Origin of the sequence: Rhodococcus sp. 7Tela_A2 (assembly GCF_049311045.1) — a bacterium.
Lineage (GTDB): Bacteria > Actinomycetota > Actinomycetes > Mycobacteriales > Mycobacteriaceae > Rhodococcus.
Genome location: NZ_JAXION010000014.1, coordinates 1 through 53,609 on the forward strand (window position 1 = coordinate 1; position 53,609 = coordinate 53,609).

Genomic DNA, 53,609 nt, shown 5'->3' on the forward strand with positions numbered 1-53,609 from the left:
CCCCCCCGGCGGGGCCCGGCGGCGGGCGGGCCCCTTCCGTGCGTGGGCTACGAGTTACCGCCGCCGCTGTTCTCGCCTCCGCGGGCCTTGGCCTCGGTCGGCTGCGCCTGGGCGCCCTTGCTGCCGGCCTCGCTGGGATCGGCACTGTTCTGGTCGCCGAAGCTTCCGGTGCCGGCCTCGCCTCCGCGACGGGCCTGATCTTCGGTGTCCTCACGATTGCCGAACTGTCCGGGATTGTTCGAATCTGCCACTGGTACAGCTCCTTTCGGATGAACTTCCTGTCTTGCGAGAGCCCTCATTGCGGCTCGTTCGGATCTATACCCGAGTCGCCGGGGCATACACGCGAGACCGGAGATTTTTTTCGGGTCCGGCGCAACGGGGCGTGGGATGCCGCCGTGCATTGGTTGGACAGTGTTTGGCATACACGCCACCGGCTATGCCTTCGGAATGCACTGGTTCGACACGCGCTGTGTAGAAGGAGGCCGACGATGACAGAAGAAGATCTGTTCGGGCGAATCGAACAGTTGGTCCAGCGGGAGCAGGAGTTGCGCAGGCAATCAGGAAGCGACGGGGTCACCGGCGAGGACCGCGAGGAACTGCGCATGGTGGAGCAGCGTCTCGATCAGTGCTGGGATCTGCTGCGGCAACGGCGGGCAAAAGCGGAGTTCGGCGGAGACCCCGACGATGCGGAGCCGCGCCCGGCAGGAGAGGTCGAATCCTACCGTCAATAGGCGCGGTTGTTCGCGTGAAAACGTGTGGCGCACCGCGGTTTACGTGACGAGGACTCTTCGGTCTCGTGATGTGGGCCGACGGGCCCCTCGGCTGGTCGACCCGGGCGGGGACAGCCCGCCCGGGTCTGGATCGGGTTGTGGGGATCAGGACATCGCCGGCCCGGCCTGGGACGAGCCTGTGATCTGCGCGAGGAATTCGTGACAACGACGTGCGCGCTCGGAATCTTCGGCCATGACCTGCTCGAAGAATGCGGCGATGTCGTCGAGGCCGGCATTTTTCGCGTCGCGCACATACTGGCCGTAATCGTGACCGGCCTTGAGCGAGTGGTATTGCACCGAGATCAAATCGAAACTGACGTCGTCGAATCCGGTTTCACCGGTGGCCATGGCTGCCTCCTTGGTCGAGATGGGAACGGTCACGCGCCGCATACCCAGGTGCGGGGCGGCTATGCGGCACCGCCGCGCCCTGCATCCTCGGTGAAGAGTTTCCGCTGTTCTCGCCGCCGCGGGCCTTGGCTTCGGTGGGTTGCGCCTGCGCGCCCCTGCTGCCCGGCCTCGCTGGGATCGGCACTGTTCTTGTCGCCGAATCTTCCGGTGCCGGCTTCGCCACCGCGACGGGCCTGTTCTTCGGTGTCCTCACGGTTGCCGAACTGTCCGGGGTTGTTCGAATCAGGCATCGGTACTTCTCATTTCGGACGATCGTCGTGCCGTACGAGAGCCCTCTCACGGCGTCTCGCCCGCTGCGGTACCCGGCACGTGAGGGGCTGCACCCGCCGTTCGAATCGTGTTCTGTTCGCCCGCGATCAGGGGTGTACCTCGCGCATGCCTCGGCCCACACGGGCAAGATGAGACCTATACCGTCGACGAGGAGGTCACATGGCGCACGAACGAGCGGGGCAGCGGGCGACTGCGGAGGATCTGGAAGACCTCGCACACTTGGTCACCGCGTACTACACCGTGAAACCGGACCCGGAAGACCCACTGCAGCAGGTGGCATTCGGAACGTCCGGGCATCGCGGTTCGAGCCTCGCCGGTGCGTTCAACGAAGACCACATCCTCGCCACCACGCAGGCGATCGTCGAATACCGGGCGGGGCAGGGCACCGGGGGACCGCTGTTCCTCGGCCGCGACACGCATGCACTGTCCGAGCCCGCGTGGGCGACCGCGCTCGAGGTGCTCGTCGCCAACGACGTCGAAGTCGTCATCGATTCCCGCGATCGTTACACCCCGACGCCTGCGGTCAGCCATGCGATCCTGCGGCACAACGCAGGGGCAGGCCACCGTGCCGACGGGATCGTGGTGACCCCCTCCCACAACCCTCCGCGCGACGGCGGCTTCAAGTACAACCCGCCGTCGGGTGGTCCTGCCGACAGTGACGCGACCTCGGCGATCGCGGCACGCGCCAACGAACTTCTCGCCGCCGGACTCGCCGGTGTGAAACGCGTTTCGCTGGCTTCCGCCCTGGGCGGAGCAGGGCGATACGACTTCCTCGCGACCTATATCGACGACCTGCCGAACGTCGTCGACCTCGGTGCGATCCGCGCCGCGGGACTGCGCATCGGTGCCGACCCCATGGGCGGCGCGAGCGTCGACTACTGGGGCGAAATCGCCGAACGGCACGATCTGGACCTGACCGTCGTCAACCCCCTGGTCGACGGAACCTGGCGTTTCATGACACTCGACACCGACGGCAAGATCCGCATGGACTGCTCGTCGCCCAATGCGATGGCGTCCATGATCGAAGCCCGTCACGATTTCGACCTGGCGACCGGCAACGACGCCGACGCCGACCGGCACGGCATCGTCACTCCGGACGCCGGTCTGCTCAATCCGAACCACTACCTCGCGGTGGCCATCGACTACCTGTTCCGCAACCGGCCCGGGTGGTCGGCCGAAAGCAAGGTCGGCAAGACGCTGGTCAGCTCGTCGATGATCGACCGGGTCGCCTCGGGTCTCGGCCGGTCGCTGCTCGAGGTACCGGTCGGCTTCAAGTGGTTCGTGCCCGGCCTGCTCGACGGCTCGCTGGGTTTCGGAGGCGAGGAGAGCGCGGGTGCGTCGTTCCTCCGGCACGACGGCTCGGTCTGGACCACCGACAAGGACGGCATCGTCCTGGCTCTGCTCGCCGCCGAGATCACCGCCGTCGCGGGCAAGAGCCCCTCGCAGTATTACGGAGACCTCGCGGCCCGCTACGGCAGTCCGTCGTACGCCCGGGTCGACGCACCGGCGACGCGCGACCAGAAGGCGGTGCTCGCGAAACTGTCTCCCGACCAGGTCGACGCCACCGAACTCGCCGGCGAGCCGATCACCGCGACGCTCACCACCGCCCCGGGCAACGGGGCCCCTATCGGTGGCCTGAAGGTGACCACGGAGAACGCATGGTTCGCGGCCCGGCCCTCCGGGACCGAGGACGTGTACAAGATCTATGCGGAGTCCTTCCGGGGACCGGAGCATCTCGCGGAGGTGCAGCAGGCGGCCCGGGACCTCGTGTCGTCGGTCCTATCCTGATCGGTCCCGTCCCGGCCGGCGTGCGGCGCGGAGATCCGCAGCGCCGGCCGGGTCGTGCGCGTAGCTAACATCGTGGGCATCATGCGTACACGTGAGGCGGCGTTGCCGCGGGAGATCTGGGTTCTGGTCGCGGCGAGTTTCGTCATCGCGCTCGGCTTCGGGCTCGTCGCCCCGGCACTCCCGCAATTCGCGCGCAGCTTCGACGTGGGAGTGACCGCCGCATCGGTCGTGATCTCGGCGTTCGCCGCGATGCGCCTGATATTCGCCCCGTTCAGCGGGCGGCTCGTCCAGAAGCTGGGGGAGCGGCCCATCTACATCACGGGACTGCTCATCGTGGCCGTCTCGACCGGCGCGTGTGCCTTTGCGGAAACCTACTGGCAGCTGCTCGTCTTCCGGGGGCTCGGCGGTATCGGCTCCACGATGTTCACGGTGTCGGCACTGGGCCTGCTGGTGCGTATCGCGCCGCCCGATGCCCGTGGTCGCGTCTCGGGCCTGTACGCCACCAGCTTCCTGCTCGGCAACATCTTCGGTCCTCTGGTGGGCGGTGCACTCACCGGACTCGGGCTCCGCGCCCCGTTCCTCATCTACGCGGTGGCCCTGCTGATCGCCGCGGCCGTCGTGGGTGTGCAGTTGCGCTCGTCGCATCTCGCGCAGCCCGGCAAAGGTGAAGAACTGCGGGTGATGGGGCTGCGCGAAGCGCTCGGCTCCCCGATCTACCGTGCCGCGCTCGGTTCGAACTTCGCGAACGGCTGGGTGGTCTTCGGTGTCCGTGTCGCCATGGTGCCGCTCTTCGTGGTGGAAGCCCTCGAGCAGGGTGAGGCGTTCGCCGGCGTGGCACTGACCGCGTTCGCCGTGGGCAACGCTGTCGTCCTGATCCGATCCGGGCGCTGGTCCGACCGCTACGGACGACGGCCCTTCGTGCTCGCCGGGCTCCTGGTGTGTGGTGTCTCGACGATCGTGATGGGCCTGACCGAGAGTGTGGCGCTGTTCCTCGTCACCTCGTTCGTAGCCGGTATGGGATCGGGATTGTCGAACCCGTCGCAGCAGGCCGCGGTGGCCGATGTGGTGGGCAGCAAGGCCCGCGGCGGCCCCGTACTTGCGACCTTCCAGATGACGGCGGACATCGGCACCGTGATCGGGCCGATCGTGGCAGGTCTGCTCGCCCAGCACCTGTCGTTCTCCGCCGCGTTCACTGCCACCGGCATGATCATGTTGATCGCCGCGATTCCGTGGTTCTTCGCCGGACGCTCGCGCGACGCGGCACCCGCCGCCGACGACGTGAGCAACGACGGCGGCGTGAGCAACGACACTGGCAGCCGAGCACAGGATCGGTAGTGTCGAAACGGTGTGGATTCGTATCGTCTCGACGGTCGCGCGTGTAGGTCTCGCAGCCGTCTGGCTGGTCTCAGGGTGGATCAAATTCTCCGACCCCACCCAGACCGTGGTGGCGGTACGGGCGTACCAACTCCTTCCCGCCGACCTGGTGCGGCCGTTCGCCGCAGTCTTCCCGGTGGTCGAACTCATCCTGGGACTGTTGCTGCTCATCGGGCTGGCGGTACGCCCGGCGGCGGTGGCGAGTGCGATAGGCCTGGTAGTGCTCATCGCGGCGATTGCCTCGGCATGGGCTCGCGGCCTGTCGATCGACTGCGGATGCTTCGGTGGTGGTGGCGTCGTCGCCGACGTCGGCGCCTGGGATTACGCCTCCGAGATCCTGCGAGACCTGGGATTCCTCGCGGCAGCCGTCTGGCTCATGGTGTTCCCGCGCACACCCGCCGCGCTGGGCCCCGGATCGCGGACGCTCTCAGTGCGTCCTCAGCCCACAGTGGCAGAGTGAACCCGGACATTCTCCGACGAACAAAGGGCAGAAGTCGTGAATGCGAAGAAGGTCAAACCGGTGAAGTACACGCCGGAACCGACGTCGAACAAGTTCACCTACATCCTCGGCGGCGTCGCTGTCGTGGTGATCGCCGCGCTCGTCATCGGCGGCGTGCTGTGGACCTCGGGCGGTAGTGACGCCCGGAACGACGGATACGGAACGGTGCAGAACGCCGCGGTGGAGGTGGGCCTCGACGACGGAGCGATCCTCCTCGGTCGGCCCGATGCCGCGGCCACCATCGATCTGTACGAAGACCCGATGTGCCCGTACTGCGCCGAACTCGAGCACAAGCACTCGCAGGAACTCGCCCAGGCGATCGACAACGGCGAGGTTGCTGTCCGGTACCACATCCTTGCGTTCCTCGACCGGCTGTCCAGCAGCGGCGATTACTCGACACGTTCTGTGGCCGCAGCGCAGTGCGTCGCGGAAAGCGGTGACGCGGTGGTCTTCTCCAAGTTCCACGACACGCTCCTCTCGCCCGATACGCAGCCGGCGGAGGGCGGCGACAGCGACCTCGACAACGCTGCACTCGCGCAACTGGCACGCGATGCGGGCGCATCCGACGAAACCGTGCAGTGCATCGCCGACGGAGCCCGCGTGGAGCAGGCGGCCGCCGACGCGGAGGCTGGTCGGCAGAAGCTTGCTACGACCGGCGCGACCGGCACGCCTGCCGTGATCTACAACGGCACCGTCATCGATGCCCTCGGCAACGAGAACTGGATCGCCGAACTGTCCGGATAGCGGCGCGGGGGGGGGGGGGGGGGGGGGCGGGGGGGGTGCCCCGGTCTGGGGGCCTCCCACCGTTCCCCCGCCGACCAGGCGATTTGTTGGCGGCGAGCGCAATGGTGTAACTTTCTTTCAGCGCACGGGGTTGCCCCCGACGCGCAGAAAATGGATACGGGGCTATGGCGCAGCTGGTAGCGCACCACACTGGCAGTGTGGGGGTCAGGGGTTCGAGTCCCCTTAGCTCCACGTAACCCGAACACAAACTTGCCCCCCCCGATGGCGGGGCAAGTTTCGTTTGTGGGTGGGTCGATGAGGTCGACTCGTTCATCGCTCACCGTGCACCCCGTAGTCAGCTTCGCGGAGTCGCCGCCACTTCAGAGATACCGGCCCGTGATGCTGTCAGCGTCCGCGGCGATCTCGTCCGGCGTTCCCGTGGCGGTGATGCGTCCCCCTGAGGTGCCCCCTCCCGGACCGAGGTCGATCACGTAGTCGGCGTTGCGGATCATGTCGAGATCGTGCTCGATGATGACGACGGTGGCGCCGCGGACGAGGAGACGGTCGAGCACACGGAGGAGCGTCTGCACGTCGAGGGGATGCAGTCCGATCGAGGGCTCGTCCAGCACGAACAGGGTGTCGTGCTGATCTCGGTCGATGTCGGCGGAGAGCTTGAGCCGTTGTGCCTCGCCACCGGAAAGGGTGGTGGTCGCTTCACCGAGGGTGAGATACCCGAGGCCGAGGTCCGCGAGCACCCGGAGCCGCCTGTGCACCTTTCTGAGGTCGGCGAGTTCGGGAAGGGCCTGTTCGATGGTGAGCCGGAGCACCGCGGGTAGCGAGAGTGCTTCTCGTTGCTCTCCGTCGGCATGGGGCACGGTGCGGACGATGTCGTGGGCGGCGGCGTTGTAGCGGGCCCCCTCGCATCCGGGACAGACGATGTCGACGTCGGGAAGGAACTGCACGTCGAGAGAGATCTGCCCGGTGCCGTCGCAGTCCGGGCACCGCAACGACCCGGTGTTGTAGGAGAAATCGCCGGCTTTCAGGCCGCGTTCCTTCGCGTCGGGCGTGGCGGCGTATGCGCGCCGCAACTCGTCGAGGACGCCGCTGTAGGTGGCCACGGTCGAACGGACGTTCAGTCCGATGGGCGCGGCGTCGACAACCGCGACGCTGCCGATGCCGGCGGGATCGATAGTCGCCACGTGTGAGGGAAGCTTCTTCCCCGCGGCGACCGCGGTGAGGGCCGGGACGAGGCTCTCGAGGATCACGGTCGTCTTACCCGAACCGGACACGCCCGTCACGGCGGTGAGCCTTCCTTTGGGCAGGTCGACGTCGAGGGCATGGACCGTGTGGATCGGGGTGGTGGACATCCGGATATGCCCGTGATCGAACACCGCACCGGCCTCGGCCCGTGAACGGACACGCTCGTGCACCGTGTCCGTGAGGAACGGCGCGATACGGGACCGATCGTTGCCCTCGAGTTCCGGCAGCGTGCTGGACGCGATGACGGTGCCGCCCTCTGCGCCGGAGCCGGGACCGATCTCGATGAGCCAGTCCGCTTCCCGGAGGACCTGGGTGTCGTGGTCTACGACCACGACGGAGTTCCCGTCCGCGAGCAGCTTCCTGATGACCGCGATGAGCCCGTCGATGTTGGACGGGTGCATCCCGATGGAGGGCTCGTCGAGCACGTACAGAACGCCGGTGGTGCGATTGCGGACGGCGCGCGAGAGCTGCACGCGCTGACGTTCCCCCGTGGAGAGAGTCGACGACGCGCGGTCGAGGGTGAGGTAGCCCAGCCCGAGGCCGAGCAGCATCCGGGCGGTCTCGACCATCTGGGTGACGATGCTGTCCGCCATCGCCGTCATGTCCGCGGGCACGAGGGCCGGGAGAGTCCGAACCCAGGCCGTGACGTCTTCCAGGGTTTTCGCTGTCGCGTCGGCGAGGGATATTCCGTCGACGAGAGTCGAGCGGGCCCGGGTGCTGAGTCTCGTGCCCTCGCAGGCCGGGCAGGTCTGCACGCTCAGGAATCGCTCGATCCGTCCGAGGCCCTTCTCCGTCTCCGCCTTCTTCAACGCTTCGACGACGGACTGGTGGGCATTGCGGTAGGTGACGTTGAGGTCGAACAGCTTCCCGTTCTTCGACGGGTACAGGATCGAGCGCTTCTCCTCCGGGCCGGCGAACACGATCTTCCGTTCCTGCTCGGTGAGTTCGGCGAACGGCACCGTGGTGCGGACACCCATCTCGGCGACAACTTTCGGGTTCGCCACGAGTCCGAACATGCCCCAGGGCGCGACCGCGCCCTCGTCGATGGTCAGCGACTCGTCCGGGACCAGGGTGGTGTCGTCGACGTCGCGCACGATGCCGGTACCGCCACAACGCTCGCACGCGCCTTCGCTGTTGAACGCGAAGGACTCGGCGCTCGGCGGGCCGAACACGACCCCGCACACCGGGCAGGTCAGTGGCAGATCGCGGGCGACATCGATCGTGGGTTCCATCAGGTGCCCGTTGGGACACCGATGGTGGCCGAGGCGGGAGAAGATCAACCGGAGGCTGTTCAGCAGCTCTGTGGAGGTTCCGAACGTGGATCGCACGCCGGGGATCGCGGGCCGCTGGCGGAGTGCGAGCGCGGCGGGGACGTGCTCGACGCTGTCGACTGCCGCGCGCGTTGCCTGCGTCAGCCGCCGACGCGTGTACGTGGACAGCGCCTCGAGATAGCGTCGCGATCCTTCCGCGTAGAGCACCCCTAGAGCGAACGACGATTTTCCGGATCCGGAGACGCCCGCGATGGAGACGAGCGTGTTCAGCGGTAGATCTACGTCGATGTGCCGCAGGTTGTTCACGTGCGCGCCACGCACGCGAATCGAGGTGGGGAGGGAACTCTGCGGTTCGTCGTGCTCGGCCATGCTGTGAGTCCCTCCGCGCAGGCGGTGAAGAAGCAGCCGCCTCGCCGACCCTTCTGGTCAGGGGAGCGCGCTGTCGAGACTGCCGGTAAGGGATTCCGTCCGGAACACCTACCGGTGTCAGGATTCGGACCGGTCTTTCCTCACGGTACTGGAGCCGATGAAAAAACTCGGCGCCAGGACTCGCGGTACGGCCGCGGCGCTCGGGGGAGGCCGGGGTCGAAGCTGCGAGTACTGGCGCCGAGTTACCGGGTGGTCAGGAAACGGGCTGCGGCGACGGGGTCGTCGTAGGCACCGTCGTGGTGGCCGGGGCGGTGGTGCCCGTCGGCTGCTCCGTCGTCGGCTCACCGGTGGTCGGCTGACCGGCGGTGGTCTCGCCCGTCGCCGGCGCCGGCGCGCCGGCACCTTCGGGAGCGGGAACTGTGCCCGGAGCCGGTGCCACGACGGGCGGCGTGCCGGACGGTGCGGCCGGTGCGGGGGCGACGCTCGGTGCGGGAGCACCCGGTGCCGGAGCGGAGGGTGCGGGTACAGCGCCGTCCTGTGTCGGCGAGGTGTCCGTCTGCTTGGTGGGAGCGGGCGCGGGTGCCGTCTCGGAGGTCTCCGTGGTCTCGGAGGTTTCCGCAGCCTCGGCGGCGGCCATCATCCGCATCGCCTTGGCTTCGGCGTCGGTGGACACGGGCTTGCCCTGCTTGGCCTGTTCGGCGAGGTGGATGAGCCATGCGGCCGCATAGTCGACGGTACTGGTGCCCTTACCGTCGATGTCGTCGTCCCAGTAGTCGAAGTGGTGACCGTAATGGTCGTCCGTCTCCTTGTTGTAACCGAAGGTCTGGTCGTACGGGTCGCTCATGATCACCCCGAGGGTGTTCTGGTTGCTCCGCACGAATCCGATGACCTCCTTGAGGAGCTTCTCCGGGAGGTACGCGAGGTTGGCCAGGCGGTCCGCCGGGATGGGTGCGGAGCCGTCGGCTGCGGCCGGCGTGGTCTTGGGAGCCGCCGGGACGTAGTCGGGGTCGGACACCTTGATCAGAACGTCGAGGAACGTCTCGTCCGAACGCATCCAGTCCTCGTTGGCGGAGACATCGGCGAGTGCGAGCAGCGCGACGCGGCCGACGACCTGCGCGAGGTCGGCGCCGGTGGCGGGGGACAGCCCCTCCCGCTCGAATGCATCGCCGTTGACCTGACGGCCGAGGTTGACCAGCAGTTCGATCAGGGCGATGTTGTCGGGCGTCGAGCACGCGAAGTCGCCCTCGGAGCAGAAGGAGGCAACCTTGCCGTCCAGATAGCCGAACTCGCCGCCCGTTCCGGGCAGCACTCCGCCACCGGGAGCGGTACCCGCGCCCGGCTCGTAGGGGCGGTCGAAGCCGTCGGGGTTGCTGGGATCCTCGGCGCCCGGGAAGAATCCTCCGTCGACGCCGCGGCCGGCGTCGGACAGAATGACGACTCCCGTGACCGCAGAAGGATCGCCGTTGGGCCAGGTGCCGTCCGGGTTCTGCGTCTGGTTACCGATCTGCATCGCCGCACGCCGGGCGACATCCGCGCCTTCGCTGAAGCCGACGATGGCGAACTGCGTATCGGGGCACGAGGCCTGGATCGCCTTCATGACCTTGATGGTGTTGTCGGCGCCCGTGTTCACGGCGTCTTCGTAGCTCGACAGGTCGGCGGGGTACTCGACGTAGATCGCCGCGTACCCGTTCTCGCCCTCGTGGTCCTTGAGCGGTGCGTTGATCACCGGATCCACCCAGTGGCTCCGGTACGCGCCCTGCTGCGCCGCGGGCAACCTGTTGCCCTTCTCGTCGACGAGCATCTTGGTCTGGTCGCGGGGGGTGTCTCCACGTCCGCCGACGCCGATGCTGACCATGTCGTGGCAGTCGGCTGTCGAGGCCATACCCACCAGCGCGGGATCGGCGACGGTGGGCGGGGTCGGTTGCGGCCACGCGATGGCGACTGCCGCCGCGACCCCGAGCGCGAGAGGCGCGAGCACGCCCGCGAAAATCTTGCCGCGTGACGGCGACGTTCCATTAGCCATGGGCTTTTCCAATCCGTTTCACCTGTCGAACATCCGGTGCGAGGATGCGGGCGGGTCACATCACACGTCGTACAAACCCGTCCCCGTGTTACATCGAAGCCCGCGGCGAAGGAGAGGCGCATGGACACCTCCGACGGCTCGTCCGGGACCGAGTTCCCGGCCGCGATGGGAAAGGTGTCTCGACGCGCCCTGTCCGAGCACGGATATACGCGGTTCGACCACCTGACCTCGGTTACGCCGAAAGAACTGCTGACCATCCACGGTGTCGGCCCGAAGGCGATCCGCATTCTGGGTGAGGAACTCGCCGCACGAGGTCTGCGCTTCCGGGAAGCGTGATCCGGGTTCCGAGTTCGTCCGCCGGGCTGCCCGTTCCGATCTTTCAGCCGGTCGGGCTCGTCCTCGACGACGCATCGGGGCCTGCCGAGAGGCGATAGGGTCGATATCACCGATCGGCGCGAGCCACAGTACGAAGGAGACATCACCATGTCGCAGACAGTCCGCGGAGTTATCGCACGCGCGAAGGGAGCCCCCGTCGAGGTCGTCCCCATCGTGATACCCGATCCCGGGCCGGGCGAAGTCGTCGTCGCGATCGCTGCGTGCGGTGTGTGCCACACGGATCTGCACTACCGCGAGGGTGGAATCAACGACGAGTTCCCGTTCCTGCTCGGACACGAAGCGGCAGGTGTCGTCGAATCGGTCGGCGAAGGTGTCGAGTCGGTCGCCGTGGGCGATTTCGTGGTCCTGAACTGGCGTGCCGTGTGCGGGCAGTGCCGCGCGTGTAAGCGTGGTCAGCCCCAGTACTGCTTCTCGACGTTCAACGCCACCCAGAAGATGACCCTCGAGGACGGCACGGAACTGAGCCCTGCGCTGGGTATCGGCGCGTTTGCCGACAAGACCCTCGTGCACGCCGGCCAGTGCACCAAGGTCGATCCGAGCGCGGATCCCGCCGTGGTGGGCCTGCTCGGCTGCGGCGTGATGGCGGGCCTCGGTGCCGCCGTGAATACGGGCGGCGTGACGCGCGGCCAGTCGGTCGCGGTCATCGGCTGCGGCGGCGGCGGCGACGCCGCGATCATGGGTGCCCGGCTCGCCGGCGCCGGCAAGATCATCGCCGTCGACCGCGACGACAAGAAGCTCGAGTGGGCCACCGACTTGGGAGCGACCCACACGATCAACTCCACCTCGACCGACGCGGTCGAGGCGATCAAGGAGATCACCGGCGGCTTCGGTGCCGACGTCGTGATCGACGCCGTCGGTCGCCCGGAGACTTACAAGCAGGCCTTCTACGCCCGCGACCTGGCGGGCACCGTCGTTCTGGTGGGTGTTCCGACTCCGGACATGACCCTCGAGATGCCGCTCATCGACTTCTTCTCGCACGGCGGCTCCCTCAAGAGCTCGTGGTACGGGGATTGCCTGCCCGAACGTGACTTCCCGACGTACGTCGACCTGTACCAGCAGGGACGTCTGCCCCTCGAGAAGTTCGTCACCGAACGTATCGGCATCGACGATGTCGAGAAGGCGTTCGAGACCATGCACCGCGGTGAGGTTCTCCGATCGGTGGTGGTCTTGTGAGCACCGTGTCCCCGATCCGGGTGGATCGGGTCGTCACCCGCGGGATCTTCGCCCTCGACGGAGGGGAGTGGGAAGTCGACAACAACATCTGGCTGGTCGGCAACGACGACGAGGTGGTGGTGATCGACGCCGCGCACACAGCGCAGCCGATCATCGATGCCGTCGGCGGCCGCAACGTGGTGGCGATCGTCTGCACCCACGCGCACAACGATCACATCACCGTCGCACCCGAGCTGTCGGACAAGCTCGACGCGCCGATCCTCCTCAACCCCGCAGACGACATGCTCTGGGAGATGACCCACCCGGGCGTCGCCCACGGCACAATCGAAGACGGGCAACGGATCTCGGTGGCGGGTACCGACATTCAGACGATCGCGACACCGGGTCACTCACCGGGTTCGGTCTGCCTGTACCTGCCCGAAGCCGGCGAATTGTTCACCGGCGACACGTTGTTCTCGGGCGGCCCGGGTGCGACCGGACGCTCCTTCTCGGATTTCCCGACGATCATCGGGTCGATCCGCGACAAACTGCTCGCGCTGCCCGCCGAGACCACGGTGCACACCGGGCACGGTGACGGAACCACGATCGGCACGGAGTCTCCGCACCTCGAAGAGTGGATCAAGCGGGGTAGCTGACACCCGTCGCGGGTGGTTCCGGGGCCGGACCGCCGCCGGAACCACCCGCGTGAGCGCCGTAGTGCTCGCCGCTACCCTCACCGTATGGCGAAGAAGCAGATACCGGTGGTGGTGGTCGCCGGGTTCCTCGGCTCGGGAAAGACGACCCTCCTCAACCATCTCCTGCGCAACACTCGCGGCGCGCGGATCGGTGTGATCGTCAACGATTTCGGCTCGGTCAACATCGACTCGATGATGGTGGCCGGCCAGGTCGACTCGATGGTCTCGCTCAGCAACGGATGCCTGTGCTGCGCAGTCGATGTCAGCGACATGGATGCGATGCTCGACCGGCTCGCCCATCGGTCGTCGGATCTCGATGTCATCGTCGTCGAAGCCAGCGGTCTCGCCGAACCCCGGAACATGATCCGTCTCGTCGTCGGGTCGGAGAATCCGTTCGTCACCTACGGCGGCCTCGTACTCGTTGTCGACGCCGTGGAATTCGACGGGGTCCGGGCAGCACATCCCGAGATCGAACAGCACGTCGCGCTCGCAGACCTGGTGCTGCTCAACAAAACCGACCGTATCGACAGCAACGCGCACGACGACCTGCTCGGCGTGTTGTGCGGTCTCAACTCCCGCGCCGCCGTCGTCTCGACCGAGCACGCGCGGATCGATCCGGCTCTGCTGTTCGACATACCCGACCGGCCCGAACCGCAGCCGGGCGAACAACTCACCCTCGACCGGTTGCTCTACCCGGAAGACGAGCACGACCACGTGCATCTGCACGACGGGTACAACGCCGTCACGTTCGAGACCCGGGACGCACTACACCCCCGCGCGCTGGTCGATTTTCTCGAGAACCAGCCCGCAGGGGTGTTTCGTATCAAAGGCTATGTGCGCGTCGCCGCCGGACTACGAGTGAGCACGTACCTGGTGCACACGGTGGGCGATCACATCCGGTTCGAACCCGTCGGCCGCGGCGAGAGCGTCCCCGACTGCACCACATTGGTGGTGATCGGTGCCGATCTCGACACGGACGCTGTCCGCGAACGATTGACGGGATGCATTGCGACCGAACCGGTGTCGGGCGACGCACTGTACGCCGTCCACCGGTTCACGCCACGCTGAACCCGGCTGGGGATCAGCGCGGGGTAGCAGTCGGGCGCGTCGAACGACGACGACCGGTGGCAGCGACTCCGCCGTGTCCGGTCGAGGAACGCTGTCCGGCCGGCGCACCCTGGCGGGTGGCGGAACCGGCGCCCTGACGGGACGAGGAACCCTGACGGGACGAGGAACCCGAGCCCTGACGTGCTGCGCCGCCCTGGGACGGGGTGCGGCGGCGTCCGCCGGCGGACCCACCGGACCGCTGCGGACGCGACGTACCGGTGGCCTGAGCCTGGACCGGCTTCGGCGCGACATACGGAGCGATTTCACCGACGAGCGCGAGAACGTGCTCGGAGTTCGCCGTCGACTTGATCGGCGTGACGTTGATCGCGGCCTTCCGCATGATGACGGCGAGATCCCTGCGCTGGTCCGGAAGGACGAGCGTGACGACGTCGCCGGCGCTTCCGGCGCGCGCGGTGCGACCCGAACGGTGCAGGTATGCCTTGTGCTCGGCCGGCGGATCCACGTGGACGACGAGTTCGACGTCGTCGACGTGCACGCCGCGGGCCGCGACGTCGGTGGCCACGAGAACCCGTGCCTCACCCGACGAGAACGCTGCGAGGTTCCGGTCGCGAGCGTTCTGCGACAGGTTGCCGTGCAGATCGACCGCCGGGATTCCCGAGTCGGTGAGCTGCTTGGCCAGCTTGCGGGCCTGATGCTTGGTGCGCATGAACAGGATTCGGCGTCCGTTGCCCGAGGCAAGGGTGCGAATGAGATCCTTCTTGGCGTCGACGCCGGCCACATCGAAGATGTGGTGCGTCATCGCCGCGACGGGGGAGTTCGCCTCGTCGACCGAGTGCATCACCTGGTTGTGGAGGAAGCGCTTGACGAGCTTGTCGACTCCGTTGTCCAGGGTCGCCGAAAACAGAAGGCGCTGGCCGTTGCTCGGCGTTGCGTTCATGATGCGCGTGACGCCCGGGAGGAAGCCGAGATCGGCCATGTGGTCGGCCTCGTCGAGCACCGTGATCTCGATCGCGTCGAGCGAGACGAACTTCTGGCGCATGAGATCTTCGAGGCGTCCCGGGCAGGCGATGACGATGTCGACGCCGCGGCGCAGGGCCTCGACCTGGCGGCTCTGCGACACGCCACCGAAGATCGTGGTCACCCGAAGGCCGGACGCATGCGCGAGAGGCTCGACGACCGCTGCAATCTGCGTTGCGAGTTCGCGGGTGGGCGCAAGTACGAGGCCGCGGGGACGGCCCGCAGCGCGGGTGGAGCCACCGGCGAGACGCGCGGTGAGGGGGATCGAGAAAGCAAGGGTCTTACCGCTACCCGTACGGCCGCGGCCGAGCACGTCGCGTCCCGCGAGCGTGTCGGGGAGGGTGTCGACCTGGATCGGGAAGGGGCTGGTGATTCCGGAGTCACTCAACGTAGCGACGAGAGGACGGGGAACACCGAGATCGGAAAAAGATGTGGTCATAGAACAGCGCTGCCTTTCACTGCGGCGTGTGTGCACTCGACGGGAAGTGTTCCCGTGGTGCTGACGTGATCGCCGCAAGGAAAGCCGGTGCGTGTGCAGAGAGCTGCAGTATGCATGCGGGTCGGGCACGATCCCGATCCCGCCGGTATCCCACGACGGTGGGTGTCTTCGTGACACCCGAACCACATCACCCTACCGCACACCCGGACGGGTACGGCCCGCTCGGTTACAGGCCGACCCACTCGGTGACACCGTGGGCGAAGTGCTGGCGCTTCCAGATCGGCACTTCGTGTTTGATGCGTTCCACCAGGTCGGCGCAGGTGGAGAAGGCTTCGGCGCGATGCGGCGCGGCGACGGCGGCGACGAGGGCGAGATCGCCGATGGTGAGATGTCCCACTCGGTGGACGGCGGCCACGGGAAGTCCCGACGCCGCGGCGGCCTCCTCGCAGCAGCGGCGCAGGAAGGCTTCCGCGTCGGGATGTGCCTGGTACTCGAGCGCGGTCACGGCCTGGCCGCCGTCGTGGTTGCGCACGACACCGGTGAACACCACCACCGCTCCGTGTTCGGGGCCGGCGACCGCGGCGTCCACTACCGCAGGGTCGAGCGGCTCCGCCGAAATCCTGGTCAGCACTTGGCTCTTGCCGCCGGTCTCGTCGGTCCGTCCCGTCGTGCCGACGCCGTCTGCTTCACTCATGTGCTCCGCCTCCCGCCACTTGCGCCAGTAGATGATCGAGGATCGGATCGAGCGCGGCGAGTCCGTCCTTCACGCCACCGGGCGAGCCCGGCAGGTTCACGACGACCGTGCGGCCCGCGAGCCCGGCGACCCCACGTGAGAGGACCGCGTGAGGGGTGACCTCGAGTCCGCGTCTGCGGATCGAGTCCGCAACCCCCGGTAGTTCGCGATCGAGCACCGCGCGGGTCGCTTCGGGGGTGGCGTCCGTCGGCGACGCGCCGGTGCCACCGGTGGTCACGACCAACGCCGGTGCACCTCGGAGCGCATCTGCAAGGCCCGCGGCGATCTGCGCATCGGCATACACGAGCGGGCCGCGGACGCTGAATCCGTGCTCGCCCAGCCACTTCTCGATCACCGGGCCGGTGCGATCCTCGCGGGTTCCCGCGGCGACGCCGGTGGACGCCACCACGACGACCGCCGAACGCCCTGCCGAATCGCCACCGTCCGGCGCGGTATCGGTCTGCGGTTCGGCGTGCTGGGTGTCGGAGTCGCCGCGACGCCAGCGGCCGTGCTTGCCGCCTTCCTTCGAAACGAGTCGGACCCCGTCGAGGGTCGCGGCGGGGTCGACGGCTTTGACCATGTCGTGCAACGTGAGTCCTGCGACGGCAACGGCGGTGAGTGCTTCCATCTCGACGCCGGTAGGGCCCTTCGTCTTGGCGGTCGCCTCGATGGTGATCGCGGTGTCGGTGAATCCGAACGTCACCTTCACCGACGACAATGCGAGCTGGTGGCACAAGGGAATCAGTTCCCAGGTCCGCTTCGCCGCGGCGATACCGGCGATGCGGGCGGTGGCGAGGACGTCGGCCTTGGGCATGTCGTCGGCCCGCACGAGCGCGACGACTTCCGGCGTGGTGACGAGGTGGCCGGCGGCGAGTGCTGTCCGCGTGGTGTCGGCCTTTGCGGACACGTCGACCATGCGGGCGCGGCCCTGGTCGTCGAGATGGCTCAATTCGCTCACAGTGTCAGCACTTTCACGAGGTCTCCGGCTTCGAGTGAGACGGTGTCGGCGGGGATGTCGAGAAGGACGTCGGCAGCGGCCAGACCGGCCACCTGGTGCGATCCGCGCCCGGCGGCGGGTCTCACGGTGCGACCGTCGAGGACACCGCGCAGGAACTGGCGTTTGCCCGCGATCGAGGTCAGATCGGTGGCAAGGGGAAGCATTTCGGTTACGGGCGGTGGGTATCCCGCTGCGGCTCGGAGTGCTGGGCGCGCGAACACCTCGAAGGAAACCAGTGCGCTGACGGGGTTGCCGGGAAAGGTCAGCACCGGAACGCCGTCGATCACCGCGGAACCTTGGGGGCCACCGGGCTGCATCGCGACCGAGACGAACCTGCCGCCCCTGGGCTGAAGAGTGTCTTTGACGACTTCGAAGTCGCCTTTCGACACCCCTCCCGAGGTGAACACGACATCGGCCACGCGCACGGCGTAGGAGAGCATCGTGGCGAACTCGTCGGGGTCGTCGTGGCAATGGTCGACCGAGACGACATCGGCGCCGTTGGCGGCGGCACTCGCGGCCAGGGCCGGGCCGTTGGAGTTGTAGATGCGGCCGGGGCCGAGCACGTCGCCCGCGGTGACGAGTTCGCTTCCGGTGGAGATCACCGCGACGCGCGGTCGTGCCCGGACCGGGATATCCGTCAGTCCGACTGCGGCGAGCGCAGCGATGTGGCGGGCCGCGAGCACCGTGCCCGCGGTGAGCAGGCAGTCGCCCACCCGGACATCGCTGCCGGCTTCCCGGACGTAGGTGCCCGGCGTCGTCCCGCGGCCGATCGTCACCGTGCCGGCGGCTTCGTCAGCGGTGGTGTCCTCGACGGGAACGACGGCGTCGGCCCCCTCGGGCATCGGCGCACCGGTCATGATCTTCAGTGCGTGTCCCGGTTCGAGGACTCCCGCGGTGTCCCCCGCAGCCACGACGCCCTGCACCGGCAGGGTCACCGGCGCGTCGGCCACGGTGCCGGATGCGACCGCGTAGCCGTCCATCTGCGAGTTCCGGAACGACGGAAGGTCGAGCGGAGAACTGATCGTCTCCGCGAGCGTGCGGTGCAGAGCCCGGGAAAGCGGGACGGTCGCGGTGGACCCCGCCCGCAGCACGGCGAGTAGTTCACCCACGTACTGCTCGTGTTCTTCCACGGACCGCCTGCCGCTCGTCATGCGGCCAATCCTAGGCATATCGCCGTCCGCATCCGGCCGCGTACTCGGTTAGAGCGGACTCGTCGGGTGCTTCGGTGTTCACGTTCGCGGGCAATGGGCATACTGGGCGTATGGCGATGGTGATCGGATGACGGCGGTGAACGTGGGGATTCCGTCGGTGCGTCGACGCGCAGACGACACCTCCGACCGGCCCGACGTACCGGATCTTCTCGACCGCTTCGGTCGGGTGGCCCGCGACCTGCGTGTCTCCATCACCGAGAAGTGCTCGCTGCGCTGCACCTATTGCATGCCGGAAGAGGGGCTTCCACCCATCCCTCGTGAGCAACTCCTCACGGTCGACGAGATCGTGCGCCTGGTCGGTATCGCGACCGGCAGGCTCGGCATCCGCGAGGTGCGCTTCACCGGCGGCGAACCCCTGGTACGCCGCGACCTCGAGGCGATCATCCAAGGCTGCTCCCGTGTCGCGCCCGGAATCCCGCTCGCGGTCACCACCAACGCGGTCGGTCTGGAGCATCGGGCGCACGCGCTCGCGCAGGCCGGACTCACCCGCGTCAACATCTCCCTGGACACGATCGACCGCGATCACTTTGCCCAGCTCACCCGCCGCGATCGCCTCGGGTCGGTGCTCGCCGGCATCCGCGCCGCGAAGGACGCGGGCTTTGCCCGGGTGAAGGTCAACGCCGTCCTCATGCCCGAAACCCTGCACGGCGCCGCAGACCTCCTCGGATGGTGTCTCGAGGAGCAGGTGGAGTTGCGGTTCATCGAGCAGATGCCGCTCGACGCCGACCACGAATGGGCGCGGTCGCGGATGGTGACCGCACAGGGCCTGCTCGATGCCCTCGGGGAGCGCTTCACCCTTACCGAGACCGAACGTGAGGATCCTTCGGCACCGGCCGAGCGCTGGCTCGTCGACGGGGGTCCCGCGACCGTCGGCATCATCGCCTCGGTGACCCGCTCGTTCTGCTCGGACTGCGACCGCACCAGGCTCACGGCGGAAGGTACGGTCCGGTCCTGCCTGTTCAGCGACCAGGAGACGGACCTGAGGGCTGCGCTGCGCGGCGGCGCGACCGACGACGAGCTGGTGGATCTCTGGCGGGGTGCGATGTGGAACAAGTGGGCCGGGCACGGTATCGACGCGGCGGACTTCGCGCCGCCGCAACGCAGTATGGGAGCGATCGGTGGCTGACGTGGTGAACGGAATCGAGGTCCGGTATTTCGCGGCCGCGACCGACGCGTCCGGGTGCGAGAAGGAGACCGTGGCATTGCCCGCCGGCTCCGATCTCGGTGCTCTACGGACGGTGCTCGTGGAGCGGTACGGCCCCGCAATGGAGCGGGTTCTGTCGGTCGCGGCGTATCTCGTCGAGCCGGGAGACGGTGGTGCCGGGGAACTCACCCGCGATCTGTCCCGCCCGGCGGGTGCCCGGGTCGACGTGCTGCCTCCGTTCGCCGGCGGCTGAGCACCCGCCCGGGCGTCTGCCCTACCTCCACCAGGTGTCGGACGGTGCTACCGGCATCACGCGCTTGTGGTGCGTGTCGAGGAATTTGCCTTCGAGTCGTTTCGCGAGATCATCGGTGACGTCCTTGCCCTCGAGGTAGTCGTCGATCTCGCTGTACGTCATGCCGAGTGCTTCTTCGTCGGGCAGAGCCGGACGGTCGTCCTCGAGGTCTGCGGTGGGGACCTTGCTCCAGGTGCTCTCCGGTGCCCCGAGTTCCCGGAGCAACGCCGCCCCCTGCCGCTTGGTGAGCCCGGCCAGCGGCGTGATGTCGACACCGCCGTCTCCGTACTTGGTGTAGAAACCCGTGACGGCCTCGGCGGCGTGATCGGTGCCGACCACGAGGTGTCCCAGTTCGCCGGCGATCGCGTACTGGAGCATCATGCGCTCGCGTGCCTTGATGTTTCCCCGGACGAAATCGCGAATGGTGCTTCCGTGGCCGGGGATTTCGCCCAGCGCTCGTCCCGCTTCGGCCGCGGTGGCGTCGGTTCCGGGTTTGATGTCCGCCCGCACCGTGTGGTCGGGCTGGATGAAGTCGAGCGCGATCTGTGCGTCGTGCTCGTCGGCCTGCTGCCCGTAGGGGAGGCGCACGGCGACGAATTCCGCGTCGTGCCCGCCGTGTCGAAGCTTCTCGACGGCGAGCTGAGCGAGGCGTCCGGCGAGCGTGCTGTCCTGACCGCCGCTGATGCCGAGCACCAGACCCTTCGCCGGCGTAGCGGCAAGATAGTCGGCGAGAAACTGTACTCGCGAATCGATCTCGCTCCGCGGATCGATGGAGGGCTTGACGCCGAGTTCTTCGATGATCCGATCGCGCAGGTTCGTCATTGCCGCCACATTAGCGTCACCGGAGCCGTGCTGCGAGACGACCGCGCGATACGGTGCGGGACGAGGCCACGCGCATGCACACGGCAGTGTCGTCGGCCGTCGAACACGGAGGCAGCAGGTGAACGGGATCCTCGTCGTATCCGCAACGAAGTCGGAGGCACTGCACGTTCCGGAACGGTACGACACGCTGATCACGGGCATAGGGAAGGTCACCGCGGCCGTTGCGGTGACGGCCGCGCTCGCGCGCTATCCGGAGGGCCGCAGACCGCTGGTCGTCAACATCGGAACCGCCGGCGCCCTGCGGAGTGCGCACGGCGGGCTCTACCTTCCTTCCACCGTCATCAACCACGACATCAGCAGCGAGGTGTTGCGCAGTCTCGGGCACCCGGTGGCCGACACGCTCACCTTCGAGGACGGAGACGGAACGATCCTCGCGACGGGGGATTCGTTCGTTTCCGACGCCGAGGTCCGCGATGCGCTGGCCGCCCGCGCGGACCTCGTCGACATGGAGGGCTTCGCGATCGCCTCCGCGTCGGCACACATGGGAGCGTCCTGCAGGCTCGTCAAGCACGTGAGCGATCACGCGGACGAAACGGCGATGGACTGGCCGAAGCAGATCGACAACAGCGCGCGGGTGCTCGCGGAATGGCTCGTGGACATGTACTGACGGCACCGCTGCCGTCGCGGGTCAGCGGTCGGCGGACTGCTCGACGAGAGTGACCCGGAGGTTGTCCGTCGCGAGCGTGAGCACATCTCCGTCCAGATGCCACCGCGGCCGAGCGGCGAAGAGTTTCTGCACCCACCGGTCGGCCTCGTCGAGCGGGGGCGGGCACGCCATCATCGTGGTGGCGAGGCCATCGGCTTGCACCACCCCGCCGGAGAAGTCCGCAGTGCCCATCATCCGGTTGCACCCTGCGTACGCGGCCACGCGTTCGCGAGCCGGGAAGGCGAGGGTGAACGGGCCCCCGCCCGGGATGGGAGTGCCGACGACCTCGGTGGATACGAAGTCGCGGCCCACGAGATCGGACGCCGAGGGTGCCGTTGCGCCGGTGTCGCACGCACAGAGCAGTCCGCCGAGGGTGAGGACGACGAACGCGCGGAGGGCACCGGTCATGGGGCTCACCGTACCCGGCGGGAACTACCGGTCGGCGGGACGCGCGACGCGTCGCGCGAGGTCGGCCCAGGACTGGGCGAGACGCTCGAGGGGATAACCGAGGTCGCGCCATTGATGGAGTACGAGAGACGCATCGAGCGGCGCCAGCAGGGCCTGGGCGAGGACCGGGAGGTCGCCGCCTGTTCCCGCCGCCCGTAGGAGGGTCTGCACGTGGGTGAGCGACACGGTGCGAGCCGGTGCGGAGAACCGCACTCCGCCGCCTGCGGCCTCGGCGGCCCGGAGCAGTTCACCCTGCACGTCGACGAGTGCGATGCGCGCTCGGCCGAAGGCGATGAGCCGGTCGACCGGATCCGCGCCCGGTCCGAGCGGTGGGGGACCGAAGAGAAATGCCTGCTGCAGTTCGCGCTCGCTGTGGTCGAGCAGCGCCTGCATGAGACCGGCGCGGGATCCGAAGCGCCGGAAGACCGTTCCCTTACCGACACCCGCTTTCGCTGCGACGGCGTCCATCGTGATCGCGTCGGCGCCGTGCTCGGCGACGAGCACGGACGCGGCGTCGAGCAGGCGTTTCCGGTTGCGAGCCGCGTCGCCGCGTTCTGCGGGGCCGTCGTCGACCAGCCACAGCGGGTGAGTGTTCACAAGGTCACATTCTACCGTCGCGGGAATGAAAGTGGACCGCGGTCCGTTTATGATTGCGGAATCAACCAACTCGATCGAAGGATGTACCTCATGGCTCAGACTCGAGTCCTCGCCCTCGTCGGAAGCCTCCGCTCCGCCGCTGTCACCCGCCAGCTCGCCGAGACCGCTGCCACTGTGGCCCCCGAGGGCGTCGAGGTGAGCATCCACGAAGGCCTCGCCGACGTGCCGTTCTACAACGAAGACCTCGACGGCGAGACCGTGCCCGCCGCTGCTGTCGCCCTCCGTGAGGCTGTCGCCGGCGTCGACGCGGTCCTGTTCCTGACCCCGGAATACAACGGATCGACCTCGGGTGTCCTCAAGAATGCGATCGACTGGCTCTCGCGCCCCTACGGCGCCGGTGCGCTGTCGGGCAAGCCGGTGGCCGTCGTCAGCGCGTCGCCGAGCGGCAACGCCGCGAAGTGGGCACTCGAGGACACTGTCAAGGCTGTCGGGATCGCCGGCGGCACGGTCGCCGAAGGGGCTTCCCTCTCGGTCGGCGGCACCTTCGGAAAGTTCGGCGACGCACACGCCAAGGAGCATGCCGAGACGGCCACCGAGATCGCCGGCGTCGTCGACGCGCTCGTGAATGCCACCAAGGAACTCGTCGAGGCCTGACGGACCCGAGGTCCGACAGACGTTCGCGTCGCCGCCCGCCGTCCACCCGGGTGCGACGCGACGACCGGCCCCCGGGGGGGGGGGGGCGGGGGGGGGGGGGGGGAGGGGGGGCGGGGCGGACGGGGAATGCCCGGACGACAGCCCACCGTTGGGAGGACGACCCATGGCATCCGAGACCGCCGACGCGGGCACGGCTCCGCCCGGCCTGCACGAACACTCCGTCACCTTCAGGGTCGACGGCACCGAACGACACTGCACCGTCGATGCCGGCACCACCGTGCTCGACGCCCTCCGCGACCGCCTCGGCGTCACCTCGCCCAAGAAGGGATGTGACCTCGGCCAGTGTGGCTCGTGCACCGTCCTTCTCGACGGACGGCGCAGGGTCACGTGCCTTGCGCTCGCCGTCGCACACGACGGTGCCGAGATCGTCACCGCGGCGGGCTTGGCCGCCGACGGACCGCACCCCCTGCAAGAGCGCTTCCTCGAGCGGGACGCCTTCCAGTGCGGGTACTGCACGCCCGGGCAGATCTGCTCGGCGATCGGCATGCTCGACGAATACGCCCAGGGCGACCCGAGCCATGTCACGGAAGAACTCGGCGTCAGGCCCGACCTCGACGACGACGAGATCCGGGAGCGCATGAGCGGCAACCTGTGCCGTTGTGCCGCCTACCCCAACATCGTCGACGCGATCAGGGATGTCGCAGAGCAGGATGTCGCAGGGCAGGAGGCGACCGAATGAGGCCCCTTCGCTACGAACGACCGGCCGACGCCGCGACGGCGGTCGCGACCGTGCACGACAACCCGGACGCGGTGTTCCTCGCATCCGGCACCAATCTCGTCGACCACCTCAAGATCGGCGTCGCCACTCCGGGAATGCTGGTCGACATCTCGCACCTGCCGCTCGACTCGGTGGAGAGCACCGCGGACGGAGGCCTCCGGATCGGCGCGAACGTGCGCAACAGCACGCTTGCCGTGCACCCCGACGTGCGCCGCAACTATCCGATGCTCACGCGTGCACTCCTGTCGGGAGCGTCTCCGCAACTGCGGAACGCAGCTACCACCGGCGGGAATCTCCTGCAGCGCACCCGGTGCGTGTACTTCCGCGACGTGTCCACACCGTGCAACAAGCGTGAACCGGGCAGCGGGTGCTCGGCGCTGGGCGGATACACCCGCTACCACGCGGTGCTCGGCGCATCGGAGGACTGCGTTGCGACACACCCGTCGGATATGGCGGTGGCCATGCTCGCCCTCGATGCGGAGGTTCTCGTTCTGGGCCCGGACGGGGAGTGCACCGTTCCGCTCGAAGAGTTCTATCGTCTGCCGGGCGACCGGCCCGACCTCGATACCACCCTCGACCGCGACGAACTCGTTGTCGGCGTGCATCTTCCGCCGCCGCAGACCACCGTGGCGACGTATCGCAAGGTCCGCGACCGCGCGTCCTACGCGTTCGCCCTGGTCTCGGTCGCTGCCGAACTGACCGTCTCGGGCGGCACGATCACCGGGTGCCGCATCGCCTTCGGCGGGGTCGCGCACCGGCCGTGGCGCGCACACCGCACCGAAGCGGCTCTTCTCGGAGAGCGCCCGGGGGAGGACCTGTTCGCGCGGGCGGCCGATGCGGAACTGGTCGATGCCCGGGCCCTCGACGGCAACGCGTTCAAGATCCCCCTGCTGCGCCGCACGCTCGCCGCCGTGCTGCGCGACCTCGCCGGATTCCACGACGAAGGGGTATCCGCATGACACACAGCGCCACCCGTGCCGTCGGCACATCCACCACCCGGGTCGACGGGCCGCAGAAGGTCGCCGGCACCGCGCCCTACTCCTACGAGCACCCCGTACCCGATCCCGCCTATCTGGTGCCGCTGGTGTCGACGATCGCGCGGGGGACGGTGGACCGCATCGACACCGCTGCCGCCGAGGCGGTCCCCGGTGTCATCACGGTGCTCACCCCGTGGAACGCACCCCGCCTCACCGACGAGGCCGAGGGTGAATACGTCGTGCTGCAGAACCCCGACGTGCTTTTTCGGGGTCAGCTCATCGGTGCGGTCGTGGCCGAGAGTCCGGAAGCCGCGCGGTACGCGTGCGAGCTGCTGTCGGTGGAGTACACGAGCACCGATCACGACGCCCGTTTCCGGCCCGACCACCCCGACGCCTACAAGCCGGAGACGGCCAACGGGGGATATCCGCCCGACTCCGAGCGGGGTGACGCGGACGGGGCGATCGCCGCTGCCGACGTGGTGATCGACGAGTGGTACTTCACCCCCGAAGAGCACAACAACCCGCTCGAACCTCATACGGTCGTCGCGCTCTGGGACGGGGAAACCCTCACCCTCTATACCTCCACGCAGCATCCGCACGGGGTCGTCTCGGCACTCGCACCGGCCCTCGGCCTCGACTCCTCGACCATGCGGGTGGTCTGCCCGTACATCGGGGGCGGCTTCGGATCGAAGGGCGGACCCCACGCGCACGACGTGCTCGGTGCGCTCGCCGCCAAGGCGGTGCCCGGCCGCGCGGTGAAGTTCGCCGTCTCCCGGCACGACATGTTCGGGTATGTCGGGTACCGCTCGCCGACGGCCTCGCGCGTCCGGCTCGCAGCCCGCAGCGACGGCCGGCTCACCGGCATCGTGCACGAGGCCTACGTCCAGAGTTCCCATGTCACCGAGTTCGTCGAGCAGGCCGCCGTGCCGCTGCGGAATCTGTACGACGCGGCGAACGTGCGCACGTCCCATCGGGCGATCCCCCTCGATGTGCCGGCACCGTTCTGGATGCGGGCGCCCGGTGAAGCACCCGGCATGTTCGCCGGCGAGGTGGCGATGGACGAACTCGCGGTGGTATGCGGGATCGACCCCGTCGAACTGCGCATTCGCAACGAACCGGAGTCCGACCCCGAGACCGGGAAACCGTGGTCGTCGCGCCGGCTCGTCGAATGCCTCCGCGAAGGCGCGGAGCGATTCGGCTGGGATCCGTCCGATCGGTCGCCGGGAACACGCAGCGACGGGCGGTGGCTCACCGGCACCGGTGTCGCGGTCGCGACCTACCCCCACATGGTCAAGCCCGGTTCGACAGCCTCGATCGGGTACCGCGGAAACGGACGGTTCCAGGTCCGGATCGGGGCGGCGGACCTCGGCACGGGTGCGTGGACCGCGCTGACCCTCATCGCGGCGGACGCGCTGGATGTGGCCGCGGAACAGATCGACCTCGAACTCGGCGACAGCGCGCTGCCCTTCGGGACCGTCGCGGGCGGTTCCTCGGGCACGTCGTCGTGGGGCAACGCCATCGTGGCGGCGGCCGGAACGTTCCGGACCCGATTCGGGGACTCTCCGGAGCCGGGAGACGAGGCGTCCGCGACAGCGGGCGAGAACGCCGACCTCGAGAGCTACACCGCCGCCTCGTTCGGTGCGCACTTCGTCGAAGTCCGAGTCGATCGCGACACCGGTGAGATCCGGGTGCCGCGCATGTTCGGCATGTTCTCGGTCGGACGCGTCGTCAATCCGCGCACCGCCCGTTCGCAGTTCATCGGCGGCATGTCGTTCGGTATCTCCATGGCACTGTTCGAGGAGAGCATTCGCGACCCGCGGTTCGGGCACGTGCTCAACCACGATCTCGCGGAATACCACGTACCGACGCACTCGGACATCCGCAACGTGGACGCCGCATGGCTCGACGAAGACGACTTCCACGCCACGGCCGTGGGATCACGAGGCATCGGAGAGATCGGCATCGTCGGCAGCGCGGCAGCGGTCGTGAACGCGCTGTGGCATGCGACCGGGGTGCGGGTGCGGAGCCTGCCCGCCCGGCTCGACGACCTGCTGCCCGCACTGCCGTAACGGGCGCGCCACCGGCACCCCGCGAGGGTGTCGGTGGGTGGCGTCACACTGTGCTCGGGGCCATGGTCGGCGCGCCCCGCCGCGACACGCCGTACGGGCCCCTGAACGTGCATGTCGGCGAGGTGCGACCTGGGAATATCACACCTGTAACTCACAAGATCCTGGGTTCTGTGTATCTGTCGGACACAAGGTGTAGTGTCTAGACCGCTGGATGGCCTACGGGTCGCCGGTCTCTCGGGGAAGTGAGATCGGGCGGATTCGGTGGGCATTCGAGCACCGCGCAGCAGTCAGTCGTCAGGCCGTCACGGCCATCGTGAACTAAGGGGCACCCATGAACATCACCGTCTACACAAAGCCTGCCTGCGTCCAGTGCAATGCCACCTACCGTGCCCTCGACAAGGCCGGCATCGAGTACGACGTCGTCGACATCACCGAGAACCCGGAAGCCCGCGACTACGTGATGGCGCTGGGCTACCTCCAGGCTCCCGTCGTCGTCGCCGGTGACGATCACTGGGCCGGCTTCCGTCCCGATCGCATCAAGGCGCTCACGGTCGCAGCCTGAGTGTTCGTGTCGTCCGCTTCCGCGGACCGGTCGCAGTCCGCTGCGGCAGTAGTTCTTTGCCCGACCGAGCCGGTCTTCGCAATCGATTGAAGAGTGGTGAACACCGATGACCTCGCAGGGTCCGTCCCCGGGTACGTCGCTGGTGTACTTCTCGAGTACATCGGAGAACACCCACCGGTTCGTGCAGAAGCTCGGGATCCCGGCGACGCGGATCCCGCTGCACGACCGTGAGGGCACCTTCGAAGTGCACGAGCCGTACGTGTTGGTGGTGCCCACCTACGGCGGCGGGACCACCGCCACCGGGCGCGACACGCACTACGTCCCCAAGCAGGTCGTCCGATTCCTCAACAACGAGCACAACCGGGGTCTGATCCGGGGTGTGATCGCGGCAGGGAACACCAACTTCGGGGAGTCGTACTGTTTCGCGGGCGACATCGTGGCGCGCAAGTGCCGGGTCCCTTACCTGTATCGATTCGAGCTGATGGGCACCGCCGACGATGTCGAGCGTGTCCGTGCCGGGCTCGCCCACTTCTGGGAGTCGGAGCTGCAAACCGCATAGGCCGCACCGCCGCGCCCCGAAATTCATGGGGCACATCGTCATTCGTATCCAATTCGACGCGCGTCGCACACGTGACAGCGCGGCCACGTTCCTTTATTCGATAGGTGGGGACAGCACTGTGACCATTACCGATCCCGATCCCGTCAAGAGCCCGAAGCTGGACGAGTCGCTCAAGGGCCTCGACTACCACGCGCTCAACGCCATGTTGAACCTGTACGGCCCCAACGGTGAGATCCAGTTCGACAAGGATGTCGCCGCTGCGCGCCAGTACTTCCTGCAGCACGTCAACCAGAACACCGTGTTCTTCCACAACCTCGACGAGAAGCTGGATTACCTCATCGAGGAGAACTACTACGAGCCCGAGGTACTCGACAAGTACTCCCGCTCGTTCGTCAAGACGCTGTTCCAGCACGCCTACGCGCAGAAGTTCCGTTTCCCCACGTTCCTCGGGGCGTTCAAGTACTACACGTCGTACACCCTCAAGACGTTCGACGGGAAGCGCTACCTCGAGCGGTTCGAAGATCGCGTGTGCATGGTGGCGCTGACTCTCGCCGACGGCGACGAGATCCTTGCGACGCACCTGGTGGACGAGATCATCTCCGGCCGCTTCCAGCCCGCCACCCCGACCTTCCTGAACTCCGGTAAGAAGCAGCGCGGCGAACCGGTCTCATGCTTCCTGCTCCGCATCGAGGACAACATGGAGTCGATTGGACGCGCGATCAACTCCGCCCTGCAGCTGTCCAAGCGCGGAGGTGGTGTTGCCCTGCTGCTGACCAACATTCGCGAGCACGGCGCGCCGATCAAGAAGATCGAGAACCAGTCCTCCGGCGTCATCCCCATCATGAAGCTGCTCGAGGATTCCTTCTCGTACGCCAACCAGCTCGGTGCGCGGCAGGGTGCGGGCGCGGTCTATCTGCACGCCCACCACCCCGACATCTACCGGTTCCTCGACACCAAGCGTGAGAACGCCGACGAGAAGATCCGGATCAAGACGCTCTCGCTGGGGGTCGTGATTCCGGACATCACGTTCGAGCTGGCGAAGAAGAACGACGACATGTACCTGTTCTCGCCGTACGACGTCGAGCGCATCTACGGCAAGCCGTTCGCCGACATCGACGTCACCGAGAAGTACTACGAGATGGTCGACGACAAGCGCATCCGCAAGTCGAAGATCAAGGCGCGTGAGTTCTTCCAGACGGTCGCCGAATTGCAGTTCGAGTCCGGCTACCCGTACATCATGTTCGAGGACACGGTGAACCGCGCGAACCCGATCGCCGGCAAGATCACCCACTCGAACCTGTGCTCGGAGATCCTGCAGGTGTCCACGCCCTCGACGTACAACGACGACCTGTCCTACAGCCACGTCGGCAAGGACATCTCGTGCAACCTCGGTTCGCTCAACATCGCGAAGACGATGGACTCGCCCGACTTCGCGCAGACCATCGAGGTCGCCATCCGGGGTCTGACCGCCGTGTCCGACCAGACGCACATCAATTCGGTTCCGTCGATCGAGCAGGGCAACAACGATTCCCATGCCATCGGCCTCGGTCAGATGAACCTGCATGGCTACCTCGCGCGCGAGCGGATCTACTACGGCTCCGACGAGGGCATCGACTTCACGAACATCTACTTCTACACGGTGCTGTTCCACGCGCTGCGTGCGTCGAACAAGCTCGCCATCGAGCGGGGCTCGCACTTCAAGGGATTCCCGGAGTCGAAGTACGCGTCGGGCGAGTTCTTCGACAAGTACACCGACCGGACCTGGGAGCCGGCGACCGAGCGGGTGCGGCAGTTGTTCGCCGAGTCGGGCGTGGAGATCCCCACGCAGGACGACTGGCGTGAGCTGAAGGCGTCGGTGCAGCAGCACGGCATCTACAACCAGAACCTCCAGGCCGTCCCGCCGACGGGTTCGATCTCGTACATCAACAACTCCACCAGTTCGATCCACCCGGTGGCGTCGAAGATCGAGATCCGCAAGGAAGGCAAGATCGGCCGCGTCTACTACCCGGCTCCCTACCTGACCAACGACAACCTGGAGTACTTCCAGGATGCCTACGAAATCGGGTACGAGAAGATCGTCGACACCTACGCCGCGGCGACCCAGCACGTCGATCAGGGCCTGTCGCTCACCTTGTTCTTCAAGGACACGGCATCCACCCGCGACGTGAACCGGGCGCAGATCTACGCGTGGCGCAAGGGCATCAAGACGCTGTACTACATCCGCCTGCGGCAGATGGCGCTCGAGGGCACCGAGGTCGAGGGTTGCGTCTCCTGCATGCTGTGATCCGACGTCCACGACACCCGTTGCACACGAACACCGATCAGGTAGGTAACCGATGACCTCAGCACCGCACGCGCACTCGCCGGCGGACGGCCTGCGCGTCAAGCTCATCGATCGCGTCTCCGCGATCAACTGGAACCGCGTTCCCGACGAGAAGGACGCCGAGGTGTGGGATCGCCTCACCGGCAACTTCTGGCTTCCGGAGAAGGTGCCGGTGTCCAACGACATCCCGTCGTGGGGAACGCTCAACGCATACGAGCAGCAGCTCACGATGCGGGTGTTCACGGGACTGACCCTGCTCGACACCATCCAGGGCACGGTGGGCGCTGTCTCGCTGATTCCCGACGCGGTCACTCCCCACGAGGAAGCTGTCCTCACGAACATCGCGTTCATGGAGTCGGTACACGCGAAGTCGTACTCGAACATCTTCTCGACCCTGTGCTCGACGCGTGAGATCGACGACGCGTTCCGGTGGTCGGAGGACAACGTGAACCTTCAGCGCAAGGCGCAGATCGTCCTGGACTACTACAAGGGCGACAACCCGCTCAAGCGCAAGGCCGCCTCGACGCTGCTCGAGTCGTTCCTCTTCTACTCGGGCTTCTACCTGCCGATGTACTGGTCGTCGCGGGCGAAGCTGACCAACACGGCCGACATGATCCGCCTGATCATCCGTGACGAGGCCGTGCACGGCTACTACATCGGCTACAAGTACCAGAAGGGCCTCGAGAAGATCACTCAGGCCGAGCGCGACGACCTCAAGGATTGGGTCTTTGAGCTGCTCTTCGAGCTCTACGACAACGAAACCCAGTACACCGCAGACCTGTACGACGAGGCAGGCCTGACCGAGGACGTCAAGAAGTTCCTCCGGTACAACGCCAACAAGGCGCTGATGAACCTCGGGTACGAGGCGCTGTTCCCGAAGGACGAGACCGACGTGAACCCGGCTATCCTGTCGGCGCTCTCGCCGAATGCCGACGAGAACCACGACTTCTTCTCGGGTTCGGGTAGCTCCTACGTCATCGGCAAGGCTGTCGTCACCGAGGACGACGACTGGGACTTCTGACCGGATCCCTCACAGTCGGTCCCGGCGGCCGGGTGCCACGCACACAGTGCGGCGGCACCTGGCCGCCGGGCTTTCGTGGCGTCAGGGGCGGCGGAACCATGCTTCGGGGCGGCCCGCGAGAGCTTTGCCGAGCCGTAGCCGCGAGGTGTCGGTCAGCGGTTCGGGGAGAGAGTCGGGGGAGAACCACCCGACCTCGAGATTCTCGTCGTCGGCCACCCGGGCACTGCCACCCACGGCGCGCATGAGAAATGCCACATCGAGATACTGCGCTTCGTCACCGTTCGGATAGACGATCGGAGCGGTGACGTCGACGCTCGTGAGCCGGACGACTTCCGCGTCGACGCCCGTTTCCTCGTGCACTTCCCGGATCGCCGCTGCCGCAGGTTCTTCGCCTGGCTCGAGGATGCCCGAGACGACGGCCCATTTTCCGTTGTCCGCGCGGCGGGTGAGCAACACCCGGTGATCGTCGTCGACGACGACGGCGCTCACTCCGGGCAGCCACAGCGGTGCTGTGCCGACCTGGGCGCGGAGTCGGAGAACGAAGTCGGGGACCGGCATCGCGTATTCCTCTTCTATCCGGAGTAACCGTTGAGACCCACGCCGAGGTCCTCGAGGATCGCGCGCGCTGCGACGGGACCGGGTGTGGACCACACCTCGTCGGCTACGGAGAACAACCGGTTGTCGGTGACCGCGCCGAGGTCGAGCCACGGATCGGTGCGCATGATCTCGGTGCCGCGCTCGAGTCCGTCTTCGCCGTCGAATCGGACGAAGATCACATCGCCGTCCGCTGCCGCTGGATCGTCCGCGGCGAAAGCTTCGGTCGGGCGGTTGTCGACGACCCCGAACCGCTGTGCCGGCGGCCGTGCGGCGCCGAGATCTCCGACGACCTGTCCGGCGAACGACGCCGTGCCCTCTATCTCTCCACCGTCGGCGGTGAACCGCACGATCGAGGCCTGAGTCTGGGACGACACCAGTTCGCGTCCGAGGGCGGCAGCCTCGGCGGCGTAGGTGTCGAGTACCGCCTGCGCGGCGGCGTTGCGTCCCAGGGCTTCGCCGACGCGGAGGAACTGATCCCGCCAGAACACGGGATCGGAACCGACCAGCACGGTGGGGGCCACCGCGGACACCGATCGGTAGACGCTCTCGTCGGCCGCCGACCCCAGGATCAGATCGGGGCGGGCCTGCTCGATCGCGGCGACATCGGGCGCGCCCTCCGGCCCGACGGTGGGCAACTCGGAGATGCCGGTGCCGAGATACTCCGGCCTTCCGTCGGCGTCGACGGTGGCGCCCACGACACGCTCCCACAAGCCGAGTGCGCACACGGCGTCGAGCGCTGCCTCGTCGAGCACGACGATGCGCTGCGCGTCGGCCGGAACCTCGGTGACCCCGGCGGTGTGGACCATCCGCCGTGTGCCGGTCGGCGGAACGCCCGCATCCAGAGGAGACGGAAGGGCGCACGCGGTGCTGGTGTCACGGTCGATGCCGACCACGGATGCGCCGGCGATGCGGGTGGTCGTGCGCACGATGGTCGAGGCGTCGTCGTCGGCGGGGGTGGAACAACTCGCCAGTACGGTCGACGTCGCGGCAGCGATCGCGAGGGACGCGACGACTGCGCGGGACCGGTGCACAGCTAACACTTCAGACCACTCCTGACGGACGGGCTCGAACCAGGGGACGGCTCAGGCTATCTCGTGTGGCACACGCCGCCGACAGTGTCCCGCAAGCTCGTTGGGACCCGTTCCTGTGATCCGCAGCACAGGCTCTGCGGTGAGTCCCGGGCTCCATGCCAGGTAGCGTGGCGGCGAATACGACAGCGAGTAGGACCCGGCGGGCGACCGGTTTGCGGAGGGTCTACGATTCGATGAGCGCAAGCCAGAGAACGTTCGCCTCCAGCCCGAGGCCGAGCGCGCATTCAGGAGGATTAGTGACTGCCGTAGCGCCCCAGCCAGTCCCAGAGTTAGCGGTAGCGAGGCCATACCCGCCGCGGCAGGGACCCAAGGGTTCGTTCATCTACAAGATGATCACGACAACAGACCCCAAGATGCTTGGGCTCATGTACCTGGTCACCTCGTTCGCGTACTTCCTCATCGGTGGCCTGATGGCCCTGCTGATGCGTACAGAGCTCGCGGTTCCCGGTCTTCAGTTCTTGTCGAACGAACAGTTCAACCAGCTGTTCACCATGCACGGCACGATCATGCTGCTGATGTATGCGACGCCCGTGGTGTTCGCCTTCGCGAACTACATCCTGCCGTTGCAGATCGGCGCGCCCGACGTGGCGTTCCCGCGTCTGAACGCGTTCAGCTACTGGCTGTACCTGTTCGGCGCGACGATCGTCATGCTCGGCTTCGTGACCCCCGGTGGTGCCGCCGACTTCGGCTGGACCGCGTACACCCCGCTCACCAGTGAGCTGCATTCCCCGGGTGTCGGCGCGGACTTCTGGATTCTCGGTCTCGGTGTCATGGGCCTGGGCACCATCCTCGGCGCGGTCAACTTCATCACCACCGTCGTGTGCATGCGCGCTCCCGGTATGACGATGTTCCGGATGCCGATCTTCACGTGGAACATCCTGATCACCGCCCTGCTGATCCTGCTCGTGTTCCCGCTGCTGACCGCTGCGTTCTTCGGGCTGTTCGTCGACCGTCATCTCGGTGGCCACATCTACGACCCGGCTACCGGCGGTGTGCTCCTCTGGCAGCACCTGTTCTGGTTCTTCGGTCACCCCGAGGTGTACGTCATCGCGCTGCCGTTCTTCGGCATCGTCTCGGAGATCTTCCCGGTCTTCAGCCGTAAGCCGATCTTCGGTTACACCGGCCTGGTCTACGCGACGATCGCCATCGCGGCGCTGTCGATCGCGGTGTGGGCGCACCACATGTACGCCACCGGCGCCGTGCTGCTTCCGTACTTCTCGTTCATGACGTTCCTGATCGCCGTCCCGACGGGCGTGAAGTTCTTCAACTGGATCGGCACGCTGTGGAAGGGGCAATTGACCTTCGAGACACCGATGTTGTTCTCGGTCGGCTTCATCATCACGTTCCTCTTCGGTGGCCTGACCGGCGTCATCCTCGCGAGCCCGCCGCTCGACTTCCACCTGCACGACTCGTACTTCGTCGTGGCGCACTTCCACTACGTGCTCTTCGGCACCATCGTGTTCGCCACGTACGCCGGCATCTACTTCTGGTTCCCGAAGATGACGGGCCGCATGCTCGACGAGGGTCTCGGCAAGTGGCACTTCTGGCTGACCTTCGTGGGCTTCCACACCACCTTCCTGGTGCAGCACTGGCTCGGTAACGAGGGCATGCCGCGTCGCTACGCGGACTACCTGCCGTCGGACGGGTTCACCACGCTCAACACGATCTCGACCATCGGTGCGTTCGTGCTCGGTGCTTCGACCCTGCCGTTCCTGTGGAACGTGTTCAAGAGCTACCGTTACGGCCAGGTCGTCACGGTCGACGACCCGTGGGGCTTCGGTAACTCGCTCGAGTGGGCCACCTCCTGCCCGCCGCCGCGGCACAACTTCACCGAGTTGCCGCGCATCCGGTCGGAGCGCCCCGCGTTCGAACTGCACTACCCGCACATGGTCGAGAAGATGCGCGCCGAGGCGCACGTCGGACCGGGTAGCCACAAGCACAGCGTGAACGTGCTCGAAGGCGCCGACCGTACCCCCGGCGACGTCCCGCGCTCCTGATCGACCCGCTCTACGCACCGAAGCCCCGCCCGTCTCCACGGGCGGGGCTTCGGCCGTTCCGGGCCCGTACCCCGACGCGGAGCCGACCGCTCGAACTGCGACAATGGATAGGCACGTGCTGCGTCCGCACGTGCCTCGACGACAATGATCGGAGACGTTGTGGCGTCTGACAGCACGGTGCTCGTGACCGTGACCGGACCGGACCATCCCGGCGTGACCTCGGAGCTGTTCGCAGCGCTGACGAGGTATGACGTCGACCTGCTCGACGTCGAGCAGGTCGTGATCCGCGGGCAGTTGACGCTCGGCGTCCTCGTGGTCTGCCCCCGCGATGTCGAGGCGTTGCAGGACGAGGTCTCGTCGGCCATGGCCGCCATCGGCATGCGCGCCGAAGTGCAGATCGGCGTGGCGCCCGGCAGCGGCCACCCGGTGTCCACCCACGCCGTCGTCGTGCTGGGCAGCCCGTTGAGTGCGCGCGCGTTGCGGTCGGTGGGACGCACGCTTGCCGCACAGGGCGCCAACATCGATTCCATCCGCGGCATCGCCGACTATCCCGTCACCGGACTGGAACTGATGGTCACCGCACCGGACACCGATTCGGATGCCGACTCCCGTTTGCGCAAGGCCCTCGCGGAACTCGCCGCCGGTATCGACGTGGACATCGCGGTGGAACGCGCCGGTCTCGCCCGTCGCGCGAAGCGTCTGATCGTCTTCGACGTGGACTCGACTCTGGTGCAGGGCGAGGTCATCGAGATGCTCGCTGCGCACGCGGGCGTCGAGGACAAGGTCCGCGAAGTCACCGAAGCCGCGATGCGGGGCGAGATCGATTTCGCGCAGTCGCTCGAACAACGCGTCGCCACACTCGCCGGCCTGCCCGCCAGTGTCATCGACGAAGTCGCCGATCAGATCGAACTCACCCCCGGCGCGCGCACCACCATCCGGACGCTGCGTCGGCTCGGGTTCCGCTGCGGCGTCGTCTCGGGCGGTTTCCGCCAGGTCATCGAAGGCCTCGCTCACGACCTCGAACTCGACTTCGTGCGCGCGAACACTCTCGAAATCGTCGACGGAAGGCTCACGGGCCGCGTTGTCGGCGACATCGTCGACCGTGCCGCAAAGGCGCACGCGCTCCGGGAATTCGCCGCCGAGGCGGGTGTGCCCATCGAGCAGACCGTGGCCGTCGGCGACGGTGCCAACGACATCGACATGCTCGGTGCCGCAGGGCTGGGTATCGCGTTCAACGCGAAGCCCGCGCTGCGCGAGGTCGCCGACACCGCGTTGTCCTACCCGTATCTGGACGCCGTGCTCTTCGTCCTCGGTGTCACGCGGGACGAGGTGGAAGCCGCCGACCGGGTCGACGGAACGTTGCGACGGGTACCGCTCGATCGTGGTGCCTGAACCCCATCCGATCTTCACCGACCCCGGGTTCGCGCAGCGGCACGCCGTGCTCGCCCGGGGTTACGGAGACCGGCCCGACCCGGACGACCCGGCGTCGGTGCTGGCGATGCCGATCGTTCTCCACATCCCGAAATCCGATCCGCCCGACCGGAGTTCGCTGCTCGAGGCCGCCGCAATCGCCACCGTCACACTGTGCCTGGATCCGCGGGTCGGGCCGGGCCCGGACGGAGAGCCCGGACCGTGGCAGGAACCGTTCCTCGCGTGGAACGACGCCCGGATCCGCAAGGTCAGCCGTCGTGCCCGCGGCGCGCAATGGCGTGCCGCGCAGGAGGTCCCCGGTGTCACCGTCGACCACGCCGGCGCCCAGGCGCGGGCACTGGTCCCCGGTCCGGTAGGAGCCCTCGACCCGAGGATCTCCCGGTTGCAGATCGGCGGCACCGATGTCCCGCCCGACAGTCCGCCCTCCCCGCCCGCCGGTGTTCCGGTGCTGTGGGTCGACGGAACTCTCGGTATGACGGTGGGCAAGGCCGCCGCACAGGTCGGTCACGCCTCGATGCTGCTCGCCGGCGCGATGCCGCTCGAGTCCGCGCGCCAGTGGGCGGCCGCGGGTTATCCCTGTGCCGTCCGTGAGGCGACCCCCGCGCGATGGCGCGAACTGCTCGCGCACGTCGAGAACGGATCTGCCGTCGCGGTGAAGGACGCCGGGTTCACCGAAGTCGCGCCCGGGTCGGTCACCGTCGTCGCACTGGCAGAGTGACCGTCGCGACGACAGCGACGCCGCACCGCGTCATCCCGGCGTGGACCCGTGGTGGTCGGAGCCGGAGTGCGTTGGGTCCGTGGGTATTTCGTCTCGCAGTGCGGTTCGGAACACCAGTACGGCCGGACCGGGCAGCGTAAACTCGGTGCCCACCGGGTGAGGCGCATCGTCGACGGGTGAGCCGTCGACAGTGCTCGAGTCGAAGACACACATGATGTCGCCGCGATACCACTCCGGCCCACCCAGCGTCAGGGTCGCGGCGCCCCCGGCGTGCAGAACGAACAGACCACTGCTGTCGGGGAGCCGTATCCCCGCGCGGGTGGTGGTGCCCAGCCCCGATCCGTCGACCCACCCTTGAAGGGTGCGGCGGCTCTCGTCGTGCCAGCCCGCGTAGTCGAGTTCGGTGCCGTCGATCCCGAACCACACCAGGTCGGGGTGGCCGTCGGTCCTCGCCCGCCCGTCGAAGAACCGTCGCCGCCGTAGCACCGGCACGACGTTCCGGAGCCGGAGAAGCCCGCGCACGTACGCGAGCCGGTCGAGGTCGGCGTCTTCCCAGTCCAACGGCCACGCGTCGGGTACCGGTACATCCTCCGGAACGCAGTACGCGTTGTTGTTGCCGTGCTGGGTGTGACCGAGTTCGTCCCCTGCGAGCAGCATCGGTGTCCCGGTCGAGAGCAGCAGCGTCGCGAGCAGCGCGCGGACGTGCCGGTCGCGCGCGGCGACGATCTCCACGTCGTCGGTGGGACCTTCCACCCCGTGGTCGACCGATTCGTTGTGGTCGGAGCCGTCGCGGCCGTCCTCACCGTTCGCCTCGTTGCGCTTGTGCCGGTACGACACGAGGTCGGTGAGCGTGAATCCGTCGTGCGCGGTGATGTAGTTGACCGACATCGCGGGCTGCCGCTGATCCCGCCGGAACAGATCCTCCGAGCCGGTGAGCCTCGAGGCGAGTTCGCGCACACCCGAGTGCCCCGCCCAGAAGCGGCGCGCCGTGTCGCGGTACTTGTCGTTCCATTCGGCCCACTGCACACCGAAGCGTCCCAACTGGTAACCGTGCCCGGTCGCGTCCCACGGCTCGGCGATGAGTTTGAGGTCGGTGAGCACCGGGTCGGTGGTGATCGCGGTGAGCAGAGCCCCGCGCGGGTCGAACGCACCACCGCGCGGCCGCGCCAGCGCGCTCGCGAGGTCGAACCGGAACCCGTCCACACCCATCTCCTGCGCCCAGTACCGCAGGCTGTCGCACACCATCCGGACGGCGATGGGGGAGGAACCGTCGATCGTGTTGCCGCAGCCGGTGAGGTCGATGTCGTGACCGTGGTGGTCGAGCAGGTAGTAACCGGGCGCGTCGAGGCCGCGCCACGACAGGTTCGGTCCCGCCACCGACCATTCGCACGTGTGGTTGTAGACGACATCGAGAACGACTTCGAGTCCGGCGCTGTGCAGCGCGCGGACCATCGTGCGGAACTCGGCGATCTCCTCACCCGGTGTCGCGGCGTAGGCGGGGTGCGGAGCGAAGTACGACGCGGTCGAATACCCCCAGTGATTGCGCATCCCGCGCGCCCGGACCGGGGGTTCGGTGAGAAAAGCCTGGACCGGCAGGAGTTCGACGGTGGTCACTCCGAGCTGCACGAGATGGTCGATCACCGCCGGGTGGCAGAGCCCGAGGTAGGTGCCGCGCAGATGCGGGGGTACCTGCGGATGGTGCGCGGTGTACGAACCCACGTGCAGTTCGTAGACGACGGTGTTCTCCCACGGTATGTCCGGCCGCTGCGGGGTGTCGGCGTCGGAGGCCGTCACCACCGACAGCGGCGTGTGCCCGAGTGAGTCCACAGTCGACATCGCGTCGAACGGTCCGCCGTCGTACGCCAGCAGCCTGGCTGCGTCACCCATCTCGCCCGTGATCTGTCGTCCCCACGGATCGAGAAGGATCTTGTGCGGATTGGTGCGCAGGCCGTGGCGCGGATCCCACCGCCCGTGCGCGCGATAGCCGTACCGTTGCCCCGCGCCGACACAGGGGACCACGCCGTGCCACACGCCGTAGGTGAAATCGGGGAGGTCGATGCGCTGTTCGTGCCCGTCCTCGCCGACGAGACACACCTGGACGCGGTCGCTGTGCGGGGCGTGCACGGCGAACCGGGTACCGCAACCGACAACCGTCGCGCCGAGGGGGAACGGCGACCGGTCGTGCAGGGCGGCGGACGGGACGGATTCCGAGGAGGGTGACGACACAGGGATGATCCTGCCGCGTGTCGCGCCCGGACGTAAGACAAGATGGACGCGTGGCACAACCTGATCCCGATTTGCTCATCGAATTCGAAGACGTTCTGGTGCGGCGTGGAGGCAACGTCCTCGTCGGACCCGTGACCTGGAAGGTGGAACTCGACGAACGCTGGGTGGTGCTCGGCCCCAACGGCGCGGGCAAGACGACGCTGCTGCGCATCGCGGCGGCCGAGACGTTCCCCACGTCCGGAACGGCACACGTGCTCGGCGAAACGTTCGGCCGGACCGACCTGTCCGAACTGCGGACCCGCATCGGCCTGTCGTCGGCGGCGCTCGCGAACCGCGTGCCGTTCGACGAGAAAGTCCTCGATCTGGTGATCTCCGCCGGATACGGCGTACTCGGCCGATGGCGCGAGCGCTACGACGACATGGACACCGAGCGCGCGATCGAGATGCTCGAGAGCCTCGGCGCCGAACACCTCGCCGACCGCTCGTACGGAACGCTGTCGGAGGGCGAGCGCAAACGCGTGCTCATCGCCCGCGCGCTCATGACCGATCCCGAACTGCTGCTGCTCGACGAACCCGCGGCCGGCCTGGACCTGGGTGGCCGCGAGGAACTCGTCGCGCGGCTCGGCGTGCTGGCCGCCGACCCGGATGCCCCGGCCACCGTCCTCATCACGCACCACGTCGAGGAGATCCCGCCCGGTTTCACCCACGCGTTGCTCCTCAAGGAGGGCACGGTCGTCGCGCAGGGTCTGCTCGACGACGTCATCACCGGGGAGAACCTCAGCGAAGCGTTCAGCCAGGCCATCACGCTGGAACAGGCCGACGGCCGGTTCTTCGCACGCCGTACCCGGGAGCCGGGACGCCACCGTCGCGGGTGACACGACGGGCGCCCGGCATGGCGTGCGTCACGTGATCCGATAGTTTGAGGCCATGTCCCACGATCGCTCGGTGAGCTCCTTCGACCCCGCCGCGGTGCCGATCCGCGGTGCTTCCACAGTGATGCTGGTACGCGACTCCGCACGGGGAGTGGAGGTGTTCCTCCAACAGCGCGTGGTCGGCATGGACTTCGCCGGAGGGATGACCGTGTTCCCCGGCGGCGGGGTCGATCCGTCCGATACCGACGCGTCGGTGCGGTGGTCCGGTCCGGACGTCGCATGGTGGGCGGAGCGGTTCGCCACCGACGAGGCGACAGCGCGCGCACTGGTACTGGCGGCCGTGCGGGAAACGTTCGAGGAATGCGGTGTCCTGCTGGCCGGACCGGACCCCGACACGCTCGTCGCCGACACTGCCGTCTACGCCGGTGCGCGCCGCAAGCTCGAGGCCCGCGAGCTGTCCTTCGGCGATTTTCTCGCGCGGGAAGGACTCGTGCTGCGCGCCGACCTGCTGCGCCCCTGGGCCAACTGGATCACGCCCCTGGGCGAGCGACGCCGGTACGACACCCGCTTCTTCATCGCCGCCGCACCCGACGGACAGCGCGCGGACGGCGAGACGAGCGAGGCCGACGAGGTGCGCTGGCGCACCGCCGCGGAAGAACTCGAGTACTGGCGGTCGGGACGGTGCGTGCTGCTTCCCCCGACCTGGACGCAGTTGACGGACCTGGCGCGATACCGGACGGTCGCGGAGATCATGGCCGCGGAGGTGACCGTCGAACCGGTCCTTCCCGTCATGAGCAAGCGGGATGGAATGATCCACATCTCGTTCGACGGCGAGGACGGTTACTACGCGGTCGGGTCGCATCCGTGGGCCCAGCGCGCCGACCTCTAGGCTTCGTGCATGCCTGAATTCGTGACGCTCGAGGTTTCCGACGGTATCGGCACCATCCGGCTCGACCGGCCGCCGATGAACGCGCTCAACCGGCAGCTCCAGGAGGAGCTTCGGGAGGCCGCGCGGGAAGCGTCGGTGCGGGACGACGTGAAGTCGGTGATCGTGTACGGCGGGGAGAAGGTGTTCGCCGCCGGCGCCGATATCAAGGAACTCGCCGAGATCGACTTCGTCCGGATGAGCCGGATCGTGGGCGATCTGCAATCCGCGCTGGGCTCGATCGCCGACATTCCGAAGCCGACCGTCGCCGCGATCACCGGGTACGCGCTCGGCGGTGGCCTCGAACTCGCCCTCGGCGCCGACAGGCGGATCATCGGGGACAACGTGAAGCTGGGGACGCCCGAGATCCTGCTCGGCGTGATCCCCGGTGGTGGCGGCACACAGCGCCTCGCCCGCCTGGTGGGGCCGTCGAAAGCCAAGGACATCGTGTACACCGGCCGGTTCGTCGGGGCGGACGAGGCTCTGGCGATGGGTCTCGTGGACGAGGTCGTGGCACCGGACGACGTGTACGAGGCGGCCCGCCGGTGGGCCGCGCAGTTCACCACGGCGGCGTCGCGTGCGCTTGCGGCAGCCAAGGCTGCGATCGACCGGGGCCTCGAGACCGATCTCGTGACCGGCCTCGCCATCGAACAGCACCTGTTCGCGTCGCTGTTCGCCACGAAGGATCGCACCATCGGCATGGAGTCGTTCCTCGCCGACGGACCCGGAAAAGCCGATTTCGTCGGCGAATAGTTCGCCCAACCGCAAAATTGCCCCCGACTTACCGATGGGTAGGATCACCGCCATGACTGCAAGCAGGCCCGACGGGGTCGACCCCGCGCCGAACCCGCACGCCACTGCCGAACAGGTCGCGGCAGCGATGGAAGACACCAAGCTCGCTCAGGTGCTCTACCACGACTGGGAAGCCGAGACGTACGACGACAAGTGGTCGATCTCGTACGACGAACGCTGCATCGACTACGCGAAGGGACGGTTCGTCGCCGCCGCCGGAGAGCAGCCCCTGCCGTACGAGCGGGCGCTCGAGTTGGGCTGCGGCACCGGCTTCTTCCTGCTCAACCTCATGCAGGGTGGGGTGGCGAAGAGCGGTTCGGTCACCGACCTGTCGCCGGGCATGGTCAAGGTGGCGCTGCGCAACGCCGAGCATCTCGGTCTCGATGTCGACGGCCGCGTCGCCGACGCCGAAACTATCCCGTACGAGGACGACACCTTCGACCTCGTCGTCGGTCACGCAGTGCTGCACCACATTCCCGATGTCGAGCAGTCCCTGCGCGAGGTGCTGCGCATCCTCAAGCCGGGTGGCCGTTTCGTGTTCGCCGGTGAGCCGAGCACGGTCGGCAACTTCTATGCGCGCTGGCTCGGGCGCATCACATGGGAGGCCACGACCACCGTCACGAAGTTGCCGTTCCTCAGCGACTGGCGCCGCCCGCAGACCGAACTCGACGAGTCGTCGCGCGCCGCGGCACTCGAGGCCGTCGTCGATCTGCACACCTTCGACCCCTCCGATCTCGAGAAGATCGCCCGGTCGGCGGGCGCGGTGAACGTCAAGGCCTCGAGCGAGGAGTTCGCGGCCGCACTGCTCGGGTGGCCGGTTCGTACGTTCGAAGCCGCAGTTCCGCCCGAGAAGCTGGGCTGGAACTGGGCCAAGTTCGCCTTCGGCGGCTGGAAGTCGCTCAGCTGGGTCGACGAGAATGTGCTCAAGCACGTTGTCCCGCGCAGCTTCTTCTACAACGTGATGATCACCGGTGTGAAGCCGGGCAAGTAATTGGGATACGAGTTCACGCTCGACGACGTCCGGTACCTGACCTCCGATACCGGCGCGGCAGCGCTCGCACGTGTCGGCGAGCGTGAACTGTCGACGCGTACGCGTCTTGCCGATATCGGCTGGGTGCGTACGCACTTCGGCGACCGTACCGCGGTGCTCGTGGAGACGGTGTTGTTGCGCCGCAAGGCGGACGCGAAGATTCCCGGTGCCGCGCGCTGGATCCTCACCGACGATGCAGTGCAGCAGTCGACGCCCGCGACCGTGGCGGCGCATCGTGCGCGACGGCTTGCCGGCCGCCGGGTCCACGACGTCACCTGCTCGATCGGCACCGAACTCGCCGAACTCGTCGGTGTCGCGGAGACGGTGGTGGGCAGCGACCTCGACGAAGTGCGCCTCGCCATGGCCGCGCACAACGTCCCCGAGGCGTATCTCCTCCGTGCGGACGCGCTGACGCCCGTGACACGCGGCACGACCGTCATCGCCGATCCCGCGCGCCGCGCCGGCGGCCGCAGGACCCACGACCCGGCGGCGCTGCAACCGCCGTTGCCCGATCTTCTCGGGGTGTATGCCGGACGCGATCTGGCCGTGAAGTGCGCGCCGGGTCTGGACTTCGACTCCCTCGACTGGGACGGCGAGGTCGAGGTGGTGTCGCTGGACGGCGGCGTGCGCGAAGCATGCCTGTACTCCCCGGGACTCACCCACGGCGGTGTTCGACGCCGCGCGTCGGTACTCCGTTCGGACGGAACCGGTTTCGAGGTCACCGACACGATGCCGGACGAGATTCCCGAGCGTGCACCGGGGGAATGGATCGTCGATCCGGACGGTGCGATCGTGCGGTCCGGACTGGTGCGTCACTACGCGGCCGCACACGGGCTGTGGCAACTCGATCCACGTATCGCCTACCTCACCGGCGATACGTTGCCCGACGGGGTGCGCGGATTCCGCGTCCTCGAACAGTTCAAATACACGGAGAAGGCGCTGAAACAGGCACTGTCCCGGTTCGATTGCGGGATCGCCGAGATCCTGGTGCGCGGGCTCGACATCGATCCCGCGGTGCTGCGTCCCCGGCTCAAACTGAAGGGCTCACGCTCGCTGAGCGTGGTGCTCACACGGATAGGACGTACCCCCGAGGCGTTCGTCTGCGAAGCATCCCGCTAGCTCCGGACAGCTACCAACCGAGCGGGATCCGCGTCAGCGCAACACCACCACATCGCCGCCGTGGATGGTGGCGACGAATTCGCCGTCGGGACCCACCGCGGTGCCGACCGGGAATCCTGTTGCCTCCGTGATCGGTTCCTCGTCAATAGAGTGGCCGTCCGAGGTATCGAACACGAGTGCGGCAAGGCCGTCGGCGCCGCCCACGATCGAGTAACCCAGCCCGTTCGAGGTCACCGCCGGTACGGCGTGCTGCGTGACATCCGTGCGCTGCCACACCACTTCGGCGCCGTCGCCATTGTCTCGCAGTGCGGTCAGCGCGCCCTCGTCTCCGCCGGCGGCAAGCAGCAGCAATCCGTCACCGGTCACTGCCGGGCCGGTCGCGGGGGAGTAGTCGAGTCGATGGCTCCATCGGGGTGTCCCCGTCGTGGAGTCGACGGCCCAGAGGGTGCCGTCGCCGTCGTGGACGTAGACGGTCGCGCCGTCGGCGGACAGCACCGGACTCGTCACGGCGCCGCCCGGAAGGTCGTCGGTGGACCATTCTTCGACCACGGAAGCGTTGTCACCGCTGGTGTACCGCATGGCGACGAGCGACGCGCGGTCGGCACCGGGACGCCACAGGGTCACGAAGATCCGGTCCGTGGCCAGGTCGACTGCGGGAGTGGTGGCGACGGGGCAATCGGGTGATCCGCCGAAGCATGCGGGCAACCCGTGATCGCTCGCGAGCCTCGGAACGTTCTGGCCGTCGCCGACGGCGGGAATGGGTACGAGGTCGAACAGTGGTGCGAGGAGTTGGCCGGTCTGCGGGTTGATGATGTTGACCTGGCCGAAATGCGTGACGACGACCAGTTTTCCGTCGGACGCGAACTGGGCGCTGCGCGGTGTGCCGCTCACCGGGATCCGCCAGCGTCGCTGCCCGTGTTCGTTGAACGAGAACATGCCACCGTCCTCGCCGACGTAGATGTTCGCGTTGCCGTCGGACACGGGGGTCACGGTCGTGGCGCCCGGAGCGAGCCGCGTGCACCACCGTTTGCGGCCGTTGTCGATCTGGAAGGAGAAGAGGTTGCATCCCGCGTCCGTCGAGGCGGTGACTGCGATCTGGCCGTTGCGGGCAACCCCGGCGGGAGAGCCCACCAGGCCTCCCAGCGGGCGGGCCCACGCGGCCGAGAGGTCGTCGAGACCGTCTGCGGTGGCGGTGCTGCTGTTGCGGGCATCCGAATAACGGCCCGGCCAGCCTCCTTCGGAGAGCACATCGCTGGTACCGCCTCCGCCTGCGCACCCGCTCAGTGCGACCGCTGCCGTCGATGCCAGCACTGCGGCCCGCAGGACACCCCGCATCACCCAACTCCTCCCGGGACGAACGTTTCGAGCCGTCAGCGTATCGGGCCGGTGGTTGTACCCCGCGCAGGAGGCGGACCGTAGGCTGCCCCCTATGACGAGCATGTGGGGCGCACCGCTGCGCACGAGGTGGCGCGGTTCCCGTCGCCGGGATCAGGACCAGGCACGATTCCTGACACTGTCATCTCTGCGATGGGTGCTGGCAAACAAGGCATACACGCCGTGGTACCTGGTCCGGTACTACCGCCTGGCGAAGTTCAAGCTGGCGAATCCGCACGTCGTGCTGCGCGGAATGGTGTTTCTCGGGAAGAACGTCGAGATCCACGCGACGCCCGACCTGGCGCGGCTCGAGATCGGCAAGTGGGTGCATATCGGTGACGGCAACGCCATCCGCTGCCACGAAGGTTCGCTGCGAATCGGCGACAAGGTCGTGTTCGGCAAGGACAACGTCGTCAACACCTACCTCGACATCGAGATCGGCGCCTCGACCCTCGTTGCGGACTGGTGCTATATCTGCGATTTCGACCACCGCACGGAGGACATCACCTATCCGATCAAGGACCAGGGCATCATCAAGGGTCCGGTGCGCATCGGGCCGGACACCTGGATCGCCGCCAAGGTGACGGTGTTGCGCAATACCAAGGTGGGTCGCGGCTGTGTGCTCGGCGCGCACGCCGTGGTCAAGGGTGAGATCCCCGATTACAGCATTGCCGTCGGCTCGCCGGCGAAGGTCGTGAAGAATCGGAAGCTGTCGTGGGAGACCGCCGCCGCCGAACGTGCCGCACGGGCCGCAGCGCTCGAGGACATCGCGCGGAAGAAGGCGGGAGAAAAGCCGGCCGACGCACAACCCGGCGTCTGACGACAGCCACAGGAAGATCGGCAGGGGAGGGCTCGAGTGGACTTCGACGAATACCGGCGTCACGACGCCGTGGGGCTCGCAGAACTGGTGGCGGGCGGGCGGGTGACGCCGCACGAACTGCTCGAGACGGCGATCGCCAGGCTCGACGCCGTCGAGCCGACTCTCAATACGGTCGTCTACCGGCTCGACCGAGAGGCTCGTGTGCGGGCCGGCCACCCGTTGGACGGCCCGTTCGCGGGCGTGCCCTTCCTCGTCAAGGACCTCGGGCAGGACATCGCGGGCATCCCCACCGGCAGCGGGTCCCGCGCGCTCGCCCAAGTTCCCGCCGAACGCAACTCGGTGGTCGTGGACCGCTGGCTCGAGGCGGGTCTCGTCGTCTTCGGGAAGACCAACACCCCGGAATTCGGGCTCAAGGGCATCACCGAACCGGAAGCGAACGGTCCCACACGCAACCCGTGGAACCCGGCGTTGACCCCCGGGGGTTCGTCCGGTGGTTCCGCCGCGGCTGTCGCAGCGGGCGTGGTGCCCGTGGCGGGCGCGAGCGACGGCGGTGGCTCGATCCGGATCCCGGCCGCATGCTGCGGTCTCGTCGGTCTCAAGCCCGGGCGCGGAGTCGTGCCGACCGGCCCGCTCGGCAGCGAACCGCTGCACGGGGCGGCAACGAACGGGGCGATCACCCGGAGCATCCGTGACTCCGCGGCTCTCCTGGACGTCATGGCCGGTGCCTATGGGGCGGCGCCCTTCCTGAGCGCGGCTCCACCGCAGTCGTATTCGGCCGCCGCCCGCACCGCCCCCCGGCGCCTGCGGATCGGGTACGCGACCGCGTCCCCGCTCGGGACCGGGGTCGACCCCGAAGCGGTCGCAGCGGTCGACGCCACGGTTGCCCTGCTCGACGAACTCGGTCACCACGTCGAGCCCGCGACGACCGGCGTCGACGAGCGGCAACTGGCCACGGACTTCCTCACGATGTGGTTCGCGTCGTTGACGGCGGAGGTCGACGAGGTACGGCAACGCACGGGGTCGGGCCCGGACGGATTCGAGTTCGACACCCGCATCCTCGCCGAACTGGGCCGCACCGTGCCCGCTCCGGAGTATCTCGCGGCGCTGGCGCGCTGGGGCGAACACACCACCCGGCTCGCCGCGTTCCACGAACGTTACGACCTCCTGCTCACCCCGACCCTGGCTTATCCTCCGGCGCGGATCGGGGAACTGGCGACTCCGCGCTGGATGAGCACCCTCGGGAACGTGCTCATCGCGACGCGAATGGGCAGGGTGGCCCGCTGGACCGGGCTGGTGGACCGGATGATCGACGAGAACCTCGGACGCACGCCGTACACCCAGCTGGCGAACATCACCGGGCGCCCGGCGATCTCGCTGCCGCTGCACTGGACCGCGGACGACGTACCCCTCGGCGTGCAGTTCGTCGCGCCGCTCGGCGGGGAAGGCCTGCTGCTCGCTCTCGGGGCCGAACTGGAACAGGCTCGCCCGTGGTTCGACCGCGTGCCGGCGCTCGGGGTCGGCTGACTCAGTCCCGGCCGGGCAGCGGGCGCTGCGGGATCACGGGCCGTCCGAGCGGATGCCGTACCCGCCGCTTCGCGCCGATGTAGACCTGGGCCGTCTCCTCGGCGACCTGTCCCCAGTCGAAGTCGTCGGTGAGCCGGGCCCTGGCGGCCCGGGCGCGTTCCTGCGCGGCGGCCGGATCGTCGAGCGTCTTGCGCACCGCCGACGTGAGCGCTGCGACGTCGCCGGGAGGAAACGACAACCCGGTCGTGCCGTCGACGACGGCCTCGCCGAGCCCGCCGGCGGTCGAGGTGACCAACGGTGTTCCCGCAGCGGCAGCTTCGAGCGCGATGATGCCGAACGGTTCGTACCGGCTGGGCAGGACGATGGCGTCGGCGGTGTGCAGTCGATCGAGCAGTTCGGTGTGGTCGAGGTTGCCGAGGAAGGTCACCGAGCGTGCGACACGATGGACGCGCGCCTGTTCGCGCAACCACTCGGACTGGGTGCCGTCGCCGGCGACCATGAGCGTGGTGCCGGGGTGGAAACGCCGAATCCGCGGGAGGGCGGCGATCGCGTCCTGCACGCCCTTTTCGTACTCGAGCCGTCCCACATAGAGAAGCCGGGCCGGCCCGGATCGGGGTGCGCGCTCGCGGTACGACCACGTCGTGATGTCGATACCGTTGCGGATCACCGAGATTCGCGGCAGATCGGGGCCGTACAGTGCTGTCACTTCGTCGTACATCGACGCCGAACACGTGATGAGCGCGTCGGATTCGTGGGCGAGCCACCACTCGACCGAGTGCACCTGGCGGTTGATTCTGCCCGAGAGCCACCCGCTGTGGCGGCCCGCTTCGGTTGCGTGGAGCGTGGAGACAAGCGGCACGTCGAAGTGCTCGGCAAGGGCGATGGCGGGATGCGCGACCAGCCAGTCGTGTGCATGCACGACATCGGGTTGCCACCCCTCGCCGATACCGCCGCGGCTCAGGCCGATCCCCGCGCGCACCATCGCGTGCCCCATCGCGAGTGTCCAGGCGAGCATGTCCTCGCCGAATACGAAGTGGGGGGCGTCCTCCGCGACCGCGACGACGAGCACGCCCTCGGCGATATGGCTGAGTGTGGGATGCGTCGAAGCATCGGTTCCCGTGGGGCGCCGGGACAGCACCACGACTTCGTTCCCCGCGGCGGCAAGTTCTGTGGCGAGGTGGTGAACGTGCCGACCGAGCCCACCGACGACGACCGGCGGGTACTCCCACGACACGATCAGGATCTTCATCACTTGCCTCCGTGGCGTCCGGGCAGGCGCCGCGCGTCGAGCCCGGGGAACAGGTTGTCGGCTCGGTTCCAGCCGTCGGCCAACCGTACTGCCGTCGAGTCCCGACCGGAAGCGACCGCCTCGGCGATCTCCCGGAGGGCGTGCGCGTGGGTGTGCGCGCGATCGCGGGCGTAGGCGGCCGCGGTGTCCTTGCTGACCATGAACGCCCAGTCGCTCGAGACGGTGAGCAGCGCTTCGCGCAACATCTGGTCGTGCACGCGGTTGCGCAGGACCGGTGCTCCGGGTGCGTGCCCGTCACGGGCCTTGTCGAGTGTGTCGAGCGTGGTCCGGACCACCTCGTCGTTGAGCTGGACGAGGTCGGAGACCTGGTCGCCGGCCCATACCCGCCAGTCCTTGCCCGATCCCCACGAGGAGTTCGCGAGATCGACGGGGCCACCGACGTATCCGCGATCACGGGCGTCGGTGAGCGTGCCCACCTCGATGCCCGCCTCCGGCAGCGCCCGCAGAAGCCGCTCGAGGAACAGCGGGCCCTCGAACCACCAGTGCCCGAACAGTTCGGTGTCGAATGCCGCGACGACGAGTGCGTCCCTGCCGATACGCGCGGACTCGCTCCGGAGGCGGCGGCGGATCGTGTCGACGAAGTCGGCGACGTGGCGGTCGACGGCGAGGGACGCGAGTTCGGGGTCGTAGGGCGCCTTGTCCTCCGACGGCACCGCGCGTCCGGTCACCCGGGAGGGTTTGAGACCCGTGTCGTGACAGTAGGTGTGGAAGTCGCGGTAGGCGGCGTGCCCGGGGTATCCGGACTTCGGCGACCACACGCGGTACGAGACCTGAAGGTCACGGCCGAAACACACGACGTCCGAGTCGAGCACGGTGCGGCCGAGAGTGGTCTCGCCGTGCAGCGCCGGCCCGTCGACCATGAAATGTTCGACACCGGCTGCCGCGTACCCGATTTCCATGCCCGGCGTGAATCCGCACTCGGGGCCCCAGATGCCACGGGGTCGGTGTTGCCAACGGGCGTGCGCGTCGTGCAGGCCTTCGGCGAGGGAGAACTCCCGCATCCGGGGGTCGAGCAGTGGCTGGAACGGGTGCGCGAGCGGACCACCGAGCAGTTCGATCGCGTCGGCGTCGACGAGGTTGCGGAGCACGGGGGAACCGCCGTGGCGCCATCGGGTTTCGAACATCTCGAGCGCGGCTGCTGCCGCACGGTGTTCGCGCGCCCCGAGTGCCTGGTAGGACTCCTCGGCCATGCCGGCGGCCTCGTGGGCGCGCAGTTGCCAGTTGCCGAGCCAGTGGTGCATTCCGGCAAGACAGTGCGGATCGTCGAGCTGGGCGGCCAGGACGGGCGTGATCCCGAGCGTGACCATCCGGCTGTGCCCTTCGTGGGCAAGGCGCGCAAGAACGTCGGTGACCGGGAGATATGTTGCGGCCCAGGACTGATAGAGCCATTCCTCACCGACCGGCCAGCGGCCGTGATGGGCGAGCCACGGCAGGTGGGAGTGCAGGACGAGGGAGAACATTCCCGGTTCCCCGGTCTTCTTCGTACTCACCGCGCGGGATCCTTTACTGCGACGGCAACCAGATCGAGGCTGCTGTCGATGTTTTCGGGGTCGAGGACGAAGTCGTCGACGGTGATGCCCGCGACGTCCTCGGTGAGTTCCGCCGGCCACGGTTCTCCGGCCAGTGCACGCTCGATCTGCGCGTCGATGAACGAGCCGCCGTGCTTGGCGTCGAGCGCGCGGAGCGTCGGGCCGTGGTGCACTCCGGTCATCAGTTCCACCCGGAAACCGGCGCTGTCGAGCAGTTCCGAGAGTTCGGCCGCATCGAGTTCACGGGTGTGGAACGGATTGAGCGGGGTGTCGCGCCCGGGCGAGAAGGTGATGCGGTTCGGTGTGCTGATCAGCAGCGCGCCGCCCGGGGAGAGCACGCGGTGGCATTCGCGGAGGAACTGTCCCTGGTCCCACAGGTGTTCGATGACCTGGAAGTTCACGACGACGTCGACGGTCTCGTCCGCGAGGGGGAGTTCGGCGAGGTTGCCGTGCCGCATGTCGACGCGCGGGTAGCGGGCGCGGATGTGGGCAACTGCGCTCTCGTCGTAGTCGAGGCCGATGACCCGCGTCGCCACGTCGGCGATCATGTCCGCGCCGTAGCCTTCGCCCGCTCCCGCTTCGAGGACGGTGCGGTGTCGGCAGCGGTCGAGCAGTTGCCGGTAGACCACTTCGTGGCGCCGGAACCAGTAGTTCTCCTCGGCGATGCCGGGTACCGTCCGTTCGCCGGTGAGGGGGAGAGTCTGGGCGTCGTCGGCGCGGCTGTTGGTATCGCTCACCGAGCAGACATTAGTGCCACTGCACTCCGGCTCGGTTCCGGTGGTCCAGATCACAGGTTTGCGCGTCCTTTCGTGCGGCTATGGTGAACCAGGAATTCCGCTAAGTTACCCACGGGTAACTTAGCGTTTGATAATCTATCGCACACGCCGTGCGACAGACACGAGTGCTCGGTTCAGGCAGCGCCTTGCCGACCAAAGGCAGCTACACACAGGAGGTCGACGCAGACCCATGACGAACATCGTCGTTTTGATCAAGCAGGTCCCCGACACGTGGTCCGAGCGCAAGCTCACCGACGGCGACTACACGCTCGACCGTGAAGCCGCCGACGCGGTTCTCGACGAGATCAACGAGCGGGCGGTCGAAGAGGCCCTGCTCATCAAGGAGCGCGACGGCGGCGAGGTGACCGTGCTGACCGCAGGTCCCGACCGCGCGACCGACGCCATCCGCAAGGCGCTGTCGATGGGTGCCGACAAGGCCATCCACCTCAACGATCCCGCGCTGCACGGCTCGGACTCCATCCAGACCGCCTACGCGCTCGCCGCGGCGCTCGGCCAGATCGAGGGCGTCGAGCTCGTCATCGCCGGCAACGAGGCCACCGACGGTCGCGTCGGCGCCGTGCCCGCGATCATCGCGGAGTACCTGGGCCTGCCGCACCTCACGCACCTGCGCAAGCTGACCCTGGCCGACGGCAAGGCCACCGGCGAGCGTGAGACCGACGAGGGCGTCTTCGGCCTCGAGGCACCGCTCCCCGCGATCGTCTCGGTCACCGAGAAGATCAACGAGCCGCGCTTCCCGTCCTTCAAGGGCATCATGGCCGCGAAGAAGAAGGAAGTTCAGACCCTCACCCTGGCGGACATCGGTCTCGATCCCGAGATCTTCGGTGTCGCGAACGCCGCGTCCACCGTCACCGGCGTCACCCCGAAGCCTGCGCGTACCGCCGGCGAGCGTGTCGCCGACGAGGGCGACGGTGGCGACAAGGTCGCTCAGTACCTGGTCGGCAACAAGATCATCTGATCGCGCCCCCGCGACAACACCAGACCTATCTAGGGAGAGAAGCAAGCAATGGCAGAAGTACTCGTGCTCGTCGAGCATGCCGAGGGCGCGCTCAAGAAGATCAGCACCGAACTCATCACCGCCGCTCGCGCGCTGGGTGAGCCGTCGGCAGTCGTGACCGGTTCCGCCGGGACCGCCGACAAGCTCCAGGAGGCGCTCGCCGCCGCCGGTGCCGCGAAGGTCTACGCCGCCGAGTCGGACATCATCGACGGCTACCTCGTGACGCCGAAGGTCGACGTTCTCGCCGCGCTCGTCGAATCCACCAGCCCCGCAGCGGTTCTCACCGCAGCGTCGGTCGAGGGCAAGGAGGTGTCGGGCCGCCTCGCTGCGCGCCTGGGCTCCGGTCTGCTCGTCGACGTCGTCGACGTCAAGAGCGACGGCTCGGCCGTCCACTCGATCTTCGGTGGCGCGTTCACCGTCGATGCCAAGGCCAACGGCGACGTTCCGGTCATCTCGGTTCGCCCGGGTGCGATCGAGGCCAAGCCGGAGGCTGCCGCCGCCACTCGCGTCGACGTCGAGGTTCCGGCCCAGGAAGAGAACGCGGTCAAGATCACCTCGCGTGAGCCCGTCGCCGGTGGCGACCGTCCCGAGCTCACGGAGGCGTCGATCGTCGTCTCCGGTGGTCGTGGTGTCGGCTCGGCCGACAAGTTCTCCGTGGTCGAAGAACTCGCCGATTCGCTCGGCGCAGCGGTGGGCGCATCGCGCGCCGCTGTCGACTCGGGCTACTACCCGGGTCAGTTCCAGGTCGGCCAGACCGGTAAGACGGTCTCGCCGCAGCTGTACATCGCGCTCGGTATCTCCGGAGCGATCCAGCACCGCGCGGGTATGCAGACCTCGAAGACCATCGTCGCGGTCAACAAGGACGAAGAGGCACCGATCTTCGAGATCGCCGACTTCGGCGTCGTGGGCGACCTGTTCAACGTCGCTCCGCAGCTGACCGAGGCTGTCAAGAAGCACAAGGGCTGATTCTCACCCTCAGCAAGAGCGCGGCCCCCCGGGCCGAATAGGCGCCGGGGCGGGGGGGGCCGGGGGGGCGGCCCCCGGGGGGGG

51 protein-coding genes and 1 tRNA gene are annotated in these 53,609 nt (G+C 67.8%); 33 read left to right on the forward strand and 19 right to left on the reverse strand.

Features of this window, described 5'->3' with window-relative positions; genetic code table 11:
* Window positions 1-47 precede the first annotated feature (47 nt).
* On the reverse strand, window positions 48-251 hold the full coding sequence (locus TVH25_RS04530) for a hypothetical protein (RefSeq protein ID WP_296549427.1): 204 nt from the start codon (window positions 249-251) through the stop codon (window positions 48-50).
* 237 nt (window positions 252-488) lie between these two features.
* On the opposite strand from TVH25_RS04530, the gene TVH25_RS04535 reads away from it, so the two are divergent.
* A complete protein-coding gene (locus tag TVH25_RS04535) occupies window positions 489-731 on the forward strand; it encodes a DUF2630 family protein (protein ID WP_296549428.1) in 243 nt (80 codons plus the stop codon).
* Window positions 732-875: 144 nt separating this feature from the next.
* Here the strand turns inward: TVH25_RS04535 and TVH25_RS04540 are convergent, their stop codons facing one another.
* Both TVH25_RS04540 and TVH25_RS04545 read right to left on the reverse strand, forming a co-directional pair.
* Window positions 876-1,118 (reverse strand): acyl carrier protein, encoded by a 243-nt coding sequence (locus TVH25_RS04540; protein ID WP_296549429.1) that lies wholly within the window; start codon window positions 1,116-1,118, stop codon window positions 876-878.
* 59 nt (window positions 1,119-1,177) lie between these two features.
* Complete coding sequence (locus TVH25_RS04545) at window positions 1,178-1,408, reverse strand: hypothetical protein (protein ID WP_422423454.1); 231 nt, start codon at window positions 1,406-1,408, stop codon at window positions 1,178-1,180.
* 199 nt (window positions 1,409-1,607) lie between these two features.
* Between TVH25_RS04545 and pgm the strand changes: the two genes are divergently transcribed.
* The 5 genes from pgm to TVH25_RS04570 all read left to right on the forward strand — a co-directional run bounded on the left by pgm (window position 1,608) and on the right by TVH25_RS04570 (window position 6,084).
* The gene (gene pgm, locus TVH25_RS04550; protein WP_422423455.1) at window positions 1,608-3,236 is read left to right on the forward strand and encodes a phosphoglucomutase (alpha-D-glucose-1,6-bisphosphate-dependent); all 1,629 of its coding nucleotides are present in this window, start codon (window positions 1,608-1,610) and stop codon (window positions 3,234-3,236) included.
* 81 nt (window positions 3,237-3,317) lie between these two features.
* The gene (locus TVH25_RS04555; RefSeq protein WP_422423456.1) at window positions 3,318-4,571 is read left to right on the forward strand and encodes an MFS transporter; all 1,254 of its coding nucleotides are present in this window, start codon (window positions 3,318-3,320) and stop codon (window positions 4,569-4,571) included.
* 10 nt (window positions 4,572-4,581) lie between these two features.
* Window positions 4,582-5,070 (forward strand): MauE/DoxX family redox-associated membrane protein, encoded by a 489-nt coding sequence (locus TVH25_RS04560; RefSeq protein ID WP_422423457.1) that lies wholly within the window; start codon window positions 4,582-4,584, stop codon window positions 5,068-5,070.
* 36 nt (window positions 5,071-5,106) lie between these two features.
* Window positions 5,107-5,853, forward strand: a complete 747-nt coding sequence (locus TVH25_RS04565) for a DsbA family protein (protein ID WP_422423458.1) — start codon at window positions 5,107-5,109, stop codon at window positions 5,851-5,853.
* A gap of 158 nt (window positions 5,854-6,011) precedes the next feature.
* A tRNA-Ala gene (locus TVH25_RS04570) sits at window positions 6,012-6,084 on the forward strand.
* A 128-nt stretch (window positions 6,085-6,212) separates the two neighbouring features.
* Here the strand turns inward: TVH25_RS04570 and TVH25_RS04575 are convergent.
* Both TVH25_RS04575 and TVH25_RS04580 read right to left on the reverse strand, forming a co-directional pair.
* Window positions 6,213-8,732: an excinuclease ABC subunit UvrA gene (locus TVH25_RS04575; protein ID WP_422423459.1), complete on the reverse strand. Its 2,520-nt coding sequence runs from the start codon at window positions 8,730-8,732 to the stop codon at window positions 6,213-6,215.
* Between the two features lie 253 nt (window positions 8,733-8,985).
* Complete coding sequence (locus tag TVH25_RS04580) at window positions 8,986-10,755, reverse strand: cutinase family protein (protein ID WP_422423460.1); 1,770 nt, start codon at window positions 10,753-10,755, stop codon at window positions 8,986-8,988.
* 120 nt (window positions 10,756-10,875) lie between these two features.
* On the opposite strand from TVH25_RS04580, the gene TVH25_RS04585 reads away from it, so the two are divergent.
* From TVH25_RS04585 to TVH25_RS04600, 4 genes are all read left to right on the forward strand, one after another.
* Window positions 10,876-11,091 carry a hypothetical protein gene (locus TVH25_RS04585; RefSeq protein ID WP_296549432.1) on the forward strand — a complete coding sequence of 72 codons (216 nt, stop codon included), beginning with the start codon at window positions 10,876-10,878 and terminating at the stop codon, window positions 11,089-11,091.
* 147 nt (window positions 11,092-11,238) lie between these two features.
* The gene (locus TVH25_RS04590) at window positions 11,239-12,324 is read left to right on the forward strand and encodes an S-(hydroxymethyl)mycothiol dehydrogenase (protein ID WP_422423461.1); all 1,086 of its coding nucleotides are present in this window, start codon (window positions 11,239-11,241) and stop codon (window positions 12,322-12,324) included.
* Entirely contained in the window at window positions 12,321-12,959 is a 639-nt protein-coding gene (locus TVH25_RS04595) for an MBL fold metallo-hydrolase (RefSeq protein WP_422423463.1), read from the forward strand. The genes TVH25_RS04590 and TVH25_RS04595 overlap by 4 nt, the downstream gene beginning before the upstream one ends.
* Window positions 12,960-13,043: 84 nt before the next feature.
* Window positions 13,044-14,066 (forward strand): CobW family GTP-binding protein, encoded by a 1,023-nt coding sequence (locus TVH25_RS04600; RefSeq protein WP_296549435.1) that lies wholly within the window; start codon window positions 13,044-13,046, stop codon window positions 14,064-14,066.
* 13 nt (window positions 14,067-14,079) lie between these two features.
* Here the strand turns inward: TVH25_RS04600 and TVH25_RS04605 are convergent, their stop codons facing one another.
* From TVH25_RS04605 to glp, 4 genes are all read right to left on the reverse strand, one after another.
* Window positions 14,080-15,522 (reverse strand): DEAD/DEAH box helicase, encoded by a 1,443-nt coding sequence (locus TVH25_RS04605; RefSeq protein WP_296549436.1) that lies wholly within the window; start codon window positions 15,520-15,522, stop codon window positions 14,080-14,082.
* Between the two features lie 226 nt (window positions 15,523-15,748).
* A complete protein-coding gene (locus TVH25_RS04610; RefSeq protein ID WP_422423464.1) occupies window positions 15,749-16,216 on the reverse strand; it encodes a molybdenum cofactor biosynthesis protein MoaE in 468 nt (155 codons plus the stop codon).
* Window positions 16,209-17,213 (reverse strand): bifunctional molybdenum cofactor biosynthesis protein MoaC/MoaB, encoded by a 1,005-nt coding sequence (moaCB, locus tag TVH25_RS04615; protein ID WP_422423465.1) that lies wholly within the window; start codon window positions 17,211-17,213, stop codon window positions 16,209-16,211. Before moaCB ends, TVH25_RS04610 begins: the two co-directional genes overlap by 8 nt.
* Window positions 17,210-18,403, reverse strand: coding sequence for a gephyrin-like molybdotransferase Glp (gene glp, locus TVH25_RS04620; protein ID WP_169619687.1), 1,194 nt, complete (start codon window positions 18,401-18,403; stop codon window positions 17,210-17,212). The genes moaCB and glp overlap by 4 nt, the downstream gene beginning before the upstream one ends.
* A gap of 127 nt (window positions 18,404-18,530) precedes the next feature.
* Between glp and moaA the strand changes: the two genes are divergently transcribed.
* A complete protein-coding gene (moaA, locus tag TVH25_RS04625; protein ID WP_169619686.1) occupies window positions 18,531-19,589 on the forward strand; it encodes a GTP 3',8-cyclase MoaA in 1,059 nt (352 codons plus the stop codon).
* Entirely contained in the window at window positions 19,582-19,860 is a 279-nt protein-coding gene (locus TVH25_RS04630; RefSeq protein ID WP_169619685.1) for a MoaD/ThiS family protein, read from the forward strand. The genes moaA and TVH25_RS04630 overlap by 8 nt, the downstream gene beginning before the upstream one ends.
* Before the next feature lie 21 nt (window positions 19,861-19,881).
* Here the strand turns inward: TVH25_RS04630 and nadE are convergent, their stop codons facing one another.
* A complete protein-coding gene (gene nadE / locus TVH25_RS04635) occupies window positions 19,882-20,721 on the reverse strand; it encodes an ammonia-dependent NAD(+) synthetase (protein WP_169619684.1) in 840 nt (279 codons plus the stop codon).
* 118 nt (window positions 20,722-20,839) lie between these two features.
* Between nadE and TVH25_RS04640 the strand changes: the two genes are divergently transcribed.
* A complete protein-coding gene (locus TVH25_RS04640; protein WP_296549438.1) occupies window positions 20,840-21,388 on the forward strand; it encodes a nucleosidase in 549 nt (182 codons plus the stop codon).
* 21 nt (window positions 21,389-21,409) lie between these two features.
* On the opposite strand, the gene TVH25_RS04645 is transcribed toward TVH25_RS04640, so the two are convergent.
* Window positions 21,410-21,835 (reverse strand): META domain-containing protein, encoded by a 426-nt coding sequence (locus TVH25_RS04645; protein ID WP_422423467.1) that lies wholly within the window; start codon window positions 21,833-21,835, stop codon window positions 21,410-21,412.
* Window positions 21,836-21,859: 24 nt separating this feature from the next.
* Window positions 21,860-22,471: a TetR/AcrR family transcriptional regulator gene (locus tag TVH25_RS04650; RefSeq protein ID WP_422423468.1), complete on the reverse strand. Its 612-nt coding sequence runs from the start codon at window positions 22,469-22,471 to the stop codon at window positions 21,860-21,862.
* A 90-nt stretch (window positions 22,472-22,561) separates the two neighbouring features.
* Here TVH25_RS04650 and TVH25_RS04655 point away from each other — a divergent pair, with 90 nt between their 5' ends.
* From TVH25_RS04655 to nrdF, 8 genes are all read left to right on the forward strand, one after another.
* Complete coding sequence (locus TVH25_RS04655; RefSeq protein ID WP_169619681.1) at window positions 22,562-23,125, forward strand: NAD(P)H-dependent oxidoreductase; 564 nt, start codon at window positions 22,562-22,564, stop codon at window positions 23,123-23,125.
* 163 nt (window positions 23,126-23,288) lie between these two features.
* The gene (locus TVH25_RS04660; protein WP_422423469.1) at window positions 23,289-23,864 is read left to right on the forward strand and encodes a (2Fe-2S)-binding protein; all 576 of its coding nucleotides are present in this window, start codon (window positions 23,289-23,291) and stop codon (window positions 23,862-23,864) included.
* The gene (locus tag TVH25_RS04665; RefSeq protein ID WP_422423470.1) at window positions 23,861-24,862 is read left to right on the forward strand and encodes an FAD binding domain-containing protein; all 1,002 of its coding nucleotides are present in this window, start codon (window positions 23,861-23,863) and stop codon (window positions 24,860-24,862) included. Before TVH25_RS04660 ends, TVH25_RS04665 begins: the two co-directional genes overlap by 4 nt.
* Window positions 24,859-26,949, forward strand: coding sequence for a xanthine dehydrogenase family protein molybdopterin-binding subunit (locus TVH25_RS04670; protein WP_422423471.1), 2,091 nt, complete (start codon window positions 24,859-24,861; stop codon window positions 26,947-26,949). The genes TVH25_RS04665 and TVH25_RS04670 overlap by 4 nt, the downstream gene beginning before the upstream one ends.
* A 331-nt stretch (window positions 26,950-27,280) precedes the next feature.
* Window positions 27,281-27,511: a redoxin NrdH gene (locus TVH25_RS04675; RefSeq protein ID WP_169619677.1), complete on the forward strand. Its 231-nt coding sequence runs from the start codon at window positions 27,281-27,283 to the stop codon at window positions 27,509-27,511.
* A 106-nt stretch (window positions 27,512-27,617) separates the two neighbouring features.
* Entirely contained in the window at window positions 27,618-28,070 is a 453-nt protein-coding gene (nrdI, locus tag TVH25_RS04680) for a class Ib ribonucleoside-diphosphate reductase assembly flavoprotein NrdI (protein ID WP_296549440.1), read from the forward strand.
* A gap of 202 nt (window positions 28,071-28,272) precedes the next feature.
* The gene (gene nrdE / locus TVH25_RS04685; RefSeq protein ID WP_378528717.1) at window positions 28,273-30,354 is read left to right on the forward strand and encodes a class 1b ribonucleoside-diphosphate reductase subunit alpha; all 2,082 of its coding nucleotides are present in this window, start codon (window positions 28,273-28,275) and stop codon (window positions 30,352-30,354) included.
* A gap of 52 nt (window positions 30,355-30,406) precedes the next feature.
* On the forward strand, window positions 30,407-31,414 hold the full coding sequence (gene nrdF / locus TVH25_RS04690) for a class 1b ribonucleoside-diphosphate reductase subunit beta (protein WP_169619674.1): 1,008 nt from the start codon (window positions 30,407-30,409) through the stop codon (window positions 31,412-31,414).
* Window positions 31,415-31,495: 81 nt separating this feature from the next.
* On the opposite strand, the gene TVH25_RS04695 is transcribed toward nrdF, so the two are convergent.
* Window positions 31,496-31,972 (reverse strand): NUDIX hydrolase, encoded by a 477-nt coding sequence (locus TVH25_RS04695; protein WP_169619673.1) that lies wholly within the window; start codon window positions 31,970-31,972, stop codon window positions 31,496-31,498.
* A 14-nt stretch (window positions 31,973-31,986) separates the two neighbouring features.
* Window positions 31,987-33,051 carry an ABC transporter substrate-binding protein gene (locus TVH25_RS04700; protein WP_169619672.1) on the reverse strand — a complete coding sequence of 355 codons (1,065 nt, stop codon included), beginning with the start codon at window positions 33,049-33,051 and terminating at the stop codon, window positions 31,987-31,989.
* Window positions 33,052-33,338: 287 nt separating this feature from the next.
* Between TVH25_RS04700 and ctaD the strand changes: the two genes are divergently transcribed.
* From ctaD to TVH25_RS04715, 3 genes are all read left to right on the forward strand, one after another.
* Entirely contained in the window at window positions 33,339-35,099 is a 1,761-nt protein-coding gene (gene ctaD, locus TVH25_RS04705) for a cytochrome c oxidase subunit I (RefSeq protein WP_169619671.1), read from the forward strand.
* A gap of 144 nt (window positions 35,100-35,243) precedes the next feature.
* The gene (gene serB, locus TVH25_RS04710) at window positions 35,244-36,491 is read left to right on the forward strand and encodes a phosphoserine phosphatase SerB (protein ID WP_169619670.1); all 1,248 of its coding nucleotides are present in this window, start codon (window positions 35,244-35,246) and stop codon (window positions 36,489-36,491) included.
* The gene (locus tag TVH25_RS04715; protein ID WP_346765047.1) at window positions 36,481-37,248 is read left to right on the forward strand and encodes a peptidyl-tRNA hydrolase; all 768 of its coding nucleotides are present in this window, start codon (window positions 36,481-36,483) and stop codon (window positions 37,246-37,248) included. Before serB ends, TVH25_RS04715 begins: the two co-directional genes overlap by 11 nt.
* A gap of 30 nt (window positions 37,249-37,278) precedes the next feature.
* Here the strand turns inward: TVH25_RS04715 and glgX are convergent, their stop codons facing one another.
* Window positions 37,279-39,474, reverse strand: a complete 2,196-nt coding sequence (gene glgX, locus TVH25_RS04720) for a glycogen debranching protein GlgX (protein ID WP_422423473.1) — start codon at window positions 39,472-39,474, stop codon at window positions 37,279-37,281.
* Window positions 39,475-39,524: 50 nt separating this feature from the next.
* Here glgX and TVH25_RS04725 point away from each other — a divergent pair, with 50 nt between their 5' ends.
* From TVH25_RS04725 to TVH25_RS04745, 5 genes are read left to right on the forward strand one after another with little or no spacing between them, the layout of a single operon-like run.
* Window positions 39,525-40,349 (forward strand): ABC transporter ATP-binding protein, encoded by an 825-nt coding sequence (locus TVH25_RS04725; RefSeq protein ID WP_169619668.1) that lies wholly within the window; start codon window positions 39,525-39,527, stop codon window positions 40,347-40,349.
* Window positions 40,350-40,401: 52 nt separating this feature from the next.
* Window positions 40,402-41,235, forward strand: a complete 834-nt coding sequence (locus tag TVH25_RS04730) for an NUDIX hydrolase (protein ID WP_422423474.1) — start codon at window positions 40,402-40,404, stop codon at window positions 41,233-41,235.
* 9 nt (window positions 41,236-41,244) lie between these two features.
* Window positions 41,245-42,024, forward strand: coding sequence for an enoyl-CoA hydratase/isomerase family protein (locus TVH25_RS04735; RefSeq protein WP_296550828.1), 780 nt, complete (start codon window positions 41,245-41,247; stop codon window positions 42,022-42,024).
* A gap of 52 nt (window positions 42,025-42,076) precedes the next feature.
* Window positions 42,077-43,054: a class I SAM-dependent methyltransferase gene (locus TVH25_RS04740; RefSeq protein ID WP_169619665.1), complete on the forward strand. Its 978-nt coding sequence runs from the start codon at window positions 42,077-42,079 to the stop codon at window positions 43,052-43,054.
* Window positions 43,055-44,212: a THUMP-like domain-containing protein gene (locus TVH25_RS04745; RefSeq protein WP_296550827.1), complete on the forward strand. Its 1,158-nt coding sequence runs from the start codon at window positions 43,055-43,057 to the stop codon at window positions 44,210-44,212.
* Between the two features lie 33 nt (window positions 44,213-44,245).
* On the opposite strand, the gene TVH25_RS04750 is transcribed toward TVH25_RS04745, so the two are convergent.
* Window positions 44,246-45,547, reverse strand: coding sequence for a PQQ-binding-like beta-propeller repeat protein (locus TVH25_RS04750; protein ID WP_422423475.1), 1,302 nt, complete (start codon window positions 45,545-45,547; stop codon window positions 44,246-44,248).
* A 94-nt stretch (window positions 45,548-45,641) separates the two neighbouring features.
* Here TVH25_RS04750 and TVH25_RS04755 point away from each other — a divergent pair, with 94 nt between their 5' ends.
* Window positions 45,642-46,406 (forward strand): acyltransferase, encoded by a 765-nt coding sequence (locus TVH25_RS04755; protein WP_169619660.1) that lies wholly within the window; start codon window positions 45,642-45,644, stop codon window positions 46,404-46,406.
* Between the two features lie 36 nt (window positions 46,407-46,442).
* The gene (locus TVH25_RS04760; protein ID WP_422423476.1) at window positions 46,443-47,930 is read left to right on the forward strand and encodes an amidase; all 1,488 of its coding nucleotides are present in this window, start codon (window positions 46,443-46,445) and stop codon (window positions 47,928-47,930) included.
* 1 nt (window position 47,931) lies between these two features.
* Here TVH25_RS04760 and TVH25_RS04765 read toward each other — a convergent pair whose 3' ends face one another.
* From TVH25_RS04765 to TVH25_RS04775, 3 genes are read right to left on the reverse strand one after another with little or no spacing between them, the layout of a single operon-like run.
* A complete protein-coding gene (locus TVH25_RS04765; RefSeq protein ID WP_378528800.1) occupies window positions 47,932-49,179 on the reverse strand; it encodes a glycosyltransferase family 4 protein in 1,248 nt (415 codons plus the stop codon).
* Complete coding sequence (locus TVH25_RS04770; RefSeq protein ID WP_296550833.1) at window positions 49,179-50,699, reverse strand: glycoside hydrolase family 57 protein; 1,521 nt, start codon at window positions 50,697-50,699, stop codon at window positions 49,179-49,181. Before TVH25_RS04770 ends, TVH25_RS04765 begins: the two co-directional genes overlap by 1 nt.
* 26 nt (window positions 50,700-50,725) lie before the next feature.
* Entirely contained in the window at window positions 50,726-51,505 is a 780-nt protein-coding gene (locus TVH25_RS04775; protein WP_422423478.1) for a class I SAM-dependent methyltransferase, read from the reverse strand.
* Window positions 51,506-51,734: 229 nt separating this feature from the next.
* Here TVH25_RS04775 and TVH25_RS04780 point away from each other — a divergent pair, with 229 nt between their 5' ends.
* A complete protein-coding gene (locus TVH25_RS04780; protein WP_169619656.1) occupies window positions 51,735-52,520 on the forward strand; it encodes an electron transfer flavoprotein subunit beta/FixA family protein in 786 nt (261 codons plus the stop codon).
* 48 nt (window positions 52,521-52,568) lie between these two features.
* The gene (locus TVH25_RS04785) at window positions 52,569-53,525 is read left to right on the forward strand and encodes an electron transfer flavoprotein subunit alpha/FixB family protein (protein WP_169619655.1); all 957 of its coding nucleotides are present in this window, start codon (window positions 52,569-52,571) and stop codon (window positions 53,523-53,525) included.
* Window positions 53,526-53,609: the final 84 nt, after the last annotated feature.

Bases quoted from the DNA above. Each gene is read 5' to 3' on its own strand.
- TVH25_RS04540 (WP_296549429.1), bottom strand. From the start codon at position 1,118: ATGGCCACCGGTGAAACCGGATTCGACGACGTCAGTTTCGATTTGATC.
- TVH25_RS04645 (WP_422423467.1), bottom strand. From the start codon at position 21,835: ATGACCGGTGCCCTCCGCGCGTTCGTCGTCCTCACCCTCGGCGGACTG.
- nrdF (WP_169619674.1), top strand. From the start codon at position 30,407: ATGACCTCAGCACCGCACGCGCACTCGCCGGCGGACGGCCTGCGCGTC.
- TVH25_RS04575 (WP_422423459.1), bottom strand. From the start codon at position 8,732: ATGGCCGAGCACGACGAACCGCAGAGTTCCCTCCCCACCTCGATTCGC.
- TVH25_RS04555 (WP_422423456.1), top strand. From the start codon at position 3,318: ATGCGTACACGTGAGGCGGCGTTGCCGCGGGAGATCTGGGTTCTGGTC.
- TVH25_RS04655 (WP_169619681.1), top strand. From the start codon at position 22,562: ATGGCTCAGACTCGAGTCCTCGCCCTCGTCGGAAGCCTCCGCTCCGCC.
- TVH25_RS04730 (WP_422423474.1), top strand. From the start codon at position 40,402: ATGTCCCACGATCGCTCGGTGAGCTCCTTCGACCCCGCCGCGGTGCCG.
- TVH25_RS04780 (WP_169619656.1), top strand. From the start codon at position 51,735: ATGACGAACATCGTCGTTTTGATCAAGCAGGTCCCCGACACGTGGTCC.
- TVH25_RS04740 (WP_169619665.1), top strand. From the start codon at position 42,077: ATGACTGCAAGCAGGCCCGACGGGGTCGACCCCGCGCCGAACCCGCAC.
- TVH25_RS04755 (WP_169619660.1), top strand. From the start codon at position 45,642: ATGACGAGCATGTGGGGCGCACCGCTGCGCACGAGGTGGCGCGGTTCC.
- serB (WP_169619670.1), top strand. From the start codon at position 35,244: ATGATCGGAGACGTTGTGGCGTCTGACAGCACGGTGCTCGTGACCGTG.
- TVH25_RS04670 (WP_422423471.1), top strand. From the start codon at position 24,859: ATGACACACAGCGCCACCCGTGCCGTCGGCACATCCACCACCCGGGTC.
- moaA (WP_169619686.1), top strand. From the start codon at position 18,531: ATGACGGCGGTGAACGTGGGGATTCCGTCGGTGCGTCGACGCGCAGAC.
- TVH25_RS04600 (WP_296549435.1), top strand. From the start codon at position 13,044: ATGGCGAAGAAGCAGATACCGGTGGTGGTGGTCGCCGGGTTCCTCGGC.
- TVH25_RS04770 (WP_296550833.1), bottom strand. From the start codon at position 50,699: ATGTTCTCCCTCGTCCTGCACTCCCACCTGCCGTGGCTCGCCCATCAC.
- TVH25_RS04675 (WP_169619677.1), top strand. From the start codon at position 27,281: ATGAACATCACCGTCTACACAAAGCCTGCCTGCGTCCAGTGCAATGCC.
- nrdE (WP_378528717.1), top strand. From the start codon at position 28,273: ATGTTGAACCTGTACGGCCCCAACGGTGAGATCCAGTTCGACAAGGAT.
- TVH25_RS04535 (WP_296549428.1), top strand. From the start codon at position 489: ATGACAGAAGAAGATCTGTTCGGGCGAATCGAACAGTTGGTCCAGCGG.
- TVH25_RS04735 (WP_296550828.1), top strand. From the start codon at position 41,245: ATGCCTGAATTCGTGACGCTCGAGGTTTCCGACGGTATCGGCACCATC.
- glp (WP_169619687.1), bottom strand. From the start codon at position 18,403: ATGACGAGCGGCAGGCGGTCCGTGGAAGAACACGAGCAGTACGTGGGT.
- TVH25_RS04750 (WP_422423475.1), bottom strand. From the start codon at position 45,547: ATGCGGGGTGTCCTGCGGGCCGCAGTGCTGGCATCGACGGCAGCGGTC.
- TVH25_RS04585 (WP_296549432.1), top strand. From the start codon at position 10,876: ATGGACACCTCCGACGGCTCGTCCGGGACCGAGTTCCCGGCCGCGATG.
- TVH25_RS04765 (WP_378528800.1), bottom strand. From the start codon at position 49,179: ATGAAGATCCTGATCGTGTCGTGGGAGTACCCGCCGGTCGTCGTCGGT.
- TVH25_RS04605 (WP_296549436.1), bottom strand. From the start codon at position 15,522: ATGACCACATCTTTTTCCGATCTCGGTGTTCCCCGTCCTCTCGTCGCT.
- TVH25_RS04665 (WP_422423470.1), top strand. From the start codon at position 23,861: ATGAGGCCCCTTCGCTACGAACGACCGGCCGACGCCGCGACGGCGGTC.
- TVH25_RS04580 (WP_422423460.1), bottom strand. From the start codon at position 10,755: ATGGCTAATGGAACGTCGCCGTCACGCGGCAAGATTTTCGCGGGCGTG.
- TVH25_RS04610 (WP_422423464.1), bottom strand. From the start codon at position 16,216: ATGAGTGAAGCAGACGGCGTCGGCACGACGGGACGGACCGACGAGACC.
- TVH25_RS04660 (WP_422423469.1), top strand. From the start codon at position 23,289: ATGGCATCCGAGACCGCCGACGCGGGCACGGCTCCGCCCGGCCTGCAC.
- TVH25_RS04590 (WP_422423461.1), top strand. From the start codon at position 11,239: ATGTCGCAGACAGTCCGCGGAGTTATCGCACGCGCGAAGGGAGCCCCC.
- TVH25_RS04785 (WP_169619655.1), top strand. From the start codon at position 52,569: ATGGCAGAAGTACTCGTGCTCGTCGAGCATGCCGAGGGCGCGCTCAAG.
- pgm (WP_422423455.1), top strand. From the start codon at position 1,608: ATGGCGCACGAACGAGCGGGGCAGCGGGCGACTGCGGAGGATCTGGAA.
- nadE (WP_169619684.1), bottom strand. From the start codon at position 20,721: ATGACGAACCTGCGCGATCGGATCATCGAAGAACTCGGCGTCAAGCCC.
- nrdI (WP_296549440.1), top strand. From the start codon at position 27,618: ATGACCTCGCAGGGTCCGTCCCCGGGTACGTCGCTGGTGTACTTCTCG.
- TVH25_RS04695 (WP_169619673.1), bottom strand. From the start codon at position 31,972: ATGCCGGTCCCCGACTTCGTTCTCCGACTCCGCGCCCAGGTCGGCACA.
- TVH25_RS04545 (WP_422423454.1), bottom strand. From the start codon at position 1,408: ATGCCTGATTCGAACAACCCCGGACAGTTCGGCAACCGTGAGGACACC.